49 protein-coding genes, 1 tRNA gene, 7 pseudogenes and 1 riboswitch (1 of these 58 cut by a window edge) are annotated in these 57,317 nt (G+C 59.0%); of the genes and pseudogenes, 15 read left to right on the forward strand and 42 right to left on the reverse strand.

All coding sequences use genetic code 11. The annotated features are described in order from the left end of the window. The 10 genes and pseudogenes from BLW24_RS01465 to BLW24_RS01510 all read right to left on the reverse strand — a co-directional run. A protein-coding gene (locus tag BLW24_RS01465) for a bifunctional metallophosphatase/5'-nucleotidase (RefSeq protein WP_090375756.1) crosses the window boundary here: on the reverse strand, nt 1-884 show its start. The gene continues 1,027 nt to the left of window position 1, outside the view; 884 of the gene's 1,911 nt are visible here — the first part of the coding sequence; the start codon lies at nt 882-884; its stop codon lies beyond the left edge, outside the window. 141 nt (nt 885-1,025) lie between these two features. Next, nucleotides 1,026-1,478: a ribosomal protein S18-alanine N-acetyltransferase gene (gene rimI, locus BLW24_RS01470; RefSeq protein WP_090375758.1), complete on the reverse strand. Its 453-nt coding sequence runs from the start codon at nt 1,476-1,478 to the stop codon at nt 1,026-1,028. Between the two features lie 56 nt (nt 1,479-1,534). After that, on the reverse strand, nt 1,535-2,356 hold the full coding sequence (locus tag BLW24_RS01475; RefSeq protein WP_090375761.1) for an energy transducer TonB: 822 nt from the start codon (nt 2,354-2,356) through the stop codon (nt 1,535-1,537). Then, nucleotides 2,353-3,899, reverse strand: a pseudogene (locus BLW24_RS01480) (2-isopropylmalate synthase). The gene BLW24_RS01475 and the pseudogene BLW24_RS01480 overlap by 4 nt, the downstream one beginning before the upstream one ends. Nucleotides 3,900-4,252: 353 nt before the next feature. Beyond that, nucleotides 4,253-5,497, reverse strand: a complete 1,245-nt coding sequence (locus tag BLW24_RS01485) for a saccharopine dehydrogenase family protein (protein WP_090375763.1) — start codon at nt 5,495-5,497, stop codon at nt 4,253-4,255. A gap of 135 nt (nt 5,498-5,632) precedes the next feature. Next, entirely contained in the window at nt 5,633-6,730 is a 1,098-nt protein-coding gene (locus BLW24_RS01490) for a carboxynorspermidine decarboxylase (RefSeq protein ID WP_090375765.1), read from the reverse strand. 250 nt (nt 6,731-6,980) lie between these two features. After that, nucleotides 6,981-9,302, reverse strand: coding sequence for a DUF6160 family protein (locus BLW24_RS01495; protein ID WP_090375768.1), 2,322 nt, complete (start codon nt 9,300-9,302; stop codon nt 6,981-6,983). Nucleotides 9,303-9,313: 11 nt separating this feature from the next. Beyond that, nucleotides 9,314-9,901 carry a hypothetical protein gene (locus tag BLW24_RS01500; protein WP_167360438.1) on the reverse strand — a complete coding sequence of 196 codons (588 nt, stop codon included), beginning with the start codon at nt 9,899-9,901 and terminating at the stop codon, nt 9,314-9,316. Nucleotides 9,902-9,908: 7 nt separating this feature from the next. Next, nucleotides 9,909-10,877, reverse strand: a pseudogene (locus tag BLW24_RS01505) (hypothetical protein); the annotation flags it as partial. Between the two features lie 45 nt (nt 10,878-10,922). Beyond that, nucleotides 10,923-11,255 carry a hypothetical protein gene (locus tag BLW24_RS01510; protein ID WP_244161060.1) on the reverse strand — a complete coding sequence of 111 codons (333 nt, stop codon included), beginning with the start codon at nt 11,253-11,255 and terminating at the stop codon, nt 10,923-10,925. Nucleotides 11,256-11,286: 31 nt separating this feature from the next. Between BLW24_RS01510 and BLW24_RS01515 the strand changes: the two genes are divergently transcribed. Continuing rightward, nucleotides 11,287-12,267 carry an IS5 family transposase gene (locus BLW24_RS01515; RefSeq protein ID WP_090375770.1) on the forward strand — a complete coding sequence of 327 codons (981 nt, stop codon included), beginning with the start codon at nt 11,287-11,289 and terminating at the stop codon, nt 12,265-12,267. A 130-nt stretch (nt 12,268-12,397) separates the two neighbouring features. Here BLW24_RS01515 and BLW24_RS26930 read toward each other — a convergent pair whose 3' ends face one another. Continuing rightward, on the reverse strand, nt 12,398-12,847 hold the full coding sequence (locus BLW24_RS26930; protein ID WP_338062042.1) for a zonular occludens toxin domain-containing protein: 450 nt from the start codon (nt 12,845-12,847) through the stop codon (nt 12,398-12,400). Here BLW24_RS26930 and BLW24_RS01525 point away from each other — a divergent pair. Then, nucleotides 12,789-13,769 (forward strand): IS5 family transposase, encoded by a 981-nt coding sequence (locus BLW24_RS01525; protein ID WP_090375775.1) that lies wholly within the window; start codon nt 12,789-12,791, stop codon nt 13,767-13,769. The genes BLW24_RS26930 and BLW24_RS01525 overlap by 59 nt on opposite strands. Nucleotides 13,770-13,904: 135 nt before the next feature. On the opposite strand, the gene BLW24_RS01530 is transcribed toward BLW24_RS01525, so the two are convergent. Continuing rightward, the gene (locus BLW24_RS01530) at nt 13,905-14,678 is read right to left on the reverse strand and encodes a DUF6160 family protein (RefSeq protein ID WP_208600126.1); all 774 of its coding nucleotides are present in this window, start codon (nt 14,676-14,678) and stop codon (nt 13,905-13,907) included. Nucleotides 14,679-14,898: 220 nt separating this feature from the next. Between BLW24_RS01530 and BLW24_RS01535 the strand changes: the two genes are divergently transcribed. The 4 genes and pseudogenes from BLW24_RS01535 to mksF all read left to right on the forward strand — a co-directional run. After that, nucleotides 14,899-15,990: an IS630 family transposase gene (locus BLW24_RS01535; RefSeq protein ID WP_090375778.1), complete on the forward strand. Its 1,092-nt coding sequence runs from the start codon at nt 14,899-14,901 to the stop codon at nt 15,988-15,990. A gap of 151 nt (nt 15,991-16,141) precedes the next feature. After that, nucleotides 16,142-17,389: an Mks condensin complex protein MksB gene (mksB, locus tag BLW24_RS01540; protein WP_090375781.1), complete on the forward strand. Its 1,248-nt coding sequence runs from the start codon at nt 16,142-16,144 to the stop codon at nt 17,387-17,389. After that, nucleotides 17,386-18,081: an Mks condensin complex protein MksE gene (gene mksE, locus BLW24_RS01545; RefSeq protein WP_090375810.1), complete on the forward strand. Its 696-nt coding sequence runs from the start codon at nt 17,386-17,388 to the stop codon at nt 18,079-18,081. The genes mksB and mksE overlap by 4 nt, the downstream gene beginning before the upstream one ends. Further along, a pseudogene (mksF, locus tag BLW24_RS01550) lies at nt 18,078-20,928 on the forward strand (Mks condensin complex protein MksF); the annotation flags it as partial. The gene mksE and the pseudogene mksF, both read left to right, overlap by 4 nt. Nucleotides 20,929-20,962: 34 nt before the next feature. Here mksF and BLW24_RS01555 read toward each other — a convergent pair. From BLW24_RS01555 to tnpB (BLW24_RS01565), 3 genes and pseudogenes are all read right to left on the reverse strand, one after another. Beyond that, nucleotides 20,963-21,331 (reverse strand): annotated as a pseudogene (locus BLW24_RS01555) (MlaD family protein); the annotation flags it as partial. A 44-nt stretch (nt 21,332-21,375) separates the two neighbouring features. After that, a pseudogene (gene tnpC, locus BLW24_RS01560) lies at nt 21,376-22,589 on the reverse strand (IS66 family transposase). Nucleotides 22,590-22,607: 18 nt separating this feature from the next. Beyond that, nucleotides 22,608-23,003 carry an IS66 family insertion sequence element accessory protein TnpB gene (gene tnpB / locus BLW24_RS01565; RefSeq protein WP_244161054.1) on the reverse strand — a complete coding sequence of 132 codons (396 nt, stop codon included), beginning with the start codon at nt 23,001-23,003 and terminating at the stop codon, nt 22,608-22,610. A 448-nt stretch (nt 23,004-23,451) separates the two neighbouring features. On the opposite strand from tnpB (BLW24_RS01565), the gene BLW24_RS01570 reads away from it, so the two are divergent. After that, nucleotides 23,452-23,664 carry a helix-turn-helix transcriptional regulator gene (locus tag BLW24_RS01570; RefSeq protein ID WP_244161255.1) on the forward strand — a complete coding sequence of 71 codons (213 nt, stop codon included), beginning with the start codon at nt 23,452-23,454 and terminating at the stop codon, nt 23,662-23,664. Here BLW24_RS01570 and BLW24_RS01575 read toward each other — a convergent pair. The 13 genes and pseudogenes from BLW24_RS01575 to rlmE form a co-directional block, all read right to left on the reverse strand. Beyond that, on the reverse strand, nt 23,653-24,543 hold the full coding sequence (locus BLW24_RS01575; RefSeq protein ID WP_420874974.1) for an IS30 family transposase: 891 nt from the start codon (nt 24,541-24,543) through the stop codon (nt 23,653-23,655). The two genes, BLW24_RS01570 and BLW24_RS01575, sit on opposite strands and share 12 nt — an antisense overlap. A 33-nt stretch (nt 24,544-24,576) precedes the next feature. Further along, nucleotides 24,577-26,133, reverse strand: a complete 1,557-nt coding sequence (gene tnpC, locus BLW24_RS01580) for an IS66 family transposase (protein WP_090375563.1) — start codon at nt 26,131-26,133, stop codon at nt 24,577-24,579. Nucleotides 26,134-26,151: 18 nt separating this feature from the next. Continuing rightward, nucleotides 26,152-26,547, reverse strand: a complete 396-nt coding sequence (gene tnpB / locus BLW24_RS01585; RefSeq protein WP_244161055.1) for an IS66 family insertion sequence element accessory protein TnpB — start codon at nt 26,545-26,547, stop codon at nt 26,152-26,154. Between the two features lie 46 nt (nt 26,548-26,593). Then, nucleotides 26,594-26,753, reverse strand: a pseudogene (locus BLW24_RS01590) (helix-turn-helix domain-containing protein); the annotation flags it as partial. Nucleotides 26,754-26,777: 24 nt separating this feature from the next. Beyond that, nucleotides 26,778-27,596 (reverse strand): hypothetical protein, encoded by an 819-nt coding sequence (locus BLW24_RS25475; RefSeq protein ID WP_139272622.1) that lies wholly within the window; start codon nt 27,594-27,596, stop codon nt 26,778-26,780. Nucleotides 27,597-27,952: 356 nt separating this feature from the next. Continuing rightward, nucleotides 27,953-29,258, reverse strand: a pseudogene (locus tag BLW24_RS01595) (tyrosine-type recombinase/integrase). Nucleotides 29,259-29,422: 164 nt separating this feature from the next. Continuing rightward, nucleotides 29,423-29,508, reverse strand: a tRNA-Leu gene (locus BLW24_RS01600). A gap of 32 nt (nt 29,509-29,540) precedes the next feature. After that, nucleotides 29,541-29,966 (reverse strand): preprotein translocase subunit SecG, encoded by a 426-nt coding sequence (secG, locus tag BLW24_RS01605; protein WP_420875018.1) that lies wholly within the window; start codon nt 29,964-29,966, stop codon nt 29,541-29,543. Continuing rightward, nucleotides 29,929-30,684 (reverse strand): triose-phosphate isomerase, encoded by a 756-nt coding sequence (gene tpiA / locus BLW24_RS01610; RefSeq protein ID WP_090375827.1) that lies wholly within the window; start codon nt 30,682-30,684, stop codon nt 29,929-29,931. Before tpiA ends, secG begins: the two co-directional genes overlap by 38 nt. 65 nt (nt 30,685-30,749) lie before the next feature. Further along, nucleotides 30,750-32,087, reverse strand: a complete 1,338-nt coding sequence (glmM, locus tag BLW24_RS01615; protein WP_090375830.1) for a phosphoglucosamine mutase — start codon at nt 32,085-32,087, stop codon at nt 30,750-30,752. Nucleotides 32,088-32,105: 18 nt separating this feature from the next. Then, a complete protein-coding gene (folP, locus tag BLW24_RS01620; protein ID WP_090375833.1) occupies nt 32,106-32,957 on the reverse strand; it encodes a dihydropteroate synthase in 852 nt (283 codons plus the stop codon). An 8-nt stretch (nt 32,958-32,965) separates the two neighbouring features. After that, nucleotides 32,966-34,882, reverse strand: coding sequence for an ATP-dependent zinc metalloprotease FtsH (gene ftsH / locus BLW24_RS01625; RefSeq protein ID WP_090375836.1), 1,917 nt, complete (start codon nt 34,880-34,882; stop codon nt 32,966-32,968). A 180-nt stretch (nt 34,883-35,062) separates the two neighbouring features. After that, nucleotides 35,063-35,686: a 23S rRNA (uridine(2552)-2'-O)-methyltransferase RlmE gene (gene rlmE / locus BLW24_RS01630; protein WP_090375839.1), complete on the reverse strand. Its 624-nt coding sequence runs from the start codon at nt 35,684-35,686 to the stop codon at nt 35,063-35,065. Between the two features lie 102 nt (nt 35,687-35,788). Between rlmE and yhbY the strand changes: the two genes are divergently transcribed. Further along, on the forward strand, nt 35,789-36,100 hold the full coding sequence (gene yhbY, locus BLW24_RS01635) for a ribosome assembly RNA-binding protein YhbY (RefSeq protein ID WP_090375842.1): 312 nt from the start codon (nt 35,789-35,791) through the stop codon (nt 36,098-36,100). Between the two features lie 24 nt (nt 36,101-36,124). Here yhbY and BLW24_RS01640 read toward each other — a convergent pair whose 3' ends face one another. The 8 genes from BLW24_RS01640 to grpE form a co-directional block, all read right to left on the reverse strand. Beyond that, complete coding sequence (locus tag BLW24_RS01640; RefSeq protein ID WP_090375846.1) at nt 36,125-36,571, reverse strand: DUF4149 domain-containing protein; 447 nt, start codon at nt 36,569-36,571, stop codon at nt 36,125-36,127. Further along, complete coding sequence (gene greA / locus BLW24_RS01645; RefSeq protein ID WP_090375849.1) at nt 36,543-37,019, reverse strand: transcription elongation factor GreA; 477 nt, start codon at nt 37,017-37,019, stop codon at nt 36,543-36,545. The genes BLW24_RS01640 and greA overlap by 29 nt, the downstream gene beginning before the upstream one ends. After that, nucleotides 37,016-40,237 carry a carbamoyl-phosphate synthase large subunit gene (gene carB / locus BLW24_RS01650; protein WP_090375852.1) on the reverse strand — a complete coding sequence of 1,074 codons (3,222 nt, stop codon included), beginning with the start codon at nt 40,235-40,237 and terminating at the stop codon, nt 37,016-37,018. Before carB ends, greA begins: the two co-directional genes overlap by 4 nt. Nucleotides 40,238-40,273: 36 nt before the next feature. Then, nucleotides 40,274-41,422 (reverse strand): glutamine-hydrolyzing carbamoyl-phosphate synthase small subunit, encoded by a 1,149-nt coding sequence (carA, locus tag BLW24_RS01655; RefSeq protein WP_090375855.1) that lies wholly within the window; start codon nt 41,420-41,422, stop codon nt 40,274-40,276. A gap of 220 nt (nt 41,423-41,642) precedes the next feature. Further along, nucleotides 41,643-42,446 carry a 4-hydroxy-tetrahydrodipicolinate reductase gene (dapB, locus tag BLW24_RS01660; protein ID WP_090375860.1) on the reverse strand — a complete coding sequence of 268 codons (804 nt, stop codon included), beginning with the start codon at nt 42,444-42,446 and terminating at the stop codon, nt 41,643-41,645. Nucleotides 42,447-42,517: 71 nt separating this feature from the next. Next, nucleotides 42,518-43,642, reverse strand: coding sequence for a molecular chaperone DnaJ (gene dnaJ / locus BLW24_RS01665; protein ID WP_090375863.1), 1,125 nt, complete (start codon nt 43,640-43,642; stop codon nt 42,518-42,520). A gap of 126 nt (nt 43,643-43,768) precedes the next feature. Next, the gene (dnaK, locus tag BLW24_RS01670) at nt 43,769-45,685 is read right to left on the reverse strand and encodes a molecular chaperone DnaK (protein ID WP_090375868.1); all 1,917 of its coding nucleotides are present in this window, start codon (nt 45,683-45,685) and stop codon (nt 43,769-43,771) included. Between the two features lie 99 nt (nt 45,686-45,784). Beyond that, nucleotides 45,785-46,354: a nucleotide exchange factor GrpE gene (gene grpE, locus BLW24_RS01675; protein WP_090375871.1), complete on the reverse strand. Its 570-nt coding sequence runs from the start codon at nt 46,352-46,354 to the stop codon at nt 45,785-45,787. Nucleotides 46,355-46,508: 154 nt separating this feature from the next. Here grpE and recN point away from each other — a divergent pair, with 154 nt between their 5' ends. Further along, the gene (gene recN, locus BLW24_RS01680; RefSeq protein ID WP_090375874.1) at nt 46,509-48,182 is read left to right on the forward strand and encodes a DNA repair protein RecN; all 1,674 of its coding nucleotides are present in this window, start codon (nt 46,509-46,511) and stop codon (nt 48,180-48,182) included. Between the two features lie 61 nt (nt 48,183-48,243). On the opposite strand, the gene fur is transcribed toward recN, so the two are convergent. Continuing rightward, complete coding sequence (gene fur, locus BLW24_RS01685) at nt 48,244-48,648, reverse strand: ferric iron uptake transcriptional regulator (RefSeq protein WP_090375878.1); 405 nt, start codon at nt 48,646-48,648, stop codon at nt 48,244-48,246. A gap of 97 nt (nt 48,649-48,745) precedes the next feature. Between fur and BLW24_RS01690 the strand changes: the two genes are divergently transcribed. Next, a complete protein-coding gene (locus BLW24_RS01690) occupies nt 48,746-49,264 on the forward strand; it encodes an outer membrane protein assembly factor BamE (RefSeq protein WP_090375881.1) in 519 nt (172 codons plus the stop codon). Between the two features lie 75 nt (nt 49,265-49,339). Here the strand turns inward: BLW24_RS01690 and BLW24_RS01695 are convergent, their stop codons facing one another. From BLW24_RS01695 to BLW24_RS01705, 3 genes are read right to left on the reverse strand one after another with little or no spacing between them, the layout of a single operon-like run. Beyond that, complete coding sequence (locus BLW24_RS01695; RefSeq protein ID WP_090375884.1) at nt 49,340-49,660, reverse strand: RnfH family protein; 321 nt, start codon at nt 49,658-49,660, stop codon at nt 49,340-49,342. Then, nucleotides 49,653-50,087 carry a type II toxin-antitoxin system RatA family toxin gene (locus tag BLW24_RS01700; RefSeq protein ID WP_090375887.1) on the reverse strand — a complete coding sequence of 145 codons (435 nt, stop codon included), beginning with the start codon at nt 50,085-50,087 and terminating at the stop codon, nt 49,653-49,655. The genes BLW24_RS01695 and BLW24_RS01700 overlap by 8 nt, the downstream gene beginning before the upstream one ends. Before the next feature lie 34 nt (nt 50,088-50,121). Then, nucleotides 50,122-51,525: a sodium-dependent transporter gene (locus BLW24_RS01705; protein ID WP_090375891.1), complete on the reverse strand. Its 1,404-nt coding sequence runs from the start codon at nt 51,523-51,525 to the stop codon at nt 50,122-50,124. 165 nt (nt 51,526-51,690) lie between these two features. Between BLW24_RS01705 and smpB the strand changes: the two genes are divergently transcribed. Then, nucleotides 51,691-52,173 (forward strand): SsrA-binding protein SmpB, encoded by a 483-nt coding sequence (smpB, locus tag BLW24_RS01710; RefSeq protein WP_090375895.1) that lies wholly within the window; start codon nt 51,691-51,693, stop codon nt 52,171-52,173. 61 nt (nt 52,174-52,234) lie between these two features. Here the strand turns inward: smpB and BLW24_RS01715 are convergent, their stop codons facing one another. Beyond that, on the reverse strand, nt 52,235-52,822 hold the full coding sequence (locus tag BLW24_RS01715; protein WP_244161256.1) for a LysE family transporter: 588 nt from the start codon (nt 52,820-52,822) through the stop codon (nt 52,235-52,237). A gap of 124 nt (nt 52,823-52,946) precedes the next feature. Here BLW24_RS01715 and BLW24_RS01720 point away from each other — a divergent pair, with 124 nt between their 5' ends. The 4 genes from BLW24_RS01720 to BLW24_RS01735 all read left to right on the forward strand — a co-directional run bounded on the left by BLW24_RS01720 (nt 52,947) and on the right by BLW24_RS01735 (nt 56,317). Further along, nucleotides 52,947-53,912: a 2-hydroxyacid dehydrogenase gene (locus BLW24_RS01720; protein ID WP_090375898.1), complete on the forward strand. Its 966-nt coding sequence runs from the start codon at nt 52,947-52,949 to the stop codon at nt 53,910-53,912. A 27-nt stretch (nt 53,913-53,939) separates the two neighbouring features. Beyond that, complete coding sequence (locus tag BLW24_RS01725) at nt 53,940-54,938, forward strand: class I SAM-dependent methyltransferase (protein ID WP_090375901.1); 999 nt, start codon at nt 53,940-53,942, stop codon at nt 54,936-54,938. Between the two features lie 37 nt (nt 54,939-54,975). Further along, nucleotides 54,976-55,112: riboswitch (yybP-ykoY riboswitch) on the forward strand. Nucleotides 55,113-55,183: 71 nt separating this feature from the next. After that, a complete protein-coding gene (locus tag BLW24_RS01730) occupies nt 55,184-55,768 on the forward strand; it encodes a TMEM165/GDT1 family protein (RefSeq protein WP_090375904.1) in 585 nt (194 codons plus the stop codon). Nucleotides 55,769-55,873: 105 nt separating this feature from the next. Next, the gene (locus BLW24_RS01735) at nt 55,874-56,317 is read left to right on the forward strand and encodes a ketosteroid isomerase-related protein (RefSeq protein ID WP_090375907.1); all 444 of its coding nucleotides are present in this window, start codon (nt 55,874-55,876) and stop codon (nt 56,315-56,317) included. A gap of 54 nt (nt 56,318-56,371) precedes the next feature. Here BLW24_RS01735 and BLW24_RS01740 read toward each other — a convergent pair whose 3' ends face one another. Next, a complete protein-coding gene (locus BLW24_RS01740; protein ID WP_090375909.1) occupies nt 56,372-57,184 on the reverse strand; it encodes a M48 family metallopeptidase in 813 nt (270 codons plus the stop codon). Between the last annotated feature and the right edge of the window lie 133 nt (nt 57,185-57,317).

Genomic DNA, 57,317 nt, shown 5'->3' on the forward strand with positions numbered 1-57,317 from the left:
AGGTGCTGAATTTCGGAGCCGGCCTGCATCACGGGCGTGCGCCCATTGACCAGTACAGGCTGCGCCAAGGCCGTATGCGAGTGACCACCAACGACGATATCGATGCCCGGCACCTGTTCCACCAGCTCCACCTCTTCACCGCGCCAGCTGCCGTCCTCCTGCTGCACCACGCCCATGTGCGAAAGCAGGATGACCACCTCGGCTCCCTCCTCGCGCAACTTGGCGACCATGGCTGTGGCAGTCACTACCGGATCGGCAAAGGTCGCTGGTTTGATCATCGGGCTGACCGCCACCGCGTTGTTGCCAAGCAAACCGAACAGGCCGAAGCGGATGCCACCCTTATCGATCAACTTATATGGCGCAATGCGCCCGGCCTCGTAGTGCGCCTGCAGGCTGTCGTCTTCCTTACTCGCCGGATCGAAGCCCAGGTTGCTCGACAGCAATGGCATCAGCGCATCGCCCTTGACCTGGTGCGCCGCGCTGATCATCGCGGCCAGGCCGGCCGGGCGAAAATCGAATTCGTGGTTGCCCAGGGTCGCGGCGTCGTAGCCCAGCTCGGTCATCAGGCGCAGCTCGCCACCGGTTTCACGGGTCACGGTATGGAACAGTGTGCCCATGCTGAAGTCGCCACCATCGAGCAGCAGCACCGGCTGCTCGCCGGCAGCGGTACGGCGTTGCTCAAGCAAGGTCGCCAGGCGCGCGACACCGCCGACCGTGTCGTCATCGCCTGTGGTCGCCGGGGAATATTCGTTGTTCGGGCCAAAGCCGAGCAGGCGTGATTGCCAGTCGTTGGTGTGCAGGATGGTAAAGCTGCGTTCGGCACTGAGGGCCTGAGCGGCGGTGAATAGGCAGAACACCGCGAGCAACAAAGCAGACAGGCGCATGACAAATCCTTAGGGCAATGGGCCGAACACTGCTGCGGCTAAGGCAGCGCACGCCAGTATGCGACAAGCCCTGCGTCAGGTCAGCGGCGAATAGCGCCGCACGCGGTAGCCAATCGTGTCAGTACGCTGCCGGGCAAAGACCTAATCGAACAGCGGGCAGACCATCACCAGAGCGTCTTCACGGCCGCCGACGGCCGGGTAGTAATCGCGGCGCCTGCCGACTTCGTTAAAGCCGTAGCGCTCGTACAGGCGGTAAGCCACCTGATTGCTCGCGCGCACTTCCAGAAAGCACTCATTAGCGCCCTGCTGCTGGGCTTGCTGCATCAGGTGCTCGAGCAGTTTCAGGCCGAGGCCGCGGCCCTGGCTTTCGGCCTTGACGGTGATATTGAGCAGGTGCGCCTCGTCCATGATGATCTGGATCACGCCGTGGCCGACCTGCTGCTCGCCCTCGAACATCACCCAGCAGTTGTAGGAGTTCAGGCTGTCGGTAAAGATGCCGCGCGTCCAGGGATGGCTGAACGCGGCGTATTCAATTTTCAGCACCGCGTCGATATCCGTCACAGTCATCGGGCGGAAGCTGATTGCATCACTCATTCAGATTGACTCGGCAAGCGGTAGAAACCTCTGCCAAACGGCCGGGAAAGATGTCTTCAATTGGCAGCCAACCAGCGCTGACGCACGCGGCGCATGGCTTGCCACAGCTCACGCTTGCGCTCGGGTTCATCCATCAGCAGTTCCAGGCCAGGCAGCGCCCAGGCAGCGCCCAGGCCCTCGACCTGCAGTTCTCGGTTATAGGCCTCGGCATCCGCCTCACCGGCAAAGCGAATCGCCGGTAGCCCCACCAGCCACAGGCAGCTGCACGGCTCCTGCTCTTCCAGCCGTGCGCCGACAAAACTCTGCACATATTCCAGCGCCGCTTGCGGCCCCTGGTCAATCTGCCCGCGCACCAGCAGCGGCCAGCGCACAGGCTCGCCGATCAGTTGCGGGCTGTCCGGCAGGCCGGCGGCGCGCAGCAGATCCTTGAGCAGCAGATATGCCGGGTCGCGCCCTTGCAAAGGCTCGCCGGTAGGCAGTTCGACCAGCACCGCGCAGGCACCGGCGCGCAGCAATTGCAAGGCAAAGCGCGGGGGGACGACGGACGCTGGCTGGGCTTTCACCTGCTCTTCGGTGTCAGCTGCAACAGATTCAACCTTGGCCATGCGCCCCTGAGGCGCTGGCCGCGGCACTTCGATCTTGGGCCGAGAGACAGGAGCAGCAACGGGCGTTTCAGCAAGCGGCGGCTCATAGACCGGCGCTGCTTCAGCCACCGCCTGCGGCAAGGCAGCGGCTACCTCCGTCTCAGGCTCGGACTCAACCAGCGGTTGCAGCAATTCAAGCCGCGAGGGTGCAGCAAATGGCAGCTCCACGCGCGGCAGCCAACTGGCCACCTGCATGGCGCTCAGGTAGGCACGGCGGCGCAGTTCTGCGATCAAACGTCAGCCGCCTGTGGGTGGGCCTTGAGACCGGCTTGCATCAGGTTCAGCGCATTGATATAGGCCTTGGCCGACGCCACCAGAATATCGGTGTCGGCACCATTGCCGTTAACGATGCGCCCACCCTTCTCCAGACGCACGGTCACCTCACCCTGCGAGTCGGTGCCCTGGGTGATGGCATTGACCGAATACAGCTGCAAATTGGCCTCGGAGCTGGCAATCGACTCGATGGCCTTGAAGGTGGCATCCACCGGCCCCGAGCCCTGGGCATTGCCACTGTGCTCGGCCCCGGCAACGCTGACCACCACCTGGGCCTGCGGCACTTCGCCAGTCTTGCTCGCCACATCCAGAGTGATCAGTTTGAAATGCTCGGGCGCTTCCTCGGCCAGGGTGTCGGACACTAGGGCCTGCAGGTCTTCGTCGAAAATCTCGTGCTTCTTGTCCGCCAGTGCCTTGAAGCGGGCAAAGGCCGCATTCAGCTCAGCCTCACCGGCCAGGACAATGCCCAGCTCATCCAACCGCGAGCGGAACGCGGCACGCCCGGAGTGCTTGCCCATGACCATCTTGTTGGTGTTCCAGCCCACCGACTGCGCCGACATGATCTCGTAGGTTTCGCGGTGCTTGAGCACGCCGTCCTGGTGAATACCAGACTCGTGGGCAAAGGCGTTGGCGCCGACGATGGCCTTGTTCGGCTGCACCGGAAAACCGGTGATGCCCGAGACCATGCGCGAGGTGCTGAGGATGTGCGGGGTGTCGATACGCGTATGCACGCCGAGCAGGTCTTCGCGGGTCTTGATCGCAATCACGATCTCTTCCAGCGCGGCGTTACCGGCGCGCTCACCGAGGCCGTTGATGGTGCACTCCACCTGACGGGCGCCCGCCACCACAGCCGCCAGGGAGTTGGCCACGGCCAGGCCCAGGTCGTTGTGGCAATGCACCGAGAAAACTGCCTTATCGGCATTGGGCACGCGGTTGAGCAACTGGCGAATGGTCTCTGCGTACTGATGCGGAATGGCGTAGCCAACCGTATCGGGAATATTGATGGTGCGTGCGCCGGCGTCGATGGCCGCTTCGATGATGCGGCAAAGAAAATCGATCTCGGAACGTCCGGCATCCTCACAGGAGAACTCGACATCGCTGCACAGGTTGCGCGCGCGCTTGATCGCATGCACGGCCTGCTCGACGACCTGATCCGGTTGCATGCGCAGCTTGTATTGCATATGAATCGGGCTGGTGGCGATAAAGGTGTGGATCCGCCCGCTGCTGGCACCCTTGAGCGCTTCGGCGGCGCGGTCGATGTCCGCATCCAGGGCGCGCGACAGGCTGCACACGGTGCTGTCCTTGATGTTGTCGGCAATCGCCTTGACCGCGGCAAAGTCACCGGGGCTGGGATGGCGAAGCCGGCTTCGATCACATCCACCCGCAGACGCTCCAGGGCCTTGGCGATGCGCAGCTTTTCCTCACCGGTCATCGACGCGCCGGGGCTCTGCTCGCCGTCACGCAGGGTGGTATCGAAAATAATGACGCGGTCGTTGCTGCTCATGCTGGTGTCCTCACGGAGTCGCCGGAGCACGCACCCAACATTGGAGCGCGTGTCGATAAGGGCTGATTGTCGCGTGAAATGCCACGGGCGGGAAGCGCGGCGCGTATCGATGCCGCGTCGCGGCTAAAGCCCCTCCCACGGGCCAGAAAGCAAAACGCCCACCAAAATGGCGGGCGTTAGGCTGATTGAGCGAGCTAGACCCAGGCTATGCGAAAGTGCGCGAGGACGCGGGGTTTACTGCTGTAAATGAGCAGTACTCGCTCCGCTCGCCCTTCGGGCCGGCCTAAAGACCGTTCGGTGGCAAGCCACCGTCCGAGCGCACGTTCAACGACGCATGGTCGACGCACAGCCAATCAGAGGGCCTGATCCCACGGGCGGTCGCCATTGGCATCCTTAATCCGCGTCGGCAGGCCCATCACGTCCAGCAGCTTGAGGAACGGCTCGGCCGGCAGCTGTTCAACGTTGGCCATGCGTGCCACGTCCCAGTCGCCACGCGCAACCAGCAGGGCTGCCGCGACCGGCGGTACGCCAGCGGTGTAGGAAATGCCCTGACTGTCGGTTTCCACATACGCATCTTTGTGGTCGGCAACGTTGTAGATAAACAGCTCGGTCGGCTTGCCGTCCTTGGTGCCTTTGACCAGGTCACCGATGCAGGTCTTGCCGCTGTAGCCCGGCGCCAGCGAAGCGGGGGCCGGCAGTACGGCCTTGACCACTTTCAACGGCACAATTTGCAGACCTTCTGCCGTGGTTACCGGTTGCTCGGACAGCAGGCCGAGGTTTTTCAGCACGGTAAACACGTTGATGTAGTGCTCGCCGAAGCTCATCCAGAAGCGCACATTGGGCACGTTCAGATGTTTGGACAGGGAATGCACTTCGTCATGCCCGGTCAGGTACAGATTCTGTTCGCCGACCACCGGCAGGTCGTCGGTGCGTTTGACTTCAAACATTGTGTTGCTGGTCCACTGGCTGTTCTGCCAGCTCCAGACTTGGCCGGTGAATTCGCGGAAGTTGATTTCCGGATCGAAATTGGTGGCGAAGTACTTGCCATGGGAACCGGCGTTGACGTCGAGGATGTCGATCGACTCGATGCTGTCGAAGTACTGCTGTTGCGCCAGTGCAGCGTAGGCATTGACTACACCTGGGTCGAAACCGACGCCGAGGATGGCAGTCACGCCCTTGTCCTGGCATTCGGCCAGGTGCTTCCACTCGTAGTTACCGTACCAAGGCGGCGTTTCGCAAATCTTGCCCGGTTCTTCGTGGATGGCGGTGTCAAGGTAGGCGGCGCCGGTATCGATGCAGGCGCGCAGCACCGACATATTGAGAAAGGCCGAACCCACGTTGATCACGATCTGCGATTCGGTTTCGCGGATCAAAGCTTTGGTTGCTTCAATATCCAGCGCATTGAGGGCATAAGCCTGGATTTCGGCCGGCTGCTTCAAGCTGCCTTTGGCCTTTACGCTGTCGATGATGGCCTGGCATTTGGAGATGTTGCGCGACGCGATAGCAATGCGACCCAATTCGTCGTTGTGCTGCGCGCACTTGTGGGCCACCACCTTGGCGACACCTCCTGCACCAATGATCAGAACATTCTTCTTCAATTGTTTCACCTCCTGGGTACTGCGTTTAAGAGACAGATGTTGCGGTATACAAACAGGTAGGGTGGACGGCGCTTTACCCATCCACCACTTGGCGATCACGCTGGTGGATGAGAAAAGCGCCATCCACCCTACGGATCAGCTCAGGCTGGACAGGTAATCCTCAAAGCCAAATTCGCGAACCACCTCGACGCTGCCGTCGAGTTGCTTGACCGCGATGGACGGCATCTTCAGGCCGTTGAACCAGTTCTTCTTGACCATGGTGTAACCGGCCGCATCGATAAACGACAGGCGATCGCCGATGGCCAGGGGCTTGTCGAACTGGTACTCGCCGAAGATATCACCGGCCAGGCAGGACTTACCGCACACCATATAGGTGTACTCACCGCTGCAGGGTTCCATCTTGGCGTTAAGGCGGTAGATCAGCAGGTCGAGCATGTGTGCTTCGATTGAGCTGTCGACCACGGCCAGGTGCTTGCCGTTATAGAGGGTGTCGAGCACCGTGACCTCCAGGGAAGAACTCAGGGTGATCGCCGCTTCGCCCGGTTCCAGGTAGACCTGCACACCGAAGCGCTCGGAAAAGGCCTTGAGCCGCGCGCAGAACTGGTCCAGCGGATAGCCTTCGCCGGTGAAGTGAATGCCGCCCCCCAGGCTGACCCACTCGACCTGTTCCAGCAGATGACCGAAGCGTTCCTCGATGGTGCTCAGCATCTGGTCGAACAGCTCGAAACTGCCGTTTTCACAGTTGTTGTGGAACATGAAGCCGCTGATCTTATCCATCACCGCAGCTATCTTTTCCGGGTCCCACTCGCCGAGGCGGCTGAACGGGCGGGCCGGGTCGGCCAGCAGGTAATCGGAGCTGCTCACCTGCGGGTTAACGCGCAGGCCACGGATGGTGCCTTCGGAAGCCTCGGCGAAGCGCTCGAGCTGGCCGATGGAGTTGAAGATGATCTTGTCGCAGTTGGCGAGCATCTCGGGGATTTCATCATCCGCCCAGGCCACGCTGTAGGCGTGGGTTTCACCAGCGAACTTCTGCCGACCGAGCTTCAACTCGTACAGCGAGCTGGACGTGGTGCCGTCCATATACTGCTGCATCAGGTCGAACACCGACCAGGTGGCGAAGCACTTGAGCGCCAGCAGTGCCTTGGCACCGGAGTGCTCGCGTACGTAGGCGATCTTCTCCAGATTGCCCAGCAGCTTCTGTTTGTCGATCAGGTAGTATGGCGTTTTGATCATGGCGCTGCCCCTGCAAGGTCGGCTAACGGGAAGCCAACAGGCTCCCCCCAAAAAGTGGAGGCGAATTGTGCCGACAACCGGCACATATCGAAAGGGCAACGGGGATATTTCCTCGATTCAGCGACCATTGGCGGCGATTGGGCGCGCAATGGAAGCCCCCAGCACATGCCACAGTGCGCCAGCAGAATGACCAACAAGGATGACAGGGGCATGACGGCATAGAGCGCCTGCGCGGCGCTGATGCGGGGGCTCAGTTGATCGGCGTGGCAGTCAGATTGGCGCGAATATCGGCGTTCTGCAGCTTGACCCCGTACATCGAGGTCACCGCACCGCCGGCGGGATGGACGTGCTGAATCCGGTCGATATTCACTTCCTTGAAGTGCACTCGGCCGTTGACCGCAAAGCCCAGCGGGTCGGGGCTAACCGGCGTACAACCGGTGCCCGTCTTGCTGCACACCTTGGTCGGTGCCACGTCCAGATTGAGGTCCACATTGAAGCCATAGTCGTTAGCGTTAGGATTCGCCGGATTGCCATCGGAGGTGTGGAAGTTGTCCACCACCAACTGGCTGCCAGTGCCGTTTACCCCGTTGACCCGCCCGGTTTCGATAATGATCTGGTTACGTTTCTCATTGTTCGACACGCTATTGGCCGGGTTACCGGAGCCATCACGGACAAAGACGTTTTTCAGCTTGACCGAAATCCCCTCGTCGCCGCGATCCTCCCAGCGCCCGCCACTGGCCACACATGCCGCTGACGTGCCACCGCTACCGCCGACGCACAATGCACCGGCACCGCCCGAGCTGATGGCCAGGGTCGAACCCTGCTCATAACGCTTAAGCATCAAGCGACCAATGCTGCTGCCGGTCTGCCGGTCACCCCAGCGCACGTCGTTCACATCCAGCTTGGACCAGTACGTGCCCTTACGCAGTTCCACACCGTTGTTGCTGATATCCAGCGAGCCTTCGCGGTAATGTATGTCATAGCTGCTGCCCGACAGCCACAAGCCACGACCGTTTTCATCCACGGTAATCGCCGCGTTGGCCTCGGTAATATAGAAGTCGGCGTTGTAGCGCAGCCCATCACCAACGGCACCGCCGGCGCGCAGAGTGACCTGGCCGTTGAGGGTGAAATCATAGGCCGGGAAAATTTCCATCAGCACCAGCAACTCGGTGCCGCCCTGCAAAGGCGCGTCGGCACCACCCACGCGCAAACCATCGAAGCTGTAGCTACCGACGACATTCTTGAAACCCAGGCGCATACCGTCGAAATGACCGTTGTAGCCGCCGCTGTTTATATCGCTGTTGCTGCCGGCATAGCAGCTCGTGCTCACGCCGGCGGCGCAGCTTTTGGTCAGATCAAAGGTAAACTGACCGGTAACGTGGGTCCGCAGGCCGCTGAACCACATGGTGTTGCCGTTATCGGTGAGTGCCAACGAGCTGTCGACCATATTCCAGCTGAGGTCAGCGCTGATGCCTTTCTGCCCGGAGTTGGGGTCACCGCCCGGACGCAGTTTCAGCCAATTCTGCCGAGCACCCTGGTCAAGAAAATTCAAATCCACCGCCAGGCCACCGAGTTTCTGATTGCTCGGGTTGCCCATAATCAGGCCGCCCAGGGTGGCGTTGAACTTGAGGTCCTGAAAGGCCACTTTGGCATAACTGCCCACGCCGTCCTGCTCCAAATCCAAGGTCAGCCCGGAATTGCTGATCAGGCTGCCGGCAAAATTCTCGGCGCGCAGAATGCCCTCGTCCTGGTACTGGAACAGGCTGTTGGCAATGGTGATATTCGGCTTGATCCGCAAGCCCTCACCGCTGGCACCGCCACCCGCGATGCTGATGCTACCGCCCAGGCGCAGGTCCATATTGAGTTTGCCGAAGCTGCGCTGCGCATCGACATCACGCAGATCGGGAGTGCCCGGGGTCACCGCCACGCCGGTGGTTGGATCACCATGGGCCAGATCCAGGCCGATACCGGCAATAGAACCGACAAAACGCGAGGTGCCGAGGTCCAGCTTGATCTCCTGGCCGCTACCGCCGCTGACGATGTCCAGGTAGGCATTGTTCAGGTAGGTGTCGAACGACAGGCCTTTGACGATCAGGTCAAAGCCATTGTCACGGTAATAAAAGGTGGCCGCGCTCAGGGAGAGCTGGCTGTCATCCACTCTAAAACCACTGACACCACTGGCACCGCCACCGCTCAATTTGAGGCTGGCGCCCAGGGTGAAGAACGCACGGAAAGCACCAAAGCTTTTGCTGCTGCCAGCCAGCTCGATATTGTCGACGCTGAGCACCTGCGCACTGCCACTGTGCTGCACCTGCAGCTGATTACCCACCACATCCAGTGTGGTGGTCGAGCTGTTGCCTGCCGTTTGCGGCGTACCGCTGACGCCCTTGAGGCTGAGGGTCTGACCATCCTGTTTGTAGTCAATGCTGCCGGCAGACCAGCCAGCGCCCGTGGTTTGCAGACTGATACCGTCGCGTCCGCTGACGGACGACAACGCCTGATCATCCAACGCCTGCATGGCCTGAGTCAGCGGACTGAGAACTGCGAGCAACAACAGCGAATGACGGTGCATGGCCCTGCTCCTCAATTCTGCGGAAAGATCAGCACGTTGCCCTGCATACGGATGGTGCCGTCGATCTTCGCCGAAAAGATATTGGTCTGCTGGTACGACGGATTACCGCCATTGGCCACGCTCAGCGACTTGTTCTGCCAGCCACCCTGGTTGGCCACACCAAAGGCAAAACTGCCGTCCTTGAACTTCACCTCGTTGGGCAGACCAAACTCCAATACGTCCTGATTAAAGGCTGCGCCATCACCGTTAAAACCACTGTTGATGGTGCGCGTACGCAACGTCAGCCCTTCAAAACTGAAAACGCCCTTGAGGTTGTCCAGCACATACCAGCCGCCATCCGCCTCGGAACGAATTGCCACACGCATGCCACAGTTCTCCGGCGTCGTGGCGCCCGCATTGGCGCAACTGCGCTGGCTGGCCGTCCAGGTGCTGGGGTTGTTACTGGCCGGTTTGCTCCACAACACGCCGCCGTCCTTGTTGATACTGAACTCACCGGACAGGTAAACCCCGCCCTGACCATTCATGCTGCTCAGGGTGTCATCATCCAACGCCTGCATTTCCGCCAAGGCCGGCATGGTCAGCAATACACCGTTCAGCATCCAGGCTTTAGAGATCACGGCTGGTCACCTTCAGGTAGTTGATGCTGAGCCCCTGGATGGCGTTGTAGCCAAAGTTGTAGCCACCGGTAGAAAAGCTGCCTGTGCCGGCTTTGAGGTTGTCGATCACGATATTGGTGCGTGGGGCGTTGGCATAGAAGTCACTGGCAATCGCATTACGCTCAGCTACCGGGCGCGCGCTGCCGTTGGCGGCACGGGTCACCGGATTGGGCAGTTCCAGCACAAATTGACCGTTACTGCTGACATCAAACAGCAACGGCTGGCTCTTGCCGTAACCCAGCGAAATATTGGCGTAGGCATTGCTCAGCGTCAGGGTGCGCGCGGTCTGCTCCTGGGCGGTGGTGCAATTGGCCGTACCGGCCGCGCAAGACATCAGCTGTAGGCTCTTGGCGAACAGATTTACCCGTGCCTCGCCGACCAACTGCCCACGCGAGTCATCACCCCATAGCCGCAGGTAACTGCCGTCCATGACCAGTTCGCTGAAATCAAGATTGATGATGTCGGTGCGCCCGGCAGCGACCTGGAAGTCGAAGCGAATACCCAGATCAACTCGTTCAGAGGCGCGACTGGAGCAGTTGCTTCCGGCAGCGGCATAGCCACTGATACAGGCCTGTCCACCGGCGCCGGTCAAGCGCTCGGGAAACTTGAACTCCAGCACACTGACATTGCTCGGCGTGGTCTGCACCCATTGCCCATCATCACGCAGGGTGCGCAGGGCTTCCCCTTTGGCCAGGGTAATTTCGAAGGGATGGTCCAAACGCCCAATCGTCACCGGATTAAGATTGGCACCTTTATTACTGCCGGTTGCCCCCAGGTAGAACTCCTTCACCGAAATCGGCACGTTCTGTCCCGAGGCATTGTTGATGTCATTGATGGTGATCACCGCACCTGAGGCATCCAGCAACACACCATCCAGCACGAAGCCAAATCCGGCGCCCTGAACAGCCGAGAGCTCCTGGCGTCAGCAGCATCAACGAAGCAACAGCTATCAGCACGCGCATGATCAGCACCCCGCCGTTGCGGTGCCCAAACAGGTGTCCTGCCGGGGAATACCATTGAAGGCCTGCTCGAAGTCGATATTGATTGGAGCCACCATATTGCCGTTGGCATCACGGTATTTGGGCAGGTTCATAAAGGCCCCTTTCAGCGCCATCATGAACTGGTTGGTGTCCTGATTTTTCCATGCCACATCCTGGGTCTGCATGGAAATGAAGAAGCCTTTGGCGGCGCCTTCAATCGCAGCGGTGGCAGCAGAATCATTGACTGCCATATTTCCAACAGGGAGCGACTGGAAATTACTTAGGGATGGTCTGAAAAAGACTTCCTGATTTTGCAAAATATCCGCACTCCACCCGCCGAGTTTTCCGATGAAGCAGATGACCTTCGCCGACGCCGAGTACGCCGGCAAGCGCAAGCAGACCCGCAAAGAATTGTTCCTGATCGAGATGGATCGGGTAGTGCCGTGGAAAGGGTTGATCGCTTTGATCGAGCCGCATTATCCAAAGGGTGAAGGCGGCCGACCGTCCTATCCGCTGATGGCGATGCTGCGAGTGCATCTGATGCAAAACTGGTTCGGTTACAGCGATCCGGCGATGGAAGAGGCGCTGTACGAGACCACCATCCTACGCCAGTTTGCCGGGCTGACTCTGGAGCGCATTCCTGACGAAACCACCATCCTCAACTTCCGCCGCTTGCTGGAAAAACACGAACTGGCTGCCGGCATCCTGGCCGTGATCAATGGCTACCTGGGTGACCGTGGTTTGTCGCTGCGCCAAGGCACCATCGTCGATGCCACGCTGATCAACGCGCCGAGTTCAACCAAGAACAAGAACGGTAAGCGTGACCCTGAGATGCACTCAACCAAGAAAGGCAATCAGTATTACTTCGGCATGAAGGCGCACATCGGGGTGGATGACGAGTCTGGCTTGGTGCACAGCGTGGTGGGTACTGCCGCCAACGTGGCGGATGTCACCCAGGTCGATAAGCTGCTGCACGGCGAGGAAAACATGGTGGGGGCCGATGCCGGATATACCGGTGTCGAGAAGCGCCCCGAGCATGAGGGCCGTCAAGTGATCTGGCAGGTTGCAGCACGGCGTAGCACTTACAAGAAACTCGGTAAGCGCAGCGCGCTGTACAAAGCCAAGCGCAAAATCGAGAAGGCCAAGGCCCAACTGCGAGCCAAGGTCGAGCATCCGTTTCGGGTGATCAAGCGTCAGTTCGGTTATGTGAAGACGCGCTTCCGTGGCCTGGTCAAAAACACGGCGCAACTGGTGACTTTATTCGCGCTGTCAAATCTGTGGATGGCGCGCCGACATTTACTGACGAATGCAGGAGAGGTGCGCCCGTAATGCTGGAAATGGCTGCCGCGAGGTGCTCGCGGCGGCTAAAAACACAGAGATGAGCCGGTAATCTGATCGTTTTTGATCGATTTATCACTTTCGAAATCAGCAGAGGCTGACGTCAGCCAGAAATGCATGGCTACTTCAGAGGATCCTTAACGGGCGACTCGAAGCGCCAACGCTTAACAACCTTTCCCTGGTGACCACGAACATAGTGGATATGACCGTTGCACAAGTTACGAAAGTGCAAGTCAATAAGTTCTGGATTTTGGGTTATGCAATGAAGCTCATGGCCCTGTTTACGCATGGTCTCCAGGGCAGACGCATATTCGGGGACCTGGGAACCCTGAGGGCGGATACGGAAAAACTTCTGAGCCTCATCGATAACGATAATGGCGTTTAGTGGCAGCTCATACCACTTCAAAGGGTCTTCAAATTCGACCCATTCGGCCTGCAAAACCTTAGGGAAACCCTGAAGAAGACTTCCTGAATTTGGCAAAATACCTGAACTCCACCCGCCGAGTTTTCCGATGAAGCAGATGACCTTCGCCGACGCCGAGTACGCCGGCAAGCGCAAGCAAACCCGCAAAGAGCTGTTCCTGATCGAGATGGATCAGGTTGTGCCGTGGAAGGGTTTGATTGCCTTGATCGAACCGCATTACCCCAAGGGTGAAGGCGGACGTCCAGCCTATCCGCTGATGGCGATGTTACGGGTTCATTTGATGCAGAACTGGTTCGGCTACAGCGACCCGGCGATGGAGGAGGCTCTGTACGAGACCACCATCCTGCGCCAGTTTGCGGGTCTGAGCCTGGAGCGCATTCCCGACGAAACCACCATCCTCAACTTCCGCCGATTGCTGGAGAAACACGAACTGGCTGCGGGCATCTTGGCCGTCATCAATGGCTATTTGGGTGACCGCGGTTTGTCATTGCGCCAAGGCACCATCGTCGATGCCACGCTGATCAATGCGCCGAGTTCGACCAAGAACAAGGACGGTAAGCGTGACCCGGAAATGCACCAGACCAAGAAGGGAAACCAGTATTACTTCGGCATGAAGGCGCACATCGGCGTCGATGACGAGTCGGGTTTAGTGCATAGCGTGGTCGGCACGGCAGCCAATGTTGCAGACGTTACTCAGGTCGACAAGCTGCTACACGGCAAAGAAAACATGGTGGGTGCCGACGCGGGTTACACCGGCGTAGAGAAGCGGCCAGAACATGAAGGCCGTGAAGTGATCTGGCAGATCGCAGCCCGCCGCAGTACGTACAACACGTTGAGTAAGCGCAGCGCGCTGTACAAAGCCAAGCGCAAGATCGAGAAGGCCAAGGCGCAAGTTCGCGCCAAGGTCGAGCACCCGTTCCGGGTGATCAAGCGTCAGTTCGGTTATGTGAAGACGCGTTTCCGTGGCCTGGCCAAAAACACCGCACAACTGGTAACGCTGTTCGCCCTGTCGAACCTGTGGATGGCCCGTCGACATTTGCTGACGAATGCAGGAGAGGTGCGCCTGTAATGTGGGAAATGACCGCTGCGAGGTGCTCGCGGCGGCCAGAAACACCGAAATGAGCGGATGACTTGATCGTTTTTGATCAGTTTTCCGCTTTCAAAATCAGCGGAGGCTGAAGTTGACCGGAAATACAGGGCTACTTCAGACCATCCTTAGGGGAAAACAGGTTGCCAGCGACAGAACTTGACAACCGTTAGACGCGAACAGACTTAACAAAGCATCAGACAGGCCACCAAGGTTGCAACCACTGACACAACCCAACGTCTGCCCGTTTACCATACCTGCTTGCGTAGCACGCACCGGATCAGCAGTGCCATTGGTCTGCACCAGAGCAGCATCCGCCTCCAGGCGAGTAGAGCGCGTAATCCCAGCGATCCCCAACAGGAACCTCTCCCCGAGATTGGCTTGATCGAAAACCGGGCCTGCAGTGCCTTGAATCTTGATTGGGATATTACCCGTCAGGCTCTGAATATCCCCGGACAAAATGCCCTTGGCCTCGCCAAAGCCAATTCGTACCCCTACCACCTTGTTACCGGAATAGGCCAGTTCTAGAAAAGGATTAGCAATCTTGAACGGGTTGATGGTGTCGTCCGCGTTGACCGTGCCCAGGGCGAAATTATTGATCAGCAAGTCAGATGAGCCTGCTACCTCACCCGGACGGGTGGCCGCATCGTTGTACTGCCCCAATTGCAACTTCTTCATATTCAACTGGGTCTCGACATTCATGCCGAAATTGATGCGGGTGTAGTTGATCCCAGCATTGCTATCCGTGGCCAGATTGATAAAGGCCTGACCGGTCACTTCCGACAGCTCGTTATCCGCCAGTTCAACCATCTTGGCCTGAGCGGCAGTACTGATTAATCCGGCACAGATCAACGCGAGTGCGGTTTTGGCAAAGCCGAGGGTCGGACGCATGGCTGATTCCCTGTCTTTATTATTCGATTGGCAGAGCCCTGCGGACTCCACGCCTTGATTAGCACTATAAAAACCCCGCCGCCTAAATGTGCCGACCCATAGTCGAGAAAACCCGAGAAAACCATTGCAAACCGCCGCCTAGTGAGCTGTCTGTAAAATTCGTTAATCCAATGCCGAGCCAGTATACTGCGCGCTCTATCGTCATGAATTGAGCTCCCATATGGCCCGGCCAGCAGCCCCATTCTTCTTGAGTCCCAGTGATGCCGACATGCTGCAAGGCTGGTTACGCATGGGATCGCTGCCTCAGAGCATCGGCCAGCGGGCCAGAATTCTGTTGCTGCTGGCCAACGGTCTCACGCCCAAGGAGATCAGCGAGCAGCTGCAAGTCTCTGCGCCAGTGGTCTTCAAATGGCGTAAACGCTACCAGGAGACCGGTCTGGAGGGGCTGAGTGACCTGCGGCGCAGTGGAGCGCCTCGCAAGCTCAACGAAGCGAAGATCAAGGAAATCCTGACGCTGACGACCCAGCGAGTCCCGCGCGAAGCTACCCACTGGAGCCTACGGTTGATGGCCAAGTACGCTGGGGTCAGCATCTGGCAGGTCGCACAGGTGTGGGCTGCTGCCGACCTCAAGCCGCACCGGTTGAAAACCTTCAAGATCAGTAACGACCCGCACTTTGCAGACAAAGTGGTCGATGTCGTCGGGCTCTATTTGAATCCGCCCGACAACGCCCTGGTGCTATCTGTTGACGAAAAAACACAGATCCAGGCGCTGGACCGCACACAGCCCATGCTGCCGCTCAAGCCCGGGCAGATTGAGCGGCGGACGCATGACTATAAGCGCCACGGTACGGCCAGTCTGTACGCAGCCTTTGACATCCTGACGGGTAAGGTCATCGGCCGTATCACCCAGCGGCACAGGGCCAAGGAGTTTTTGGAGTTCCTTCGACAGATCGACCGCAGCACCCCCGTCGAGCTGGACCTGCATGTAATTCTGGACAACAGCTCGACTCACAAGACCGCTGCCGTCAGGGAATGGCTGGAGAAGCATCCCCGTTTCAAGCTGCACTTCACACCGACCAGCGCCTCGTGGCTGAACGCCGTGGAGGGCTGGTTTGCGCAACTGGAAAGACGGGCGCTTTATCGTGATGCCTTCAGCAGCGTGGCTGACCTGAGAGCGGCGATACGTCGCTTCATTGAGGCTCATAACGAACATTCGGCTAAGCCGTTCCGCTGGAGCAAAACGGCTGAGTCGATTATCAGCTCCGTGCATCGAGCAAAGCTGGCTGTAATTCGGAATGAGTTATTGGATTAACCAGACAGGCCACTAGCTGTTACCCATCGCCACAGCCTGGGTTACATCTGCCCGAGCGGCGCGCACAGACGATGACTGACACTCAAGCCTTCGCTGCGGCTTGCAGTACAATCGGCGTTTTTTGCGAAAAGCCCGCGGAGCGGATGCCCCGATGATTGATCCCAAGCGCGTACTGCGCGCCCTTGCCGAACACTGGACGTTGCTGGAGCCGCTGTGCGAGCGCTTCGATGCCGGCACCCTGAGCCTGGTGGAGCTGCGTAATCAGCTGGCCGCGCAGTTGCCCGAAGGCACGCCCACCGATGTCACCGCCCTGCTCGATCAGTGGATCCGCCTGGATATACTGGTGCCGGTGGCCAAGAGCCCCAATCGCTTCGAGCTCAACGCGCAGATCCACGACTTCCTCGCCTACCTGCGCCGCGAACATCGCCTGGGGCTGTGCCTGGAGATCGAAGCCTACCTGCGCCACCTGGAGCGCCTGGCTGGCTATATCAAAGACGCCTTCGAAGTGCGCGACGCCGCCGATCTGGCGCGTCAGCTGCGTTTGCTCGATATGCGCGTGCGTGACGTGCTGAAGAAGCTGGCCAACGACGAGCAGGCCTTGGTCGCCGTGGCCGAGCGCGCCAAGACCTCAGATAGGCAAATCCCCCTGCGTCAGCGCTACGCCGAGGTGTTGGCCACCTGGGACGAATACGTCGAGCCGATGATCCAGTTGGTGGCCGCCGACGGTGCCTTCGAGCAGGGCGTCTACCGTGTCGAGCACGTGCTGCTGCGCCTGCTCGGCGAACAACAGCGTCTCGGTCAACTGGTCGATGACGACCTGCTGCTTCGCACCCACGCGCGCATCCTGGAAATGCAGACCACCGCCCAGCTGACCCTGCGCCGCGCCCGCGAGCTGCTGCTGCCGCTGCGTGAAGAAGCGCGCCGGCACAATGCCGTGACCCGTGGCGCAGCCCTGGCCCTGGCGGCCATTCGTAAAAAGGGCCTGGACGCCGTACCGCAGGCCTCCATGCCGCTTTTCAGCCGCCCGCAAAGCACCTTTCTCGGCACCGCGTCGCAGGTCGAGGCCTATGTCTATGCCCTGGCGCGCTTCGAGCCGAAGCCGGCGCAGTTCCCCAAGGCCCACAGCGGCCGCAAGGGTGAAGCCCCACGCGCACCACGTACCGCACGGGAGATGATCGAGCGCTGCGAACAAGCCCTGCCGCTGCCGGACCTGATGGTCTGGCTGCTGGAACAGGAGCCCGAAGGCGCCACCGACGAATTGCTCTACTGGTTCTCGCGTCTGTCTCGCGATGGCCGTTTCCAGCGCGAGCGCCTGGAGCGCCGCGACTACCTCACCCGCGAGCATCAGGTCAGCCTGAGCTCCTTTGCCCTGATCAAGCCGGCCGGGACCACCCTATGAATATCGACCTGAAAGAACTGACCCAGCTCGCCCCGAGCTTCCGCGAGCTGTTCAAGGGCTACCACATCAGCCGCAGCAACCCGGAGATCTACACCCAACTGGCCGGTCAGCAGGACCAGTACCGTGGCCTGTTCAAAGCCCTGGGCTATGAGCTGACCTGCGACAGCCGCGGTTTCTACTACTTCGTGCCTGAACAGATGGGGGCGCAGGTCAACAAGACCGCCCAACGCCTGGCGCTGTTCACCTTTATTCTGGTCGAACACCTGGCCGATCAGGGCCGTGACCCGCTGGCCGTGCTCGACGGTGGTAGCCTCGGCCGTGACGAACTGCCGGCGCTGCTGGAAAAGTACAAGGATCTGTTCCTCCAGGCCGAAGTCACCACCCAGGATGAACTGGAAGAGAAAGTCATGCGCCGCCTGACCCAGCTCGGTTTTGCCAGCGAAGACAACGGCATCTACCGCTTTCTCGCCCCCATGCACCGTTTCCTCGATGTGTGCCTCTCGGTGCAGCAGGACCGCGACCTGGCCGCCACCCTGCACAGCGCCCTGCCGCTGCCGACGCCGGTGCTGCTGGATGATGAGGCCGAAGACGAAATCATCAGCCTCAGCGAAACAGAAACTGACGAATCCGAAGAAGACGCCCTGGCCCGCGCCATGGCCGAAGAACGTGCCGCCCAGGAGATGGATGCATGAGCCAGGAACGCTACGGCATCCGCCGCTTCGCCCTGTTGAACACCGCCGGCTACAGCCTCGGTCTGTTCCCGCTGGAAAACCCGCTGTCGGTTTACGGCGCCAACAACCTGGGTAAATCCGCCTCGATCAATGCCCTGCAATTCCCGATTCTCGCGCGCATGTCGGACATGAGCTTCGGCAAGTACAACCTGGAACAATCGCGCAAGTTCTACTTCGCCAGCGACACCAGCTACATCCTCGTCGAAGTCGCCCTGCCCCACGGCCCCCATGTAATCGGCGTGGCCGGGCGCGGCCCGGGCGGCGGCTTCGGCCACCAGTTTTTCGCCTATCAGGGCACCCTGGACCTGGAGCACTACCAAAAGAACGGCACCTGCCTGCGTCAACGCGAGCTGTTCAACGCTCTGGAACGCGAAGGCATCAAGGCCTATGAACTGAAACCCGAAGAGCTGCGCCGTCTGCTGGTTGGCGGGCACACCTCGATTCCGCTGGACCTGACCCTGATCCCGCTGCGCTCCACCAGCGAGCAGAGCCTGAAGACCTTCCGCGCGCTGTTTATCAACCTGCTGCATATGCGCGAAATCACCGCCGCCAAGCTCAAGCAGTTGTTCCTCGATGCCTTCGAACACAGCCTGCGCTCGGGCAGCGTCGACTACATCGCCGCCACCGAAGAAGCCTTCCGCGATGTGCGGCGCATGGAACAGGACTACCAGGCCCTCGTCACCGCCGGCCCGCTGATTGAAGCGCTGGCCGCTGGCGTGGCCCAGCGCGAACTGCTGCGCGGCAAGCTGCATCGCCTGTCGCCGCTGCTCGACTCGCTGCTCGGCACCTGGCAGGACTATGCTGGCGCACGCCGCGAGGAATTGGTAATCCAGGCCGAGCACTACCGTGGCGAGCAGGACGGTTTGCAGCACGAGCAACGCGGTGGCACCCAGGAACTGATGCGCATGGAGCGCGAAATCAGCGAAATCCAGCGCTGGCTCGGCGAGTTGTCAGTACTGAAAAATCGCTTCGCCCTGGTCAACGACGCCAAGGTGCTGGAGGAGCAACTGCTGGTCGCCAAAGATGCCCACGATGAATTGGCAGGTGCCTTGGCGCAGTCGCGGCAATTCTCCGCCGAGGACCTGGACGAGCGCCTGCGCGATCTGGAAAAACGCCTGAAATCGGTGAAACAGCAACTCGAACACGCCGATAACAACAGCTATTCACGCCTACGTGAAGAGTTCAGCCAGGCCGATGTCGATCGCCTGATGCGCCTGTTTAACGGCCAGCTGTTCAGCCTGCCGCTGGGTGAGAAAGGCATTCAGGTCGCCGAGGGCGATGCCTGGGTGAAATCCCTCGAAACCATCCTCGACGGCTTCAAGGGCGAGCACTTCGAAGTGCCCGGGCTGACCATCGACCTCAGCCATATCGAACCACCGGCCCTGCAAGCCCTGGCCGACCGAGCCGCCCTGCGTGACCAGAAAGACCGCCTGGATCGCGAATATAAACAGCTGAAAACCCAACAGGCGGTGGCCGCTGACCGCGCCGCGAGCAAGGCCCAGGCAGAGCAGTTCTACCAGGCGGTTCTGGATGCACAGAAAGCTCTGGAAGACTTCCGCAAGAGCCAGACTCTGGCCGTGGAAGAGCCGCAGAAGCTGGAGCAGCTGGCCCAGCTGGAGGCCGCCCAGGACGAACTCAAGCGCGCCGCAGATGCCTTTACCGAGCGCGTGCAACAGCTCTCCGCCAAGCTGCAATTGGTCGGCCGTCAGTTGGCCGATCTGGAAGCCAAGGAGCGCACCCTGGAAGACGCCCTGCGCCGTCGCCAGCTGTTGCCGGCCAACCTGCCGTTCGGCACGCCGTTTACCGACCCGGTGGACGACAGCCTGGATAACCTGCTGCCGTTGCTCAACGACTACCAGGACGCCTGGCAGGGCCTGCAACGTATCGACGGACAGATCGAGGCGCTCTACGCCCAGGTGCGCCTGAAGGGCGTGGCCAAGTTCGACAGCGAAGATGACGTCGAACGGCGCCTGCACCTGCTGGTCAACGCCTATGCCCACCGCCAGGACGAAGCACTCACCCTGGCCAAGGCACGCCGCGCGGCGGTCACAGACATCGCCCGTACCCTGCGCAATATCCGTAGCGATTACGACAACCTGGAACACCAGCTGGCGTTGTTCAACCGCGAGATCAACAAGCGCCAGGTGTCCAACCTGGAAAGCTTCCGCATCGTTTTGGCCCCCAATAAAGACGCGCTTAAGCATATCGACCAGATCATCCACAGCGCTGGCCAGTACGAAGAAGGCGAAACCCTCTCGGTGTTCGACCTGCAGCAAAGCAGCGAACAGGACAGCAAGAACGAGGAAGCCAAGGAATACCTGGCGCGCCTGGTAGCCGCTAACCATAACCAGCTGGGCTTGAAGGACCTGTTCGAACTGGCCTTCGAAATCACCAAGGTGCATGGCCAGCCGGTGATCCACACCGACATCGATGGCGCGGCGTCGAACGGCACCACCATGACCATCAAGGCGCTGACCAACATGTACCTGCTGCTGCACCTGATGGACCGCGACCAGGCCGGCAAGGTGCGCTTGCCTTACTACTTGGACGAGGCGGCGGATATCGATGAGAAGAACCAGCAGGCACTGATCGAAACCAGTCTGCAGCTGGGCTTTGTACCGATTCTTGCCTCGGTAAAGCCGCAGGTCTCAGCTCACGTGGCCATCGACCTGGAAGGCGGCAGCGGGCCGAATGGCATCTATATCGACGAAGCGGATTGGAAATATATTCAGCGCCGTGACAGCGCCAAGAGCAAGGCAGAAACCACAACCGCAGCAACCGAGCCCGCCTGACGCAGGCTCACCCGCCATAAAGCAAGGGCCGCAATTGCGGCCCTTGTCAGTTACTTCTCCAGCGCGATCTTCGGCGCCCAGCGTAACCACTCTTCCTTGACCTCGTCATACAGGGCAAAGGTCTGTCCTGGCTGCGCTGGCCCGCCCATCTGCGGATTATCCGGCGAGGCGAAGGCGATGCCGCCTTCAAGCAAAGCCTCCAGCGACTCGGTACGCACCTTCACCCCGCTGAACAGCCCAGCATCCACGCCAATACCGCTGGCATTCCAGAAGCGGCTGCCGCTGCGTACCAGCGGCGCATAACGCGGCTCAATCAGGATATGGATCAGCACCCGATCCGAAGTCGGCCCCAGCTCGAAATCGGTGACCTTGCCCACCGGCACCTCACGGTAACTGACCACCACACCCGGTTTGATCGTAAGCGCTCCATAGACCCCACCTCCCTCTGGAGAGGTTTTGCGTTTTACAGTGGCGTCGTTGGTTGGCAGTTCCAAGGCAGCAGCGCTTCGTAGGCTTCAACGCTGTTGGCCAGCGGCAGGCGTTCGAGGACATGGCGCAGCCAGGCGTAGGGCTCCTGGCCATTGGTCTTGGCGGTTTCCACCAGGCTGTAGAGTTGGGCGCTGGCGGTCGCGCCTTTCGGCGTGTCGCTGAACAGCCAGTTCTTGCGACCTATGACGAAGGGCCGGATCGCGCGCTCGGCAGCGTTGTTATCGATCGGCAGGTGGCCAGCCTCGATGTAGCGTTCGAGTCGGCTCCAGTTGCTCGCCAGGTAGTTCACTGCTTTGCCCAGGGCATTCTGCGCCGTGACCTGCGGCTGGGTTTTCTCCAGCCAGGTCTTGAGCTGATCGAGGAGCGGTAGGCTGTGCTGCTGGCGGCCCCGGTAGCGCTGTTCATCGCTGGCATCCTTAAGTTCGCGCTCGATGCCGTAGAGCTTGTTGATCATCCCCAACGCGATGTCGGCACGCCCGGTTTTGCCCTTCGGTTGCACCTTTTGCGCTTCGACGAACTTGCGCCGCGCATGCGCCCAGCAGGCCAGGCGCTCAACACCTTGTTGTGCGGCCACGGCGTTGTAGCCGGCGTAATCGTCGGTCATCAGGTAGCCGCGATAACCGTCGAGCAGGCGCAGCGGCACCTCCTGCGCGCGGCTGGTTGTGTAGTCGAAGAGGATCACCGGTTTGTCAGCGGTGACCGGCGCGCTTTCGCAGGCCTTGCAGGCATAGGTCTTGCGAACGTGGCGGATCACCTGAACCTGCATCGGGATGATTTCCAGCTGCTCGCTGGTTTCTTCGCCGATGGCCTGCTTGCGGCAACCGCATTCGCAGGTCAGTTCGTGTTCGGGCAGTTCGTGGATGACCTCGACACGCGGTAGTTCGGCCGGTAACGGCTTGCGCTTGCCGCGGCACTTGGTCGGCGCAACGACTTCTTCCTCGACCTCAGCGGCCGGAGCTTCAGCCGCCGCTTCGGCCAGGCTTTCCGCTTCGTTGAACATCTCTGGTCGCTGCTCTGCTCGGATTTACGGCCGAACAGGCGCTGGATCAACAGCGCGTTTTGTTCGCGCAGGCGCTCGATCTGCCCATCCTTGTCCTTGGCCAATTCCTGCGCCGACGACAACACCTCAGCGAGCAATTGCTTGAGCGCGGCGGGGTCATCAGGAAGGGTTTCGGGCACAGAAATCATGCCGTGGATTATACCGGCTCAGGTGACGAACCTAGGGGTCAAAACCTGGTGCGGCCGGTTGCGCCACAGGTCGATGCCGTCCAACAACCAGTTCAACTCCTGGGCCGTCAGCACGATCGCATCTTCGCCAGGTTCCGGATGCGACTTGAAGCGTTCAGCCTCCAATCGCTTGAGCCACAGGCAAAAGCCGTTGCGCTCCCAATACAAAATCTTCACCCGGCTGCGCGCGCGGTTGAGGAAGACGAACAGCACCGGGTCGAACACCGCCACCTTGATATCCAGCTCGACCAGGGCGGCCAGGCCATCGATGGATTTTCGGAAATCCACCGGCTTGGGGTATAGATAGACTTTTTCGACTTTGGCGTCGGGGCGCATCATGACGGCTGGCTCCAGAAAGAAATTGGAGCTCAGCATTGGCTGGCCTGCGGATCATTTGTAGATGAGGTTTATGGAGCGCTTACCTCCGACCTTCATGGCTGTTCTGATTGAGGCAACGCGTTTTGAGTTACAACAAGGACACTGCAATGACATGGGATAGCTCCATGGTGGGTGGGTTCATTGCGGTGATGTATGGCTGAGATTATTTGGGATCAACATTCAACAAGCTGCTATTTCTGCTACGCGTAGCAGGTGTAGCAGCCATTTCAGAGAATGTTGAATGAAATAACTGCGCCCGACGCTAATGTCATTTCGCGGATCTGGCAGGCTCTAGGACGGAGGTTTCGGCTTTTAAAGACAAGCATTTTTAGCTTTCGCGAAATCATTGCGCGTTCGATTTCGCGGAAATGCATGCTCCACACTGGCTTCGGGTTTTCAACAGAAGGAAAAAACCATGAAGACAGAAACAATCACAAGCATTTACATGCTGACACTGCAGCAGGTTGTACAGCGAACTGGATTGTCACGCTCCAGCATATACAGCCGTCTCGACCCAAAGTCACGATACTTTGATCCATGCTTCCCGCGTCAAATTCGGCTTGGCCGGAAGGGCTCGGCAGTGCGTTGGATCGAATCCGAAATCAATGCATATCTAGGGCGGTTGCAGGAGCTGAGTGCAACACGGTTATTGAATTGACGCTGGCGCATCATGCCGCATAGCCATGGCTTCTTGCATTACTTCGCTCATGACTTCGATCGGGCACTTGAAGTCGAAGCGCTTACGCGGCCGCATATTCAGTTGCAGTGCAATGGCATCCAACTGTTCTTGGCTGTGTCCCGACAAGTCTGTGCCCTTGGGCAGGTACTGGCGAATGAGGCCGTTGATGTTTTCGTTGCTGCCGCGCTGCCAGGGGCTGTGTGGGTCGCAGAAGTAGATCGCTATGCCGGTTCTCTGGGTGATCTCGGCGTGCCGCGCCATCTCCCGGCCCTGGTCGTAGGTCATGCTCTTACGCATCGCCAGCGGCATACGATTGAGTGCGGCGCTGAAACCTTCCATCGCCGAGGTCGCCGTCGCATCGTTCATCTTGATCAGCATCAGGTAGCCACTGGTGCGTTCTACCAAGGTGCCGACCGACGAGGCGTTGGCCTTGCCCTTGATAAGGTCGCCCTCCCAGTGGCCCGGCATCAGGCGGTCTTCAATCTCCGGCGGGCGCACGTGAATACTGACCAGCTCTGGGAGCTGGCCACGTCGATCCACGCCGCCAGAGCGCGGCCTGCGCGTCGTCTTGCTTTGGCGCAGGCAGATAATCAGCTCCTTACGCAGCTCGCCGACCGGCAAGGCATAGATCGCGGTATAGATCGTCTCGCGACAGACGTAGGCATCTCTGAGGCTGGGTATGTTCATGCTGCGCAGCTTGCCGGCAATCTGCTCGGGAGACAAACGCTCACGCAGCATATGGGTCACCAACTCGAAGCGTTCACTACCGGGCAGCAGCTTTCGCTTGGGCCGGCAGACTTGGCGCCGGGCTCTCATCTGCTGCTGCGCCGCACGGGCCGAGTAACGTAAGCGCTCCATAGACCCCACCTCCCTCTGGAGAGGTTTTGCGTTTTACAGTGGCGTCGTTGGTTGGCAGTTCCAAGGCAGCAGCGCTTCGTAGGCTTCAACGCTGTTGGCCAGCGGCAGGCGTTCGAGGACATGGCGCAGCCAGGCGTAGGGCTCCTGGCCATTGGTCTTGGCGGTTTCCACCAGGCTGTAGAGTTGGGCGCTGGCGGTCGCGCCTTTCGGCGTGTCGCTGAACAGCCAGTTCTTGCGACCTATGACGAAGGGCCGGATCGCGCGCTCGGCAGCGTTGTTATCGATCGGCAGGTGGCCAGCCTCGATGTAGCGTTCGAGTCGGCTCCAGTTGCTCGCCAGGTAGTTCACTGCTTTGCCCAGGGCATTCTGCGCCGTGACCTGCGGCTGGGTTTTCTCCAGCCAGGTCTTGAGCTGATCGAGGAGCGGTAGGCTGTGCTGCTGGCGGCCCCGGTAGCGCTGTTCATCGCTGGCATCCTTAAGTTCGCGCTCGATGCCGTAGAGCTTGTTGATCATCCCCAACGCGATGTCGGCACGCCCGGTTTTGCCCTTCGGTTGCACCTTTTGCGCTTCGACGAACTTGCGCCGCGCATGCGCCCAGCAGGCCAGGCGTTCAACACCTTGTTGTGCGGCCACGGCGTTGTAGCCGGCGTAATCGTCGGTCATCAGGTAGCCGCGATAACCGTCGAGCAGGCGCAGCGGCACCTCCTGCGCGCGGCTGGTTGTGTAGTCGAAGAGGATCACCGGTTTGCCAGGCGGGCCACCGGTCTGCACCCACATCCAGGAGTGGCTGCTCGGATCGCGCCCAGGCTCCTTGAGCACCTGCACGCGGGTTTCATCGCAGTGGATCACCGGACTGTCCAGCAGCCTGTCGCGCATCAGGTTGAGCAACGGTTGTAGCAGTTCGCCGCACTGGATCACCCAGCGCGCCAGGGTCTGCCGGGGGATGTCGATGCCATGGCGACTGAGCATCTTTTCGAAGCGATACAGTGGGATGCCGTCGGCGTATTTGCTGGTCAGCAGCATCGCCAGCACGCTCGGGCTGGCCAGCCTTTTCTCGATCAGTTGGGCCGGTTTGTCAGCGGTGACCGGCGCGCTTTCGCAGGCCTTGCAGGCATAGGTCTTGCGAATGTGGCGGATCACCTGAACCTGCATCGGGATGATTTCCAGCTGCTCGCTGGTTTCTTCGCCGATGGCCTGCTTGCGGCAACCGCATTCGCAGGTCAGTTCGTGTTCGGGCAGTTCGTGGATGACCTCGACACGCGGTAGTTCGGCCGGTAACGGCTTGCGCTTGCCGCGGCGCTTGGTCGGCGCAACGACTTCTTCCTCGACCTCAGCGGCCGGAGCTTCAGCCGCCGCTTCGGCCAGGCTTTCCGCTTCGTTGAACATCTCTAGCTGCGGTGAATCCGGGTCGCTGCTCTGCTCGGATTTACGGCCGAACAGGCGCTGGATCAACAGCGCGTTTTGTTCGCGCAGGCGCTCGATCTGCCCATCCTTGTCCTTGGCCAATTCCTGCGCCGACGACAACACCTCAGCGAGCAATTGCTTGAGCGCGGCGGGGTCATCAGGAAGGGTTTCGGGCACAGAAATCATGCCGTGGATTATACCGGCTCAGGTGACGAACCTAGGGGTCAAAACCTGGTGCGGCCGGTTGCGCCACAGGTCGATACCGTCCAACAACCAGTTCAACTCCTGGGCCGTCAGCACGATCGCATCTTCGCCAGGTTCCGGATGCGACTTGAAGCGTTCAGCCTCCAATCGCTTGAGCCACAGGCAAAAGCCGTTGCGCTCCCAATACAAAATCTTCACCCGGCTGCGCGCGCGGTTGAGGAAGACGAACAGCACCGGGTCGAACACCGCCACCTTGATATCCAGCTCGACCAGGGCGGCCAGGCCATCGATGGATTTTCGGAAATCCAACGGCTTGGGGTATAGATAGACTTTTTCGACTTTGGCGTCGGGGCGCATCATGACGGCTGGCTCCAGAAAGAAATTGGAGCTCAGCATTGGCTGGCCTGCGGATCATTTGTAGATGAGGTTTATGGAGCGCTTACCGAGTAACGACCGCAGACCTCTCGATTACGGCGCAACTCGCGACTGATAGTCGAGGGGGATCGGTTGATCAGGTGGGCAATCTTGCGCAGGCTAAAGCCTTGGGCATGACCGATTTGAATAGTGGCGCGCTCTTCAACGCTGAGTTCGGAATAAGACATAGGGGCAGCACCGTATCGGAAAGATCAGGTGTTGCACTCAGTTTTTGCCGCCGCCGCTTCTCTGATTTTTGTTTCTAGCCCACTCTTATCTCCGATCCAATACTCCTTCAGTCTAGTTTTAATATACGCCTTGGTTTCATTTAATGATCGACGCTCATAGCTTGACTCTATTCCTAATATTTCTCTGTGTAACTCATTGATGAAGTGAAGGCTGTCGGATATGTGCGGATCTTGACTCGGATGTAATTGAGGTTTTCTGCATGGTAATTGAGGGATAATTAATTCCATGTCATTAGGGGAGATTAATAGGTCTGAGAATGATATTCGAATGCTGCATTCGCTTCCTGCATTCATGTCTATTTCTTCTTTCTTGTTTTGTTGTTTTTTTCTAGCGCAAATATATCCGTATAAATATTTAAACCAAAATATTGGATTCGTGCTTATATGTACTCTTGCGAACTCGGCAGGGGTTGCTATTTTAATTCCTGAATTAACATCATAGCTGCCGGCAAAAAGGAACTTGTCAATTCGAATGCCATTTTTTAAAGCTATGAGTTTGTAATCATTTGGAACAAGACAAAGGTATTCAATTAAATCTGTAACTACTTGATATTGAGCAGACTTAAGTATAGATTTTACATTTTCATTTAATGGTAATGTATTCGATATTTTCCTTTCTGACATGTCAGATAAGAACAAGTCGTAATTATCAACTGGTGCTTCAATGAATAGATTTATGTTGATAACGGTAAAAATTTCTATTAGAGCTTGTGAAGATATACCGTAAGCATTTGCTAACTTCTCAGCGGACTGTATTGGTTTCACGCTTTGGGAGCTTGTCACGGGAAGACTTACCTTGTCAGTGGTTCAGGCTGGTTTACTTGAGTCAGCACGAGTTACTGAGCAGTATATTGTATCGGTAGTCTAGCTCAGCTATTTCAGAGACTTGGCGTGCAGGCTTTTAGGCGATTTTCTCTAACCGGTCTAGCGGACGCGGACGTTCGGAATTACTCATCTAAAGCCCAGTGTCAGTTTTCGGCAGTGTTTTTTCAGGTAACGAACCCACCCCGCGCGCTGAGAAATGAAACACCGGCCACTCGGCACTCAGGGGACTGGTGGACGCCATAAGCCATAAGTAGCGTCGAGCCAGACTAGCCGCCGTAGCCCGATAACTTACCGCCGCAAAGTAGAGTCATGTATCAGGCCCGACGCATAGCCACCCCGCTGCCTCCGCTTGTATGGGCGAAGTCGAACGGGGTTACATGCTGGTCACGGTTGGCATCAAGGTAGTCAGCCCACCATTGCACCATTAGTCGACGCTCCTCCAGGTGTTCCGCCTTGTGAATATAGGCCGCTCGCACACCGTTGCGCTCTTGATGGCTCATCTGCCGCTCCACCGCATCACGCGACCACAACCCCGACTCGACAAGTGCGCTACAGGCCATGGCGCGAAAACCATGACCGCACACCTCAGTTTTGGTGTCGTACCCCATGCGCCGTAAAGCCGTGTTTATGGTGTTCTCGCTCATGGGTTTGTGCTGGTAGTGGTCGCCGGGAAACACCAATTCAAAGCCACCGGAAAGCGCCTGCACCTGCTCCAGCAGGATCGCGGCCTGGCGCGACAATGGAACAAGGTGCGGGGTCCCCATCTTTGACCCGCGCTGAGAATGCTTCACCCCTTCGATTGCCTGGCGCTGGCCAGGGATCGTCCATAGAGACCGGCCTAGGTCAACCTCAGGCCAGCGGGCAAATCTCAGCTCGCTAGAGCGAATAAACACGGCTAGGGTTAGGCGCACAGCCAGCCTGGTGATGGCTCGCCCTTCGTCTGCGTCGATACGTGCCAGCAGTTCCGGCAAACGCTCGAGCGGCAAGGCTGGGCGATGCATTGTCTTGCGCGAGGCTAGAGCGCCAGCAAAGTCTTGAGCTGGGTTGTAGTCAATGAGCCCCCCGCTGCACGGCGTAGCGCATGATGCATGCCGTTCGCTGCTTCAAGCGCGCGGCCACGTCCAAGGCACCGCGCCTCTCTACAGCCCTGATTGGCGCAAGCAAGTCACTGGTTTTCAGCTCACCTATGCCACGCTTACCGATCATCGGGAAAAGGTCGGATTCAAGCCACTTCAGAACGCGTGCCGAATGCTCAGGCGACCACTTGACCATGCTTGCATGCCATGCGCGCCCCACCAACTCAAAGGTATTCAAGCTGGCAGCCGCCTCGGTACGCTTCACCTGACGAGCGTGTTCAACCGGGTCACTGCCTTGTGCCAGAAGGGCTAGAGCTTCCGCCCTGCGTTCACGCGCACCCTTTAATGACCGGGCAGGATAGTTGCCGAATGATGCATGGCCGCCGCCCCCATCCGGCTTTGTGTACTTAAAGCGCCATAGCTTGGCCCCGGTCTTTTTGACCAGAAGATACAGCCCTTGGCCATCAAACAGTTGGTAATCCTTTTCGCGAGGCTTGGCTGCATTGCATTTGGAGTCTGTAAGCGGGATCGCTGTTCTGGCCATTTTAGGTACACGCCAATTATCGGATCAATCGTGTACCTAAGTATGTACCTAAAAGCTTGGGCTTGCATAGGACGACATAAAACAGCTTTAGACGAAAAACCCCGCACTGGGCGGGGCTTCCGTAGTATTTATGCGACCGAATTGGACGGCATAAAACTAGTTATTGGTACCGAGGAGGGGACTCGAACCCCTACAGCCTATGGCCACTACCACCTCAAGGTAGCGTGTCTACCAATTCCACCACCTCGGCAAAATCGTTTGTTGCGTACAACCTACTACGTTTTACTGCTGCTCAGGAGCCTGAGGTACGTCCGCCGCTTCAGTAGCCGGCTTAGCTGCATCGAGAACAGGTACATCGTCAACAGCTGGCTTAGCCTGTTGTACTTCCAGGACTGCTGGATCAGGCAAACCGACCTGAGCCATACCATCAGCTTTGTCTTTAGCAAAGAACGCTAAACCCAAGCTAGTCATGAAAAAAGCGGTGGCGAGTATAGCAGTAACGCGACTCAAAAAGGTAGTAGTTCCTTGGCTACCGAATACGGTAGAAGAAGCACCCGCACCAAAAGAAGCACCTGCGTCCGCACCTTTACCCTGCTGCAGCAAAACCAGCACAACAACACCGATAGCACCCAGCAGATGAAGAACAACGATAACTGTTTCCAGCATTTCTTTAGCTTCCTGCGGCGCGACAAATCGCACCGAACTCATCCGCATTCAGAGAGGCTCCACCCACAAGCCCCCCATCGATATCCGGCATACCGAACAACTCGGCTGCACTGGCGGCCTTGACGCTGCCGCCATAAAGAATTCTTACCTCGCCCGCCAACTCAGGGCTTTTCGCCGCCAACCGCGCACGAATTGCCGCATGCACTTCCTGCGCTTGCGCAGGCGATGCGGTCAGACCAGTACCAATGGCCCAAACTGGCTCGTAGGCAATGACCGCAGCGGCAAACACCTCAACACCCAGCGCATCGGCCACCGCAGACAACTGCGCAGCAACCACTTCAAGTGCCTGCCCCGCCTCACGCTGCGCCAGGGTCTCACCGACACACAACACCGGAATCAAGCCTGAAGACTGCGCCGCCGCAAACTTGCGTGTCACAACCTCATCACTCTCACCCAACAGCGATCTACGCTCGGAGTGACCAACCAGCACCAGCGAACAGCTCGCATCATGCAACTGACTTGCAGCCACTTCGCCAGTCAAAGCACCTTGCTGCGCTTCGGTAGCACAATCTTGCGCACCTACCGCAACAGCCTTGCCGGCCAGACCTTCAACCACCTGACCAAGATGCAAACAAGACGGGAAAACCGCCACATCCACATCAGCAGGCAACACCTGCTGATTGAGACCGTTGATCAGCTCTGCGACGCTGGCGCGGGTACCGTGCATTTTCCAGTTACCAGCAACCATTGGGCGACGCATACTTTACCTCGTCGGTCAAAGAGGGCGCAGATGTTACCCAACAGCCACCCGACTGGCAAGCCGAATCAAGCACATACATCAGCAACAACTTTAGCCAATTCATCGGCATAGCCGCGCACCTGGCCTTCATCGTCACCCTCAACCATAACCCGCACCAACGGTTCGGTGCCGGACTTGCGCAGCAGCACCCGCCCACGACCAACCATCTGCTCGGTCACCCGCGCACTGGCCTGCTGCACAGCTGGGTGCTCCAGAGGGTCAACACCGCCAGCAAAGCGAACGTTCACCAGTACCTGCGGACACTTCTGCATCCCGAGGCGAGCCTCGCCCAGGGTTTGCTCACGACGCTTGAGCGCCATCAACACCTGCAGCGCAGCGATAATTGCATCACCAGTAGTGGTGTGCTGGAAACACACTAGATGACCGGAATTTTCCCCACCCAACTGCCAGTTGCGCGACAGCAACTCGGCAATCACGTAACGGTCACCGACCTTGGCACGCACAAACGGAATACCCAGATCAGCCAGAGTAAGCTCCAGCCCGAGGTTACTCATCAGCGTACCAACAACGCCCCCTTGCAGCTTGCCGCGCTCCAGCAGATCACGGGCGATGATAAACAGCAGCTCATCGCCATCCACTACGGCACCGGAGTGATCGACCATCAACACCCGATCCGCATCACCATCAAAGGCAATACCCAGATCAGCCTGCTGCGCCAGCACTTCAGCCTGCAGCGCCTCGACGTGGGTCGAGCCGCAGCTGTCATTGATATTCAAGCCATTGGGCTGCGCTGAAAGCACCGTAACCTGCGCGCCCAACTCACGGAATACGCTAGGTGCAACCTTGTACGCCGCGCCATGGGCGCAGTCGACCACAATCTTCAGCCCGGCGAAGTCGGTACTGCTCGGCACACTGCTCTTACAGAACTCGATATAGCGCCCAGCGGCATCATTGATTCGCGAGACCTTGCCTAGCTGCTCGGACTCAACGACCATCATCGGCTGATCAAGCAACTCTTCGATCATCAACTCGATTTCGTCCGGCAGCTTGGTTCCTTGCCCAGAGAAGAACTTGATGCCGTTGTCATGATGGGGGTTGTGCGAGGCACTGATAACGATCCCCGCCTCGGCATGGAACGTCCGAGTCAGATACGCGATTGCCGGCGTCGGCATTGGCCCGAGCAGCATTACATCAGCCCCCGCCGCAGACAGGCCCGCCTCCAGGGCAGACTCGAACATATAACCGGAGATGCGCGTGTCCTTGCCGATCAGAATGAGGCACTTGCCCTGCTTGCGAAACGCCATCCCGGCCGCCCAGCCGAGCTTGAGCATGAATTCCGGGGTAATAGGGAAGTCACCGACACGCCCACGAATACCGTCAGTACCAAAATATTTTCTACCCATCCCACAATTCCTTCTAACTTATTCGGCCGCTTCAACCGCAGCGATCATCCGTACAACATCAACCGTCTGTGCCACGTCGTGGACCCGCAAGATGTGTGCACCTTTGCTCAACGCCAGCGCAGCCAGGGCCAGACTGCCATATAGGCGCTCGCCTACTTCATGCCCCAACACCTTGCCGATCATACTCTTGCGCGACACCCCCACCAGCAAAGGTCGCCCTAACGCATGCAGCACTGGTAGGTGCTTGAACAGCGACAGATTGTGCTCCAAGGTTTTCGCAAAACCAAAACCCGGATCAAGAATGACTCGCTCAGCGCCAATCCCCGCCGCCGTACAGGCGGCCAGCCGCTCAAGCAGAAACTCGCACACTTCTGCCACGACATCAGAGTACTGAGGGTTCTGCTGCATGGTCGTGGGCTCGCCACGCATATGCATCAGACACACCGGCAAACCGCTATCCGCCGCCGCATCCAGCGCACCCTCACGCTGCAGTGAACGCACGCCATTGATCAATCCCGCCCCCAGCCGCGCCGTTTCGCGGATGACTGCTGGCGTTGAGGTATCCACCGAAATGATCACATCCAGCTCACGAGCAATGGCCTCGACGACCGGCGCAACCCGCTCCAGCTCCTCGACCGGTGAAACTGCACGAGCACCGGGCCGGGTCGACTCACCACCGACATCAATCAGGGTCGCCCCCGCCTGCAGCATCGCCTCGGCATGACGCAAAGCCGCATCACACTGGCCATAGCGCCCACCATCGGAAAATGAGTCGGGGGTGACGTTGAGGATACCCATCACTTGCGGACGGCTTAAATCAAGAAACCGGCTGCCACAGGGCAGCCGGTCAAAGGTTGGAGCAACAGACATGGAAAACCTTAAAGCTCGGCGGCTGGGCCACCAATTGGCTTCTCTGTGGACTCGGTAACTTCAACAGGCGCGCTCGGCGTACCGTTGTTGTCGTCACCGCCTTGCCAGCCTTTCGGCTCACGCGGTGCGAGACCATTCATGATGTCTTCGATTTGCTCGGCATCAATGGTTTCGTACTTCATCAGCGCTTCAGCCATCGCATCAAGCTTATCGCGATTTTCCTGCAGCAGGCGCTTGGCGGTGCCGTAGCACTCGTCGATGATGCTACGCACTTCCTGGTCAATCAGCTTGGCGGTGTCGGCAGAGACATTGCTCTGATTGCTGCCCATGCTACGACCGAGGAATACCTCACCCTCCTCCTCCGCATACATCAGCGGACCGAGCTTTTCCGACAGACCCCACTTAGTGACCATGTTCTTGGCCAACTGAGTGGCGCGCATGATGTCGTTGGACGCACCAGTGGTGACGCCATCAAAACCCAGGGTCATTTCTTCGGCGATACGACCACCGAACAGCGAGCAGATCTGGCTGGTCAGCACACGCTTGCTCAGACTGTAACGGTCTTCCTCAGGCAGGAACATGGTCACGCCCAGGGCGCGGCCGCGCGGAATGATCGACACCTTGTAGACCGGATCATGCTCAGGCACCAGACGCCCGACAATTGCATGGCCAGCTTCGTGAAATGCAGTGTTGAGTTTTTCCTTGTCCGACATGACCATGGTTTTGCGCTCAGCCCCCATCATGATCTTGTCCTTGGCCAGCTCGAACTCTTTCATTTCGACCAGACGCTTACCGGCACGGGCAGCAAACAGCGATGCCTCGTTGACCAGATTGGCCAGATCCGCACCGGAAAAGCCCGGGGTACCCCGCGCGATCACCGCCGGGGCAACATCTTCGCCCATCGGCACTTTGCGCATGTGCACTTTGAGAATCTGCTCGCGGCCACGAATGTCCGGCAGCCCCACCACGACCTGGCGGTCGAAACGACCCGGGCGCAGCAAGGCAGGGTCAAGTACGTCAGGACGGTTGGTGGCAGCGATCACAATGATGCCGTCGTTCATTTCGAAGCCGTCCATCTCTACCAGCAACTGGTTGAGAGTCTGCTCACGCTCGTCGTGACCGCCGCCCATGCCTGCGCCACGATGGCGACCCACGGCGTCGATTTCGTCAATAAAGATGATGCACGGCGCGTGCTTCTTAGCCTGTTCGAACATGTCACGCACACGGGATGCGCCGACACCGACAAACATTTCCACAAAATCCGAACCGGAAATGGTGAAAAACGGCACTTTGGCTTCACCGGCAACCGCCTTGGCCAGCAAAGTCTTACCGGTACCTGGCGAGCCGACCATCAACACGCCACGCGGGATACGGCCGCCCAGGCGCTGAAACTTGCCCGGATCACGCAAAAACTCAACCAACTCACTGACTTCTTCCTTGGCCTCGTCGCAACCGGCGACGTCAGCGAAGGTCGTCTTGACCTGATCTTCCGAGAGCAGGCGTGCCTTGCTCTTGCCGAAGCTCATCGGCCCGCCCTTGCCGCCAGCACCACCCTGCATCTGGCGCATAAAGAACATGAACACGGCGATGATCACCAGAATCGGGAAGCTGGCGACCAATAGCTGAGTCCAGATACTCTGCTGCTCAGGCTGCTTGCCGACGATCTCGACGTTGTTGTCCATCAGGTCCTTGATCAGGCCATTATCCTGAATCGCCGGACGCACGGTCTCGAACGAGGAACCATCAGTACGCGTACCGCTGATGATAAAGCCATCAACCGTTACTCGCTTAACGCCGCCATCCTGAACCTGCTGGATAAACTGCGAATAGTTGAGTTTGTTCGACTCAGTCGGGCTGGAGAAATTGTTCATCACCGTCACCAAGACGGCGGCGATGATCAGCCACAGAACCAGATTCTTTGCCATGTCGTTCAATTAGCTACCCTCTGAAGCAGGCCCCGTGTCGAAGCGCACTTCGCATGACGACCAGTTATGTACCGATCTAACTTACTACACAACGCCCACCCCTGGCAGACGCCGTCTGTAACCCTTTATTTGTTGTGAGACCACAAAGCCCCACCACAATTCGCCGCAACCCCAACGCCGTCAGAGGCCGCGGAAGCCTCGTGCCAGCAGATATTGCTCGCGGGAGCGGTCACGCGAGGACAGCGGCTTGCGCATCTGCACCTTGTCGAATAGCTGACGCACCTGCTTGTGGTACAGATCGAAACCTTCGCCCTGGAAGATCTTGATCAGAAAATCACCACCCGGTCGCAATACCCGGGTCGACAAATCCAGCGCCAACTCACACAGGTACATCGCGCGAGGCTGATCCGACTCCCTTACCCCACTCATATTGGGGGCCATATCGGAAATCACAAGGTCTACCGGGTGATCACCGATGGCCTCGAGAATCTGCGCGAACACCTCATCATCGGTAAAGTCACCCTTGATGAAGGCAACGTCCGGAATGCTGTCCATCTCCAGGATATCTGAAGCGATCAAGCGCCCTTTGTCACCGATCACCCGACTGGTGACTTGCGACCAGCCGCCCGGCACAGCACCTAGATCAACTACAGTGATGCCAGGCCGCAGGATGCGATCCTTCTCCTGAATCTCCAGCAGCTTGTAGCTGGCGCGCGAACGATAGCCATCCTTCTGCGCCATTTTGACGTAGGGGTCGTTGAAGTGCTCTTTCAGCCAACCTTGACTGGTCTTGGAACGGGCCACGCAATACCTCGAATGTGCAACGCATGAATATCTGGGCGGCCCCGAAGGCGCTCGGGTAAACTAACCGCCGTTTTTTACCAGATTAAATGCAGGAATCAGATTATGCCGCTCACTCAAGAGCAGAAGAAACAATTCAAATCTATCGGTCACCATTTGAAGCCTGTATTGATCGTGGCTGACAACGGTCTGACCGAAGGTGTGCTGACTGAACTGGAACGCGCACTGGGCGATCATGAACTGATTAAAGTGCAATTACGCATCACTGAGCGTGAAGACCGCCTCGCGGCCATCAATGAACTGTGCAAAGCCGGCAAAGCCGAACTGGTTCAGGTGATTGGTAAAATGGCGCTGATCTACCGCAAGAACCCGAAAGTGAACAAGAACCTGTCCAACGTTCATCGTTATCACGGCTGATTAGTCGGCCGCTGCAAGGCGCGCTCAGCGCCTTTGCCTGAGCTTTTGCGGCACTGGCTGCAAGACCAATAACAACCCGCAAAAAGCCATGACCAGATAACTGAACATCAACCACAGTTCAGCCTCAGGCAGCAGTTGGCGCACAGCGAAGTAACTGCCTGCCATCGCCACCACAACCAACAGCAACTGCCCGCGAGCATCACGCCACAGGCTTGCCAGGCGCTCGGCACGAATCAGCACCAACACCTGCAAGCCAGCGCAAACCGCCGCCAGACCAACCAGCAATGGTCGCAGGGTATTGCTGATCTCTTCGACCAGCAACGAAGCCAGGCCGATCTTGGCAACTGCCGGTATCAGCAGAAAATGCAGCAACCAGAGGCCACCAACCCAGAGTGTCTGAGCCAGCAGCCAGCTGATTGCGCCCGCATCGCGCGCGCCCGGCTTAGAGATGACGAACCTCGACGATCTCATACTCCAGCGCACCACTTGGCGTCTGCACCACCACCACGCCGCCTTCGTTTTTGCCGATCAAGGCACGTGCGATAGGTGAGCCGACAGAAATCTTGCGCTGCTTGATGTCCGCTTCGTCTTCACCAACGATCTGATAGACCACGCTTTCATCGGTCTCGCAGTTAGCGATTTCCACGGTGGTGCCAAAAATCACCTTGCCGGTGTGCTCAATAGTGGTGACGTCGATGATCACCGCATTCTGCAGACGGCCTTCGATATCGCGGATACGCGCCTCAACCATACCCTGCTGCTCGCGCGCAGCGTGGTATTCAGCGTTTTCCTTGAGGTCACCGAGCTCGCGCGCGGTGCCGATATCCTGGCTGAGCTTGGGACGCACCACCTTGGTCAGATGTGCCAGCTCTTCTTCCAGGGCGCGAGCACCCTGGACGGTCATGGGGTATTTGGTCATGCCTTGATTCCTGCATGCAGATCCTGCAGCCGGCGCACGGTCTTCTCGGGACCGAACTTCAGCGCCTCACAGATCGCCTGACCCGCCGCAATAGTGGTGGTGCAGTAGATCTTGTGCTGCAGAGCGTTACGACGAATGGAGTAGGAGTCAGCGATGGACTGACGACCTTCAGTGGTGTTGATGATCAGCGTGACTTCGTCATTCTTGATCATGTCGACCACGTGCGGACGACCCTCAGTCACCTTGTTCACGCGACGCACTGGCAACCCAGCCGCCTCGATCAGCTTGGCAGTACCGGCAGTTGCCACCACTTCAAAGCCAAGCCCGATCAGATCGCGGGCAACGCCAGCCACCAACGGCTTATCGTCATCACGCACACTGATAAAGGCCACGCCTGCGTTCGGCAGCACTTCGCTGGCACCCATCTGCGCCTTGGCAAAAGCCTCGCCGAAGGTATCGCCGACGCCCATCACTTCACCAGTGGACTTCATCTCTGGGCCAAGGATCGGGTCGACACCAGGGAACTTGGCAAACGGGAATACCGCTTCCTTGACACTGAAATACGGCGGGATGATCTCGGCGTTGTAACCGGCCTCAGCCAGGGACTTGCCAGCCATGACGCGAGCAGCCACCTTGGCCAGGGAAACACCGACGCATTTGGAGACGAACGGTACGGTACGCGAAGCGCGAGGGTTAACTTCAATAACGAAGATGTCCTCGCCCTGCACCGCCATCTGCACGTTCATCAGGCCGACCACATTGAGCTCCAGGGCCATTTTCTTGACCTGCTCGCGGATCTCGTTCTGGATATGCATCGGCAGCGAGTAAGGCGGCAGCGAGCAGGCCGAGTCACCGGAGTGCACGCCAGCTTGCTCAATGTGCTGCATGATCGCGCCGATCACCACGGTTTCACCGTCACACACCGCATCCACGTCCACTTCGATGGCGCAGTTGAGGAAGTGATCGAGCAGCACCGGGCTGTCGTTGGAGACTTTTACCGCTTCGCGCATATAGCGTTTGAGTTCGTCTTCCTGGTAGACGATTTCCATCGCCCGACCGCCCAGTACATAGGATGGACGCACCACCAGCGGGTAACCGATGCTTTTGGAGTGAGCCAGGGCTTCGTCTTCGCTGCGCGCAGTGGCGTTGGCCGGCTGACGCAGACCAAGACGCTGAACCATCTGCTGGAAGCGCTCGCGGTCTTCAGCGCGGTCGATGGCATCAGGGCTGGTACCGATGATCGGCACGCCGGCTTCTTCCAGAGCGCGGCAGATCTTCAGCGGGGTCTGCCCGCCGTACTGCACGATCACACCTTTCGGCTGCTCGACGCGGACGATTTCCAGCACGTCTTCCAGGGTTACTGGCTCAAAGTACAGGCGATCCGAGGTGTCGTAGTCAGTGGAGACGGTTTCCGGGTTGCAGTTGACCATGATGGTCTCGTAACCGTCTTCGCGCAGCGCCAGTGCGGCGTGTACGCAGCAATAGTCGAACTCGATGCCCTGACCGATACGGTTAGGGCCACCGCCAAGGATCATGACCTTGTCACGGGTCGACGGATTGGCTTCGCACTCTTCCTCGTAGGTCGAATACATGTAGGCGGTGTCGGTGGCGAACTCGGCGGCGCAGGTGTCGACGCGCTTGTACACCGGCAGCACTTTCAACTTGTGGCGCTGACTGCGTAGGGTCTTCTCGGTCACGCCCAGCAGCTTGGCCAGACGGATGTCGGAGAAGCCTTTGCGCTTAAGCTTGTACATCGAGTCACGATCAATGCTCGACAGCGCCAGGGTCTTGATGCGCTCTTCGTCCTTGAACAGGTCTTCAATCTGCACCAGGAACCATTCATCGATATTGGTCAGCTCGAAGATTTCCGCAACCGTCTTGCCAGCGCGGAAGGCATCGGCGATGTACCAGATACGATCAGCGCTTGGCACGGTCAGCTCACGGCGCAGGGTGCTTTCTGCTTCAGGGTCAGCCAGGTCGAGCTTTTCATCAAAACCAGAGACACCCACTTCTAGGCCACGCAGGGCTTTCTGCAGGGACTCCTGGAAGGTACGGCCGATGGCCATGACTTCGCCGACCGACTTCATCTGCGTGGTCAAGCGGGCGTCGGCCTTGGGGAACTTCTCGAAAGCAAAACGCGGGATCTTGGTCACAACGTAGTCGATGGCCGGCTCGAACGAAGCCGGGGTGCGCCCGCCAGTGATGTCGTTGCTCAGCTCGTCAAGGGTGTAACCCACAGCCAGCTTGGCGGCGATCTTGGCAATCGGGAAGCCAGTGGCCTTGGAGGCCAGGGCCGAGGAACGCGACACGCGCGGGTTCATCTCGATCACGACCATACGGCCAGTGTTCGGGCAGATGCCGAACTGCACGTTGGAGCCGCCAGTTTCCACGCCAATCTCGCGCAGTACCGCCAGCGAGGCGTTACGCAGGATCTGGTATTCCTTGTCAGTCAGGGTTTGCGCCGGAGCCACGGTGATCGAATCGCCGGTGTGCACGCCCATCGGGTCGAAGTTTTCGATGGCGCAGACGATGATGCAGTTGTCCTTCTTGTCGCGGACCACCTCCATCTCGTATTCCTTCCAGCCGATCAGCGACTCGTCGATCAGCAGCTCGCTGGTCGGCGACAGATCCAGGCCGCGCGCGCAGATTTCTTCAAACTCTTCACGGTTGTAGGCAATGCCGCCGCCGGTGCCGCCCATGGTGAAGGACGGACGGATGATGCACGGGAAGCCGACCTTCTCCAGCACGCCGTAGGCATCTTCCATGCTGTGGGCGATGCCGGATACCGGGCAGGCCAGGCCGATGTCTTTCATCGCCTTGTCGAAGCGCGAACGGTCTTCGGCCTTGTCGATGGTATCGGCGTTGGCACCGATCATCTCGACGCCGAACTTCTCGAGCACGCCGTGGCGCTCCAGATCCAGCGCGCAGTTCAGCGCGGTCTGGCCGCCCATGGTCGGCAGCAGCGCGTCGGGGCGCTCCTTCTCGATGATCTTGGCCACGGTGGCCCACTTGATCGGCTCGATGTAGGTGGCGTCAGCCATGGCCGGATCGGTCATGATGGTGGCCGGGTTGGAGTTGACCAGAATGACGCGGTAACCCTCTTCTTTCAGCGCTTTACACGCCTGGGCACCGGAATAGTCAAACTCGCAGGCCTGGCCGATAACAATCGGACCAGCGCCGAGGATCAGGATGCTTTTAATGTCTGTACGCTTTGGCATGTTCTCTCTCTCGAATCCTTGGGTCAGTCGACTGGCTTAACGGCGCTTGGCCATGGCTTCGATAAAACGGTCGAACAGCGGCGCCACATCGGCTGGGCCGGGGCTCGCTTCGGGGTGACCCTGGAAGCTGAAGGCGTCCTTATCGGTCCGCTCGATACCCTGCAGGGAACCGTCGAACAACGACTTGTGAATGGCGCGCACGTTGCTTGGCAGGCTGCTTTCGTCCACGGCAAAACCGTGGTTCTGGCTGGTGATCATCACCACGCCGGTTTTCAGGTCCTGCACCGGGTGGTTGGCTCCATGGTGGCCGTGGCCCATTTTCAGGGTCTTGGCACCGGAAGCCAGGGCCAACAGCTGGTGGCCAAGGCAGATACCGAATACCGGGATCTCGGTTTCCAGCACATCCTTGATCGCCCGAATCGCGTAATCGCACGGCTCGGGATCGCCTGGGCCGTTGGACAGGAACACGCCATCGGGATTCAGCGCCAGCACATCGCTAGCAGGCGTCTGCGCCGGCACGACGGTCACGCGGCAACCGCGCTCAACCAGCATGCGCAGGATGTTCAGCTTGACGCCGTAGTCGTAGGCCACCACATGGTATGGCAGCTCGCTGGCCGGGATTTGCGGATGACTGTCGTCTTTCAGATTCCACACACTGGAGCGCCATTCGTAACGCTCGGTGCAGCTGACCACCTTGGCCAGATCCATGCCTTTCAGGCCAGGAAAGCTACGTGCCAGCTCCAGCGCCTTCTCTTCGGTGGCGTCGTCGCCAACCAGAATGCAACCGTTCTGCGAACCTTTCTCACGCAGGATGCGGGTCAGGCGGCGAGTGTCGATGCCGTCAATGGCGACGGTGCCGTTTTCCTTGAGGTATTCATCCAGCGGCTGCTTGTTACGCCAGTTGCTGGAGGTCAGCGGCAGGTCACGCATAATCAGGCCAGCGGCCCATACGCGATTGGATTCGGCATCTTCCGGCGTGGTACCGGTATTGCCGATATGCGGATAGGTCAGGGTGACAATCTGCTGGGCATAGGAAGGATCGGTAAGGATTTCCTGATAGCCGGTCATGGCGGTGTTAAAAACCACCTCTCCAATAGTTTGGCCATCGGCACCGATGGCCTCGCCGCGAAAAATACTGCCATCAGCAAGAGCCAAAATGGCAGGTTTAAGGGCTGGCTTACTCAAGAAAACCTCCGGAAATCAAAACGTGAAGCAAACGCAGATTGTAAAAAAGCGGGATGACGTATCAACCGTCACCCCGCTTTTTTATCTGATTCATTCTGCGCAACTTTAGTGGACACACTAAAGCAGAAAGCTTACAGGAAACTGCCTTTTCGGTCCACCGCCAGTTGCACTTGAGAGCCAGGCAAAAGGCACTCCTGCAACAGAATGCCCCACCCCAACATCAATTCAGCCCCAGAACGTCCTGCATATCGTATAGGCCAGGCTTGCGATTCTGCAGCCACAGCGCCGCACGAACAGCGCCCTTGGCGAAGGTCATGCGACTGGATGCCTTGTGAGTGATTTCCACGCGCTCGCCATCGGCCGCGAACAGCACAGTGTGATCACCCACCACATCACCGGCGCGCACCGTGGCAAACCCGATGGTTTCGCACTCGCGCGCACCGGTCTGCCCCTCACGGCCATACACCGCGACTTTCTGCAGATCGCGCCCCAGGGCATTGGCCACGACTTCACCCATACGCAAGGCGGTGCCGGACGGCGCATCGACCTTGTGACGGTGATGGGCTTCGATGATTTCGATATCCACATCATCACCCAGCACCCGCGCCGCCGTGTCGAGCAGTTTCAAGCACAGGTTGACGCCAACACTGAAGTTGGCGGCGAACACGATGGAAATCTGCTTGCCAGCATCACTCAGCAGCTGTTTTTCCTCCGGGGAAAAACCGGTGGTGCCAATGACCATAGCCTTGCCGGCCTGACGGCAAATCTCCAGGTTTTTCAGGGTAACCGACGGGTGAGTGAAATCGATCAGCACATCGAACTGATCAAGCACCGCATTCAGATCACCCGCCAGATTGACGCCAATCTTGCCCTGCGCCACCAGCTCACCGACGTCCGCGCCAACCAGACTGCTGTCGGCACGATCAATCGCCGCACTCAGGCTTGCGCCATCGACCAGCTGTACGGCCTCGATCAGGGTCTTGCCCATGCGCCCGGCGGCGCCCATCACAGCAATACGTTGCATAGCTATCAGCTCCAAGCTGTCGCCCCAGGCTGCAGCCGCCGCTTAACGACCGCGCAGCCTGCCAGCGGGATTTACAGGTCGCCAAAGAAGCGCTTAACACCTTCGAACCAGCCATTGGCCTTCGGCGAATGCGAGCTGTCGCCTTCCAGGGTTTTACGGAACTCGTCGAGCAGTTCGCGCTGACGCTTATCCAGGTTGACCGGGGTTTCCACCGCCACCTTGCACATCAGGTCACCTGCACCACCGCCACGCACTGGAGCAACGCCCTTGCCACGCAGACGGAACATCTTGCCAGTCTGGGTGCCTTCCGGAATCTTCAGCTTGACCCGACCATCCAGGGTCGGCACTTCCAGCTCGCCGCCCAGCGCCGCATCGGCAAAACTGATTGGCACTTCGCAGTACAGGTGCTTGCCGTCGCGCTGGAAGATCGCGTGCTCGCGCACATTCACCACCACATACAGGTCGCCCGCCGGGCCACCCATGGCACCCGCCTCGCCCTCGCCAGACAGACGAATGCGGTCGCCAGTATCGACACCCGCCGGCACTTTCACCGACAGGGTCTTGTGCTCTTCTACCCGACCATGACCATGACAGGAACCGCAAGGATCGGTGATCATCTTGCCGCTGCCGTGGCAACGCGGACAGGTCTGCTGCACCGAGAAGAAGCCCTGCTGCATCCGCACCTGACCGATGCCGCCACAGGTGGTACAGGTCACCGGCGTAGTGCCCTTCTTCGCGCCCGAGCCATCGCAAGGCTTGCAATTGACCAGCGTCGGTACGCGAATGGTCACCGTCGTGCCACGCACCGCTTCTTCCAGATCCAGCTCCAGGGTGTAGCGCAGATCACTGCCGCGCTGTGCACCACCGCGTGAACCACCGCGACCACCGCCGCCAAAGAAATCGCTGAATACATCACCGAAGATATCGGAGAAATTCGCCCCGCCCGGGCCACCGCCGCCACCCATCTGCGGGTCGACCCCGGCGTGCCCGTACTGGTCGTAAGCCGAACGCTTGGCCGCATCGGAGAGCACTTCGTAAGCCTCGTTGGCCTCCTTGAACTTCTCTTCCGAGGCCTTATCGCCAGGGTTACGGTCCGGGTGATACTTCATGGCCAGACGGCGGTAGGCTTTTTTCAGCTCCGCTTCGCTGGCACCGCGCTCGACACCGAGCGCCTCGTAAAAATCGCGTTTAGCCATAAGTCTTCAACACCTTTAAATCGTCTACTCCAGACACGCCAACGCGGGAGCAAGCTCCCGCGCGGCGGATCATGCCGAACGCGACTCGCGTCGCGCCCGGCCAGAGCGGCATAAGCTTGCGCCTATTTACTTGTTGTCTTTGACCTCTTCGAACTCAGCGTCGACCACGTCGTCGCCTGCGTCCTTGGCTTGCTCAGCATCCTGGGCTTGCGCACCTGGCTGCGGCTGTTCGGCGTACATCTTCTGCGCCAGCGGGGCAGTGACTTCGGACAGCGCGGTCATCTTGGCGTCGATATCGGCCTTGTCGTCACCCTTGATCGCCACTTCCAAGGCGCTCAGTGCAGTTTCGATAGCAGCCTTCTCGTCAGCAGTAGCCTTGTCGCCCGCCTCAGTGATCATCTTGCGGGTGGCGTGCACCAGCTGATCACCCTGGTTGCGCGCGGTAGCCAGCTCCTCGAACTTGCGGTCTTCCTCGGCATTGGCCTCGGCGTCACGCACCATCTGCTGAATCTCTTCCTCGGACAGACCGGAGTTGGCCTTGATCACGATGGACTGAGTCTTGCCAGTCGCCTTGTCTTTCGCGCCGACGTGCAGGATGCCGTTGGCGTCGATGTCGAAGGTTACTTCGATCTGCGGTACGCCACGTGGCGCTGGCGGAATCTCGGCCAGGTCGAACTTGCCCAGGGACTTGTTACCGCTGGCTTGCTTGCGCTCGCCCTGCAGCACGTGAATGGTCACGGCGCCCTGGTTATCGTCAGCAGTTGAGAATACCTGCGACTTCTTGGTCGGAATGGTGGTGTTCTTCTCGATCAGCGCAGTCATCACGCCGCCCATGGTTTCGATACCCAGGGTCAGCGGGCTGACGTCGAGCAGCAGCACGTCTTTGACGTCGCCAGCCAGTACAGCCCCCTGAATAGCAGCACCCATGGCCACAGCTTCGTCCGGGTTAACATCTTTACGCGCTTCTTTACCGAAGAAATCGGTCACCAGCTTCTGCACCAGCGGCATGCGGGTCTGACCGCCAACCAGAATCACGTCATTGATTGCACCGATTTCGATACCGGCATCTTTCAGCGCGATGCGGCAAGGCTCGATGGTGCGCTGTACCAGATCCTCAACCAGCGATTCCAGCTTGGCGCGGGAAATTTTCACGTTCAGGTGCTTCGGACCGCTGGCATCCGCAGTGATGTACGGCAGGTTGACGTCGGTCGACTGGCTCGAAGACAGCTCGATCTTGGCTTTCTCAGCGGCTTCTTTCAGGCGCTGCATGGCCAGCGGATCACCCTTGAGGTTCATGCCGCTTTCTTTCTTGAATTCGTCAACGAGGTAGTCGATCAGACGAATGTCGAAGTCTTCACCGCCGAGGAAGGTGTCACCGTTGGTGGCCAACACTTCGAACTGGTGCTCGCCATCGACTTCAGCGATCTCGATCACCGAAACGTCGAAGGTACCGCCACCCAGGTCATAGACGATCACAGTGTGATCGCCCTTGGCCTTGTCCATACCGTAGGCCAGAGCGGCTGCGGTTGGCTCGTTGATGATGCGCTTTACGTCCAGACCAGCAATACGGCCGGCGTCTTTGGTGGCCTGACGCTGGCTGTCATTGAAGTAGGCCGGCACGGTGATAACCGCTTCGGTGACTGGCTCGCCGAGGTAGTCTTCGGCGGTCTTCTTCATCTTTTTCAGAATTTCAGCCGAAATCTGTGGCGGCGCCATTTTCTGGCCGTTCACTTCCACCCAGGCGTCGTTGTTGTCAGCTTTGACAATTTTGTACGGCACCATCTGAATGTCTTTCTGCACAACCTCTTCATCAAAACGACGACCGATCAGACGCTTTACCGCGTACAGGGTGTTGTGCGGGTTGGTCACTGCTTGGCGCTTGGCCGACTGGCCAACCAAAATTTCGCCATCGTTGGCATACGCAATGATCGACGGCGTGGTACGCGCGCCCTCAGCGTTCTCGATAACTTTGACGCTGCCGTTTTCCAGAATAGAGACGCAGGAGTTGGTGGTCCCCAGGTCGATACCAATAATTTTGCCCATATTCACTCTCCCGAAACTTTGATAATCCCGCCGCTGATCGTTGTCAGCGGCGGTAGCACTAAAACGCTTGACTGTTTAATGGGGGCGGCTCGGCGAATTTCAAGCCTGCTCATCGATCGATGGCGGCGCATCTACCGGCGCCTTGCTGACCACCACCATGGCGGGGCGCAGCAGACGACCATTGAGCATGTAACCCTTCTGGAACACCTTGAGCACGCTGTTAGGCTCGACGTTGGTGCTTTCCTGCATCGCCATAGCCTGATGGTGCTCAGGGTTGAACGGTGCACCATGCGGATCAAGCGCCTCCAGCTGGTGACGCTTGAGAGTGTCGCCGAACAGCTTGAGCGTCAGCTCCATGCCCTCACGGACCGCCTTGATCGCCTCATCATCCGGATTCGACAGCTCAAGGCCGCGCTCCAGGCTATCCACCACCGGCAACAGGTCGTTGGCGAATTTCTCCAGAGCGAATTTGTGCGCCTTTTCTACATCCTGCTCGGCGCGACGACGCACGTTCTGCAGATCGGCGGCCATGCGCAGCGACTGATCCTGCGCAGCAGCCAGTTGCTCTTCCAGCGCTTGCACGCGGGCAACCAGGTCATCGCCCGCAGCCGCTTCGGCAGCTGTTTGTACATCGGGGTTCTGCGTATCCAGGGTCTGTTCGTCAGCCATGCGTCTCTCCTCTTAAAATCCGACGCGAGCCTCAACTCACGTGCCTGACCGCTATATGGGGTCAAAAAATGTGGTTTCAAGGACTACAGACGGATTGCCAGCCCACAAAAAACACTGTATAAACAACCAGACATGAACTTGGGAGGCCGTCGCCATGCTGGTGCACCTGTCCGTACACAACTACGCCATCGTTGAACACCTTGATCTAGAGCTGGACGCAGGCATGAGCGTGATCAGCGGCGAAACCGGCGCCGGCAAGTCGATCATGCTCGACGCCCTCGGCCTGACTCTGGGTGATCGCGCCGACAGCGGCGTAGTGCGTCCCGGTGCGGACAAGGCGGACATCCTCGCCAGTTTCGACCTGCATGACATCCCCGAAGCCCGCGCCTGGCTGGCCGAGCGCGACCTGGACAACGACGGCCCATGCATCCTGCGCCGGGTGATCACTGCCGAAGGCCGCTCGCGCGGCTATATCAATGGCTCACCGTGCCCGCAAGGCGACCTCAAGGCCCTGGGGGAGCTGCTGATCGACATCCACAGCCAGCATGAGCACCAATCCCTGCTCAAGCCCGACACCCACCGCCGCCTGCTCGACGAATACGCTGGCAGCCAGGAGCTGGCCCGCCAGGTGCAACTCGCGGCACAACGCTGGAAGCAGACCAAAAATGAGCTGGAGAGGGTTTCCAGCATCGGCGACGAACAACGTGCGCGCCATCAATTGCTCAGCTATCAGCTGGAAGAGCTCGACAACTTGGCACTCGGCGAAGACGAACTGGACAACCTGGAGCAGGAACACAAAAACCTGACCAACGCCGAAAGCCTGCTCAGCGCCTGCCGCCTGGTGATCGAGCAATGCAGCGAGAATGATGCCGGTAATGTACTGTCCGCCCTGACCAGCAGCCTCAATCGCCTCGGCGCTTTTCAGGGTCAACCTGGGGCGCTTAGCGAAGCCACCAACCTGCTGGCCAGCGCGCAGATTCAAGTAGAAGAAGCGGTCGGCGAACTGAACCGCTTTCTCGACCACTTCGACGCCGACCCTGAGCGCCTGCAACAGATGGAAGAGCGCCTGGACGCCATCTACACCCTGGCGCGCAAGCACCGCATCCAGCCAACAGAGCTGGGCGCCATGCAGCAGCAACTGTTCGAAGAACTGGAACGCCTTAACGCCGACGACCAAGCCGCCGAACGCCTGAGTGATGAGTTGGCCGCCTTCGAACGGCATTACCAGGAAAAAGCAGCGGAGCTCAGCACCCTGCGCAACAACGCCGCCAGCCAGCTGGCCAGCGCGGTCGAGCAGGAAATGCAAACGCTGGGCATGCCCGGCGGGCGTTTCAATATCAAGCTGAGTGCCAACAGCAACAGCGAGCCGCACCCCAACGGCCTGGAGCAACTGGAATTTCTGGTCAGCGCCAACCCTGGCCAGCCGCTGAAGGCGCTGGCCAAAGTCGCCTCGGGCGGTGAACTGTCGCGCATCAGCCTGGCAATTCAGGTGATCACCGCACAGACCTCGCGGGTGCCGACTCTGGTATTCGATGAAGTCGACGTCGGCATCGGCGGCCCCACCGCCGAAGTGGTCGGCCAACTACTACGCCGCCTCGGCGAGCGTGGCCAGGTACTAACCGTCACTCACCTGCCGCAAGTTGCCGCACAAGGGCACCAGCACCTGTTCGTGCACAAAGTACGTGAAAGCGATGCCACCCGCACCGCAGTGAGCAAACTCAGCCCTGCGCAACGGGTCGAGGAAATCGCCCGCATGCTTGGCGGCGTAGATCTCACTGAGGAGTCACTGGCCCATGCCCGACAGATGGTCGGTAGCGCCCAGGCCTGATTGCGCAGGTCTAGAAAGCACAAAGGCGGCCCTAGGGCCGCCTTTGTTGTACCTGCATCAATCAGGTTTTCTTGCGCACATACAGCACAAGATTGTGATCAACCAGTTCGAAACCGTGCTCTTTAACGATTTCTTTCTGACGTCTTTCGATCTCGGCATCGAAGAACTCGATCACATCACCAGAATCGACACAGACCATGTGGTCGTGATGGCCGCTATCCGCCAATTCGAAGACCGCATGACCGCCATCGAAGTTATGACGAACCACCAGACCTGCTGCTTCAAACTGGGTCAGTACGCGGTACACAGTCGCCAAACCTACGTCGTCACCCGCCTCCATCAGCGCCTTGTAAACATCTTCAGCACTCATGTGACGCTGACCGGCGTGGTCGAGCATTTGCAGTATCTTGACCCGTGGCAGGGTCACTTTCAGGCCAGCCTTGCGTAGTTCGCTATTTTCAACCATGGTCTGCTTTCTCACGGAAGCGGCTTCGCAGCTTCCTTTATTGCGGGTATGATCCGGGGTTATATTGCCCAGCCAAGATAGTGGAAGTCGCCCACCGATGCAAAAAACCAAACTCCTGCTGACCAGCCTCACCCTTACGGGGCTACTCGCACTCGCCGGTTGTTCATTCCCCGGGGTTTATAAAATCGACATCCAACAGGGCAATGTCGTCACGCAGGACATGATAGACCAGTTGCGGCCAGGAATGACCCGCAAGCAAGTGCGGTTTATCATGGGCAACCCCCTGCTCACTGACACCTTCCACGCCAATCGCTGGGATTACCTCTACAGTATTCAGCCGGGCGGCGGTCAACGCCTGCAAGAACGCGTCAGCGTGAATTTCAACGCTGATGACCAACTAATTGGTCTGTCTGGCGACTTTATGCCAGGCGTCAGCCGCGACCAGGCCATTCTGGGTGAGGACAGCGGCGTAACCACTCCGCAAACCACTCAGCAGCCGCAGGTTGAAGAGAAGCCCGCCCCGGGTTCGTTGCTTGAACAGATTCAGCGCGAAGTGGACGACGTGAAAGTCGTACCGGTACCGACTCCAGAGCCTCTGGAAAGTACACCGCAGTAATACATGCTGATAAAAAAGCCCGGACATGTCCGGGCTTTTTTATACCTGCATCGCTGCTGACCGAGCCTTCAACACTTATTGCCCGGCCTCCTCGGCCTTGGCTTGCGCTGCTTTGGCAGCACGCTGCTTGCGCACTTCTTTCGGATCGGCAATCAGCGGCCGGTAAATCTCCACCCGCTCCCCCTCTTCCAGCACGCGCTCATCGGGCTTGCTCACTGCCCTGCCAAAGATCCCCAGCGGGCTGTTGCGCAGATCCAGATCGGGGAAATGCGCCTGCATGCCGGACTGCAGCGCCGCCTGACGCACCGTAGTGCCATAAGGCAAACTCAGGCGCAGCAACTTCTGCTTGTCGGCCAGTGCATAGACCACTTCGACCACGATATTTGGCTTATCCATACAGTTGCTTGGCCCTTTGGCAGAAGGCATCGACCAGGGTATTGGTGGCCTGATTGAACAGCGGCCCAAGGGTCGCCCGTACCAGTGGCCCGGCATAGTCGAAAGTCAGATCCAGGCTGATCTTGCAGGCCTTGTCGCCCAATGCCTTGAACTCCCAATGCCCATACAACTGGGTGAACGGCCCCTCAACCAGAATCAGCTTGATCAGCTCACCAGGTACCAGGGTGTTGGCTGTGACAAAGCGCTGACTCAAGCCACCTTTGGCCACCGCCAGACTGGCGCGCATATGCGTATCACTGACTTCAAGCACTTCACTGGCCGAACACCAGGGCAGAAACTGCGGGTAACTGGCCACATCATTGACCAGATCAAACAGCGCCCGCGCGGGATAAGGCAAGAGCGCCGAACGCTGAATATGAGTACTCATAACCCAACCATTTGGCTAAACAGGATGCAGGCGATCATTTGCTCAGCTCTGCGACAAATACGATCAGCACGCCAATTGGCGCGACCACACGAATCAACCAGTACACCACGTTGAACAGCAGCGGACTTTTCATTGCCAACTCTTCACGCACGGCTTCACGCTTGAGTACCCAACCGGCAAATATGGCGAAAGCCAGACCGCCGAACGGCAACAGAATGCGACTGGTCAGGTAATCGATGGTGTCGAAGAAATTCCGCCCACCTTCAGCGCCCCACTGGAACAGGTGGAAACCATCCTCACCGAAGACAAAGAACTTCGCTTCCGCCCCCAGGTTAAAGGACAGCACCGTACCCATACCGACCGCCCAGCAAAGGAGCGCCAGCACACTGGTCACCAGCACCCGGCTGCGCTTGCTGCGCTCGACCAGATAGGCCACCGCAGGCTCCAGCATGGAGATCGACGAGGTCCAGGCCGCGATCAGCACCAGAATAAAGAACAGCGTGCCCATTACCTGACCAAAGACGATATTGCCGAACGCCACCGGCAGGGTGACAAACATCAGCCCCGGCCCTGCGCCAGGCTCCAGGCCACCAGCGAAAACGATAGGAAACAGCGCCATTCCGGCGGTGAGCGCAACAAGAGTATCGAGGATGCCAACGGTGAGAATGGTGCCGCCAATCGAGGCACTTTTCGGCATATATGAGCCGTAAACCATGATCGCACCCACACCGACGCTCAGAGTGAAGAATGCATGGCCCATGGCGGCCAGCACGCCATCAAGCACACGATCCGGCTGAAAATCGAAGAGGAAGTGGAAGCCCTGCATAAAGTGCCCAGTGGTCATGCTGTAACCCAGCAGCACCAGTAACAGGACGAACAGCAACGGCATCATGATGCGCAAGCTGCGTTCAAGACCAGCCACTACGCCGCGGGCAATGACAAAACCGGTTAACAGCATAAACAGCGTGTGCCACAGGGTCAGCCTCCATGGATCAGCCGTCAACGCGCCAAACGCAGCGCCTGCACCCTCGGCACTGACACCGGCAAACTGGCCGCCGCCCATGCTGAGGATGTAATCCAGTGACCAGCCGGCCACCACACTGTAAAACGACAGAATAAGCAGAGCAGCAATCATCCCCACCAGCGCTGCCCAGGACCATTTCGGCGAAGCACCTGACTCGATGGCCAGGGCTTTCAAGGTGTTCACCGGACTCTGCCGGCCGCGCCGACCGACCAGGGTTTCGGCGAGCATGATTGGCAAGCCGACCATAAAGATGCACACCAGATACATCATCACGAAAGCCCCACCGCCGTACATGCCGGTCATATAGGGGAACTTCCAGATATTGCCCAAGCCGACGGCCGAACCGGTCGCCGCCAGAATAAACACCCAACGACTGGCCCAGGCGCCGTGTATCGAAACCTTATCGTTCGCCATGCTCGGCTAGCCTGCTCTATTGAAAAAGATCGCGCATTGTCGGGGATTCGCCAAGGCGGCTCAAGCACAGCCGACGCCGCGTAGTACCAGGCGCCCGGTAAAGCTGATTTTTGTCCTGTCGCACACATAGCGCCCGCGCCAGTGACTCCCTATAATGCGCGCCCTATGGCTAAACAAAAGAAACACCCACAAGGCACCATCGCGCAAAACAAGAAGGCGATGCACGACTACTTCGTCGAATCCCGGTTCGAGGCAGGCTTGGTCCTGGCCGGCTGGGAAGTGAAAAGTCTGCGCGCCGGAAAGGCCCAGTTGGTTGACAGCTACGTGCTGCTGAAAAACGACGAAGCCTGGCTGATGGGCTGCCACATCACCCCTCTGACGGCGGCAAGCACCCATGTGATCGCGGATCCAACACGCACCCGCAAGCTGCTGCTGAACAAACGCGAGCTGGACAAACTGTTCGGTGCCGTACAGCAGAAAGGCTATGCCTGCGTGGCCATGTCGCTGTACTGGAAGGCGCACCTGATCAAGTGCGAAATTGCCCTGGCCAAGGGCAAGAAGGACTTCGACAAGCGCCACACCGAGAAGGAACGCGACGCCGACCGCGAAGTGCAGCGCGCCATGCGCAGCAAAGGCAAAGACGAATAAATCGACTCTGCACTCGCAAAAAAGCCCCGCACTGCGGGGCTTTTTCATTCCAGCGCCTGGCCTAGCGCAACTCGCTGAAGGCCAATTTCACTCCGAGCCCTATCAGCACCGCCCCCATCAAGCGATCAAACCAGTGCCCCATCCGGGCAAAACCTGCGCGCACCCGCTGATGACTGAAAAGCTGGGCGACCATGCAGAACCACAGCGCCGTGGCCACCGCGAGATAAACCCCGTACCCCGCCTGCACCGACAACGGCGTATGCGGATTGATCACCACGGTAAACAACGACAGAAAGAACAGCGTGGCCTTGGGGTTAAGGCCATTGGTCACAAAGCCTGCAACAAAGGCCGCACGCGGCGAACGCTCGCCCTCACCCAGACTCAGCTCGGCGTCGTTCGGGCTTGCCGGCTTGGCGCGCAACGCCCGAATGCCGATATATAGCAGGTAAGCCGCTGCCAACCACTTCAGGGCGTTGAACAGCACAATCGACTGCGACACGATCAAGCCGATCCCCAGCAGCGAATAGGCCGCATGGATAAAAATCCCGCAGCCCACACCAATCGCACTGAAGATGCCGGCACGCCGCCCGTGCGCCACACTCTCGCGCACCACAATCGCGAAATCCGGGCCAGGGCTGGCCACAGCCAGCTAGTGGATCAGGGCCACAGCTAAAAACTCAGTCCAGTACATGGGGCGGCTCCGCGACGTCGAAATGATTCTGTTAGGCTCGCCACCTTACTCCCCGCCCAAACCCGCAGGATAGATACAGCTGATGAGTAACAGTCACCGCGCCGTCTTTCTCGACCACAGCTCACTCGACCTGGGCGACCTTGACCTGTCCAGCCTGAGCGGCTGCTTTGCCGACCTGCAGCTGTATCCACACAGCACCCAGGCGCAAACCATCGAACGCCTGCAGGGCGCACAGGTAGCGATCAGCAACAAGGCGCCTCTGAATGCCGAGGTATTCGTCGCCTGCCCAGAACTGAAGCTGGTACTGGTGGCTGCCACCGGCACCAACCCAATTGACCTGGCAGCCGCCCGCGCTCACGGCGTAACCGTTTGCAACTGCCAGGGCTACGGCACGCCATCGGTGGCGCAGCACACCTTGATGCTGCTACTGGCGCTGGCCACGCGGCTGCCCGATTACCAGCAGGATGTTCGCGCCGGCCGCTGGCAGCAGGCGCAGCAGTTCTGCTTGCTCGATTATCCGGTCATCGAACTGCATGGAAAAACCCTCGGCCTGCTCGGTCATGGCGAACTGGGTGGCGCGGTGGCCAAACTGGCTGAAGCCTTTGGCATGCGTGTGCTGCTCGGTCAGCTGCCCGGTCGACCGCCACGTGCCGACCGTCTACCACTGGATGAGCTGCTGCCCCAGGTCGATGCGCTTACCCTGCACTGTCCGCTGAACAACGACACCCTGAACCTGATCGGCGCCCGCGAACTCAACCTGATGAAACCCACGGCCTTTCTGATCAATACCGCCCGTGGCGGGCTGATCAACGAACAGGCCCTGGCTGACGCACTGCGCGCCGGCCACCTGGGCGGCGCAGCCACCGATGTACTGACCCAGGAGCCGCCTAAAGACGGCAACCCCTTGCTCGCCGCCGATATTCCACGGCTGATCATCACCCCGCACAGCGCCTGGGGCAGCCGTGAGGCGCGACAACGCATCGTCGGCCAGCTCAGTGAAAACGCCCTGGCCTTTTTCAGTGGCACAGCCATACGCGTAGTCGGCTAAGCTACGCGACTTTTTCCAGGAGCGCTTATGGACCCGCGAAGCGAAGTACTGCTGCGCCAGGCCGATCTGTTCAACGGCCCAATGCTGCTTGCCGGCTTGCCGGCGGATGACTTGCTCGGTCAATTCCCCGAAGCCTACGGCTGGAGCTGGCATGCAGGCGAACACGCGCTGCTGGATGCCCGTTTCAGCAATCGCTGCCACTTTGGCACCCAGCCTGGCGAACGCGACTTCCAGGCAGCCGTGCTGTTTCTGCCGAAATCTCGCGAGCTGACTGAATACCTGCTCAATGCCCTGGCGGCGCGCCTGGGCGGGCGCGAGCTGTTTCTGGTCGGTGAAAAACGCGCCGGCATTGAACGCGCCGCCAAACAGCTGGCGACCTTCGGCCAGGCACGCAAGCTCGACAGCGCGCGGCACTGCCAGCTCTGGCAGGTACGGGTTGAGCACGCACCCGCCGCGCCGGACCTGCACAGCCTGGCACAACGCTACGAGCTCGCCCTGGCTGACGGGCCGCTGCAGGTGCTCAGCCTGCCTGGCGTATTCAGCCATGGCCGACTGGACGTTGGCAGCGCCCTGCTGCTTGAACACCTCGACGGGTTACCCAGCGGGCATATCCTGGATTTCGGTTGCGGGGCCGGCGTGCTCGGCGCAGCGCTGAAACGCCGCTACCCGGACAGCCGGATTACTCTGCTGGACGTGGACGCCTTCGCCGTCGAAAGTAGCCGCCTGACCCTGGCCGCCAATGGCCTTGAAGCCGATGTTATCAATGCTGACGGCATCGATGCCGCCCCCACGGAGCTGAGTGCGATCCTCAGCAACCCGCCCTTTCACCAGGGCGTACACACCCACTACCAGGCCACCGAACATCTGCTACGCCAAGCCAGTCAGCACCTGGCCAGCAAAGGCGAATTGCGCCTGGTGGCCAACAGCTTTCTCAAATATCCGCCGCTGATCGAACAGCACCTCGGCCCCTGCCAGATCCTGGCCGACGCCAAGGGCTTTCGCATCTACCGCGCCAGCAAAGGCTGAAACGGGGCTTGCCCTATCACGGATGCGTGGGCAGAATGCGCGCGTCCTAGGGGAGTAGTCTCCCGCGAGCGCCAGCTCGCCCGGCACGCGTCAACATACTTGCTCGGCAGAGCATGGCGCGTGCGACCCAAGGCCCACTCAGAGGGGCCTGCGGTTTGACAAGACCTATGACACGCACACCTTACCCGGGGCGGGAAGGCTGTACGTGTCATAGCCGTGTCGACCCGCCCCTTTAGGAATGCCTGATGCTCGAATCCCTGTTTGTTCCCACCTTTATCGTTGCCTTGGCCGAAATCGGCGATAAAACGCAGTTGCTCTCTTTACTGCTGGCCGCACGCTTTCGCAAACCGTGGCCCATCATTTGGGGCATCGTGGTCGCCACCCTGGCCAATCATTTCGCCGCCGGCGCTATCGGCAACTGGGTTGCCAGCTTCTTCTCCCCCGCCACCTTGAGTTGGGTTCTTGCCGCAAGCTTTGTTGCCGTAGCGCTGTGGACGCTGATCCCGGACAAGCTGGATGACGACGAAAGCTCCAAACTCAAGCGCTACGGGCCGTTTCTGACCACCCTGATCGCCTTCTTCCTCGCGGAGATGGGCGACAAGACCCAGGTCGCCACGGTGATGCTGGCCGCACAGTACCCGCACTTTATTCTGGTGGTGATCGGCACCACTCTGGGCATGCTGATCGCCAACGTGCCGGTGGTTCTGGCCGGCAACTTTGCGGCGGAACGTTTACCCCTGACCCTGATTCGCCGCCTGGCCGCCTGCGCCTTTGCAGTGCTAGCCGTGTATGCGGGGTATCAGGCGCTGAAATTCAGCGGGCTGATTTGACATCAAGTTGACGCCAGTACACTGGCGTTTCGGCCAATACCTCGGCTTCCAGACGGCTGCTACAGTGCGCAACATCCTGCCCACTCAGCCGTCAGGGAGACACCTATGTCACTGGATGATCGGAAAAAACTGGTACGCCATCATATCGACCTGTCGTGGAACAAAGGCCGCACCGCGTTGGCAGAACAACTGCACAGCAAAGACTTTCTCTACAAAAGCTCGTTTATCGGCCGGCCACTGACCAGCCCCGCCTTTGCCCAGATGGTGCAGGACATCCGCCATGCCATGCCGGATCTGCAGGTGGTGATCGAGGAATGCATCGCCGAGGACAACAAGGTCGTTACCTGGAGCACCCTGATCGGCACCATCCAGAAACCCGCACTTGGCTATCCGCCCAGTGACAAAGTGTTGAGCATTTCGGCCATGGCCTTCTGGACCATTACCCCAAGCAATGAGATTCAGGAAATCTGCACCATGTTCGACATGGAAAGCTTCCGTTCGCAATTGGGTCTGGCCACTCAACCCTTTGCCGCCAAGGCATTACCCTGAACAAATAACCCCCAACAAAAAGCCCCCAATCGGGGGCTTTTTGTTTTCCGCGTTTTAGCGCGCTTGCTCATACAACGGCATGACCTTGGGGATTGCCGCCTGCAGAGAAGCGATTCGACTGCTCGACGAAGGGTGCGTACTCATAAATTCAGGCGGGGCACCTTCGCTGGCTGCGGCCATTTTCTGCCACAGGCTGACCGCGGCATTAGGGTTGTAACCTCCACGGGCTGCCAGCTCCAGGCCGATCAGGTCGGCCTCGTTCTCATTGCCACGACTGTTGGGCAGCATCATGCCGTACTGCACGGCCGCATCGGCCAGGGCCAAACTGTCGGAGCCTAGACCGAGCAAGGCACCCGCACCCTGTTTCGCCAGCTCGACACCATAGGCCTTGGACATCGCCTCACGGCTGTGCTCGCGCAGGGCGTGGGCCATTTCGTGGCCCATGATCGCGGCGATCTCATCGTCGGTGAGCTTGAGCTTCTCGATAATCCCGCTGTAGAAAATGATCTTGCCGCCTGGACCGCAGTTGGCGTTCAGCTCAGGGCTCTTGATCAGGTTGACCTCCCATTGCCACTGCGCCGCATCCGGACGGAACAACGGGGCATGCTTGATCAGGCGATTGGCAATGGTGCGCAGACGTTTGGCGTTATTGCTGGTTTTATCCAGCACGCCCTTGCTGGACGCCTCGCCGAGGGTCTGCTGGTAAGACTGCGCATACATCTGATTGACCTCTTGGGTCGAGAGCATGCTGAACATGTATTGCTTGCGCTCAACACCTACGGCACCGCCACTGGTGGTGTTCACAGCCTGGCAAGCCGTCAGCAGGCTGCAGAGCACCAGGTTGGCCAGACGAAATGGAGTATTCATGTCAGTTCTCCTTCACGACAGGGACCGTATGCTAGGCCGTGCACCAGGGCAACACAACCCGCACGACCTGCACTATGGCCCTCCAGGCTCTTTGCTAGATACAGCGGCGAACTAATGCTTTGAAGTTACGCTG

Source organism: Pseudomonas anguilliseptica, assembly GCF_900105355.1.
Classification (GTDB): Bacteria; Pseudomonadota; Gammaproteobacteria; order Pseudomonadales; family Pseudomonadaceae; genus Aquipseudomonas; species Aquipseudomonas anguilliseptica.

What these genes read in the sequence shown, in the direction of transcription:
- BLW24_RS01735 (WP_090375907.1), top strand. Translation starts at nt 55,874, where the DNA reads ATGTCACTGGATGATCGGAAAAAACTGGTACGCCATCATATCGACCTG.
- dnaJ (WP_090375863.1), bottom strand. Translation starts at nt 43,642, where the DNA reads ATGGCTAAACGCGATTTTTACGAGGCGCTCGGTGTCGAGCGCGGTGCC.
- grpE (WP_090375871.1), bottom strand. Translation starts at nt 46,354, where the DNA reads ATGGCTGACGAACAGACCCTGGATACGCAGAACCCCGATGTACAAACA.
- greA (WP_090375849.1), bottom strand. Translation starts at nt 37,019, where the DNA reads ATGACCAAATACCCCATGACCGTCCAGGGTGCTCGCGCCCTGGAAGAA.
- yhbY (WP_090375842.1), top strand. Translation starts at nt 35,789, where the DNA reads ATGCCGCTCACTCAAGAGCAGAAGAAACAATTCAAATCTATCGGTCAC.
- BLW24_RS01730 (WP_090375904.1), top strand. Translation starts at nt 55,184, where the DNA reads ATGCTCGAATCCCTGTTTGTTCCCACCTTTATCGTTGCCTTGGCCGAA.
- BLW24_RS01705 (WP_090375891.1), bottom strand. Translation starts at nt 51,525, where the DNA reads ATGGCGAACGATAAGGTTTCGATACACGGCGCCTGGGCCAGTCGTTGG.
- BLW24_RS01575 (WP_420874974.1), bottom strand. Translation starts at nt 24,543, where the DNA reads ATGGAGCGCTTACGTTACTCGGCCCGTGCGGCGCAGCAGCAGATGAGA.
- secG (WP_420875018.1), bottom strand. Translation starts at nt 29,966, where the DNA reads ATGAGTTCGGTGCGATTTGTCGCGCCGCAGGAAGCTAAAGAAATGCTG.
- tpiA (WP_090375827.1), bottom strand. Translation starts at nt 30,684, where the DNA reads ATGCGTCGCCCAATGGTTGCTGGTAACTGGAAAATGCACGGTACCCGC.
- dapB (WP_090375860.1), bottom strand. Translation starts at nt 42,446, where the DNA reads ATGCAACGTATTGCTGTGATGGGCGCCGCCGGGCGCATGGGCAAGACC.
- tnpB (WP_244161054.1), bottom strand. Translation starts at nt 23,003, where the DNA reads ATGCTGAGCTCCAATTTCTTTCTGGAGCCAGCCGTCATGATGCGCCCC.
- BLW24_RS01740 (WP_090375909.1), bottom strand. Translation starts at nt 57,184, where the DNA reads ATGAATACTCCATTTCGTCTGGCCAACCTGGTGCTCTGCAGCCTGCTG.
- BLW24_RS01690 (WP_090375881.1), top strand. Translation starts at nt 48,746, where the DNA reads ATGCAAAAAACCAAACTCCTGCTGACCAGCCTCACCCTTACGGGGCTA.
- recN (WP_090375874.1), top strand. Translation starts at nt 46,509, where the DNA reads ATGCTGGTGCACCTGTCCGTACACAACTACGCCATCGTTGAACACCTT.
- BLW24_RS01640 (WP_090375846.1), bottom strand. Translation starts at nt 36,571, where the DNA reads ATGAGATCGTCGAGGTTCGTCATCTCTAAGCCGGGCGCGCGCGATGCG.
- glmM (WP_090375830.1), bottom strand. Translation starts at nt 32,087, where the DNA reads ATGGGTAGAAAATATTTTGGTACTGACGGTATTCGTGGGCGTGTCGGT.
- BLW24_RS01570 (WP_244161255.1), top strand. Translation starts at nt 23,452, where the DNA reads ATGCTGACACTGCAGCAGGTTGTACAGCGAACTGGATTGTCACGCTCC.
- smpB (WP_090375895.1), top strand. Translation starts at nt 51,691, where the DNA reads ATGGCTAAACAAAAGAAACACCCACAAGGCACCATCGCGCAAAACAAG.
- BLW24_RS01725 (WP_090375901.1), top strand. Translation starts at nt 53,940, where the DNA reads ATGGACCCGCGAAGCGAAGTACTGCTGCGCCAGGCCGATCTGTTCAAC.
- BLW24_RS01530 (WP_208600126.1), bottom strand. Translation starts at nt 14,678, where the DNA reads ATGCGTCCGACCCTCGGCTTTGCCAAAACCGCACTCGCGTTGATCTGT.
- dnaK (WP_090375868.1), bottom strand. Translation starts at nt 45,685, where the DNA reads ATGGGCAAAATTATTGGTATCGACCTGGGGACCACCAACTCCTGCGTC.
- mksB (WP_090375781.1), top strand. Translation starts at nt 16,142, where the DNA reads ATGATTGATCCCAAGCGCGTACTGCGCGCCCTTGCCGAACACTGGACG.
- fur (WP_090375878.1), bottom strand. Translation starts at nt 48,648, where the DNA reads ATGGTTGAAAATAGCGAACTACGCAAGGCTGGCCTGAAAGTGACCCTG.
- BLW24_RS01490 (WP_090375765.1), bottom strand. Translation starts at nt 6,730, where the DNA reads ATGATCAAAACGCCATACTACCTGATCGACAAACAGAAGCTGCTGGGC.
- folP (WP_090375833.1), bottom strand. Translation starts at nt 32,957, where the DNA reads ATGTCTGTTGCTCCAACCTTTGACCGGCTGCCCTGTGGCAGCCGGTTT.
- ftsH (WP_090375836.1), bottom strand. Translation starts at nt 34,882, where the DNA reads ATGGCAAAGAATCTGGTTCTGTGGCTGATCATCGCCGCCGTCTTGGTG.
- BLW24_RS01720 (WP_090375898.1), top strand. Translation starts at nt 52,947, where the DNA reads ATGAGTAACAGTCACCGCGCCGTCTTTCTCGACCACAGCTCACTCGAC.
- tnpB (WP_244161055.1), bottom strand. Translation starts at nt 26,547, where the DNA reads ATGCTGAGCTCCAATTTCTTTCTGGAGCCAGCCGTCATGATGCGCCCC.
- mksE (WP_090375810.1), top strand. Translation starts at nt 17,386, where the DNA reads ATGAATATCGACCTGAAAGAACTGACCCAGCTCGCCCCGAGCTTCCGC.
- BLW24_RS01535 (WP_090375778.1), top strand. Translation starts at nt 14,899, where the DNA reads ATGGCCCGGCCAGCAGCCCCATTCTTCTTGAGTCCCAGTGATGCCGAC.
- rimI (WP_090375758.1), bottom strand. Translation starts at nt 1,478, where the DNA reads ATGAGTGATGCAATCAGCTTCCGCCCGATGACTGTGACGGATATCGAC.
- BLW24_RS01500 (WP_167360438.1), bottom strand. Translation starts at nt 9,901, where the DNA reads ATGCTGAACGGTGTATTGCTGACCATGCCGGCCTTGGCGGAAATGCAG.
- BLW24_RS01695 (WP_090375884.1), bottom strand. Translation starts at nt 49,660, where the DNA reads ATGGATAAGCCAAATATCGTGGTCGAAGTGGTCTATGCACTGGCCGAC.
- BLW24_RS01525 (WP_090375775.1), top strand. Translation starts at nt 12,789, where the DNA reads ATGAAGCAGATGACCTTCGCCGACGCCGAGTACGCCGGCAAGCGCAAG.
- tnpC (WP_090375563.1), bottom strand. Translation starts at nt 26,133, where the DNA reads ATGATTTCTGTGCCCGAAACCCTTCCTGATGACCCCGCCGCGCTCAAG.
- BLW24_RS01495 (WP_090375768.1), bottom strand. Translation starts at nt 9,302, where the DNA reads ATGCACCGTCATTCGCTGTTGTTGCTCGCAGTTCTCAGTCCGCTGACT.
- carB (WP_090375852.1), bottom strand. Translation starts at nt 40,237, where the DNA reads ATGCCAAAGCGTACAGACATTAAAAGCATCCTGATCCTCGGCGCTGGT.
- BLW24_RS01515 (WP_090375770.1), top strand. Translation starts at nt 11,287, where the DNA reads ATGAAGCAGATGACCTTCGCCGACGCCGAGTACGCCGGCAAGCGCAAG.
- BLW24_RS01700 (WP_090375887.1), bottom strand. Translation starts at nt 50,087, where the DNA reads ATGAGTACTCATATTCAGCGTTCGGCGCTCTTGCCTTATCCCGCGCGG.